This is a genomic window from Acinetobacter sp. TG2027, from assembly GCF_000302435.1.
In the GTDB taxonomy this organism is placed as follows: domain Bacteria; phylum Pseudomonadota; class Gammaproteobacteria; order Pseudomonadales; family Moraxellaceae; genus Acinetobacter; species Acinetobacter pittii.
The window spans coordinates 115,343-173,013 of record NZ_AMJN01000040.1; the positions used below are offsets into that span (position 1 = coordinate 115,343).

At 37.5% G+C, this 57,671-nt stretch carries 58 protein-coding genes, 4 tRNA genes and 1 pseudogene (2 of these 63 running past the window's edge); 43 read left to right on the forward strand and 20 right to left on the reverse strand.

Annotated features, from left to right (window positions below; translation table 11 throughout):
* On the forward strand, window positions 1-140 hold the 3' end of the coding sequence (yaaA, locus tag B806_RS0110165; RefSeq protein ID WP_017386506.1) for a peroxide stress protein YaaA. The gene continues 634 nt to the left of window position 1, outside the view; the window shows 140 of its 774 coding nt (coding positions 635-774); its start codon lies off the left edge, out of view; its stop codon occupies window positions 138-140.
* A 19-nt stretch (window positions 141-159) separates the two neighbouring features.
* Window positions 160-780, forward strand: a complete 621-nt coding sequence (locus B806_RS0110170; protein ID WP_017386505.1) for a metal-dependent hydrolase — start codon at window positions 160-162, stop codon at window positions 778-780.
* 101 nt (window positions 781-881) lie between these two features.
* Here B806_RS0110170 and B806_RS0110175 read toward each other — a convergent pair whose 3' ends face one another.
* The 5 genes from B806_RS0110175 to B806_RS0110195 form a co-directional block, all read right to left on the reverse strand.
* A complete protein-coding gene (locus B806_RS0110175; RefSeq protein WP_001154366.1) occupies window positions 882-1,667 on the reverse strand; it encodes a thiazole synthase in 786 nt (261 codons plus the stop codon).
* Window positions 1,668-1,680: 13 nt separating this feature from the next.
* The gene (gene thiS, locus B806_RS0110180) at window positions 1,681-1,878 is read right to left on the reverse strand and encodes a sulfur carrier protein ThiS (RefSeq protein ID WP_002115323.1); all 198 of its coding nucleotides are present in this window, start codon (window positions 1,876-1,878) and stop codon (window positions 1,681-1,683) included.
* 13 nt (window positions 1,879-1,891) lie between these two features.
* Window positions 1,892-2,257 carry a DUF423 domain-containing protein gene (locus tag B806_RS0110185; protein ID WP_002115263.1) on the reverse strand — a complete coding sequence of 122 codons (366 nt, stop codon included), beginning with the start codon at window positions 2,255-2,257 and terminating at the stop codon, window positions 1,892-1,894.
* Between the two features lie 111 nt (window positions 2,258-2,368).
* Window positions 2,369-3,235, reverse strand: a complete 867-nt coding sequence (gene rpoH, locus B806_RS0110190; protein WP_002115267.1) for an RNA polymerase sigma factor RpoH — start codon at window positions 3,233-3,235, stop codon at window positions 2,369-2,371.
* A 133-nt stretch (window positions 3,236-3,368) separates the two neighbouring features.
* Window positions 3,369-3,614, reverse strand: coding sequence for a sulfurtransferase TusA family protein (locus tag B806_RS0110195; protein WP_005068314.1), 246 nt, complete (start codon window positions 3,612-3,614; stop codon window positions 3,369-3,371).
* 372 nt (window positions 3,615-3,986) lie between these two features.
* Here B806_RS0110195 and B806_RS0110200 point away from each other — a divergent pair, with 372 nt between their 5' ends.
* Both B806_RS0110200 and rhlB read left to right on the forward strand, forming a co-directional pair.
* Window positions 3,987-4,199, forward strand: coding sequence for a cold-shock protein (locus B806_RS0110200; RefSeq protein ID WP_000126912.1), 213 nt, complete (start codon window positions 3,987-3,989; stop codon window positions 4,197-4,199).
* A gap of 109 nt (window positions 4,200-4,308) precedes the next feature.
* Complete coding sequence (gene rhlB, locus B806_RS0110205; RefSeq protein WP_005068316.1) at window positions 4,309-5,460, forward strand: ATP-dependent RNA helicase RhlB; 1,152 nt, start codon at window positions 4,309-4,311, stop codon at window positions 5,458-5,460.
* Window positions 5,461-5,499: 39 nt separating this feature from the next.
* On the opposite strand, the gene B806_RS0110210 is transcribed toward rhlB, so the two are convergent.
* Window positions 5,500-5,880, reverse strand: coding sequence for a hypothetical protein (locus tag B806_RS0110210; protein ID WP_005073503.1), 381 nt, complete (start codon window positions 5,878-5,880; stop codon window positions 5,500-5,502).
* 204 nt (window positions 5,881-6,084) lie between these two features.
* Here B806_RS0110210 and B806_RS0110215 point away from each other — a divergent pair, with 204 nt between their 5' ends.
* The 12 genes from B806_RS0110215 to B806_RS0110270 all read left to right on the forward strand — a co-directional run bounded on the left by B806_RS0110215 (window position 6,085) and on the right by B806_RS0110270 (window position 18,440).
* Window positions 6,085-6,660, forward strand: coding sequence for a nitroreductase (locus B806_RS0110215; protein WP_017386504.1), 576 nt, complete (start codon window positions 6,085-6,087; stop codon window positions 6,658-6,660).
* Window positions 6,661-6,694: 34 nt separating this feature from the next.
* Window positions 6,695-7,768 carry an NAD(P)H-dependent glycerol-3-phosphate dehydrogenase gene (locus B806_RS0110220; protein ID WP_017386503.1) on the forward strand — a complete coding sequence of 358 codons (1,074 nt, stop codon included), beginning with the start codon at window positions 6,695-6,697 and terminating at the stop codon, window positions 7,766-7,768.
* Between the two features lie 56 nt (window positions 7,769-7,824).
* A complete protein-coding gene (locus tag B806_RS0110225; RefSeq protein WP_017402984.1) occupies window positions 7,825-8,280 on the forward strand; it encodes a phosphoglycerate mutase family protein in 456 nt (151 codons plus the stop codon).
* Between the two features lie 23 nt (window positions 8,281-8,303).
* A complete protein-coding gene (gspL, locus tag B806_RS0110230) occupies window positions 8,304-9,443 on the forward strand; it encodes a type II secretion system protein GspL (protein ID WP_014207202.1) in 1,140 nt (379 codons plus the stop codon).
* Window positions 9,443-9,922, forward strand: coding sequence for a type II secretion system protein GspM (gene gspM / locus B806_RS0110235; RefSeq protein WP_017402985.1), 480 nt, complete (start codon window positions 9,443-9,445; stop codon window positions 9,920-9,922). The genes gspL and gspM overlap by 1 nt, the downstream gene beginning before the upstream one ends.
* A gap of 89 nt (window positions 9,923-10,011) precedes the next feature.
* A complete protein-coding gene (locus tag B806_RS0110240; protein ID WP_005068330.1) occupies window positions 10,012-11,016 on the forward strand; it encodes a quinone-dependent dihydroorotate dehydrogenase in 1,005 nt (334 codons plus the stop codon).
* A 6-nt stretch (window positions 11,017-11,022) separates the two neighbouring features.
* A complete protein-coding gene (locus B806_RS0110245; protein ID WP_014207199.1) occupies window positions 11,023-11,610 on the forward strand; it encodes a CvpA family protein in 588 nt (195 codons plus the stop codon).
* A 25-nt stretch (window positions 11,611-11,635) separates the two neighbouring features.
* Window positions 11,636-13,177 (forward strand): amidophosphoribosyltransferase, encoded by a 1,542-nt coding sequence (gene purF, locus B806_RS0110250; RefSeq protein ID WP_005073509.1) that lies wholly within the window; start codon window positions 11,636-11,638, stop codon window positions 13,175-13,177.
* A gap of 78 nt (window positions 13,178-13,255) precedes the next feature.
* Window positions 13,256-15,145, forward strand: a complete 1,890-nt coding sequence (locus B806_RS0110255; protein ID WP_031944683.1) for a M48 family metalloprotease — start codon at window positions 13,256-13,258, stop codon at window positions 15,143-15,145.
* Window positions 15,146-15,245: 100 nt separating this feature from the next.
* A complete protein-coding gene (locus tag B806_RS0110260; protein WP_017402987.1) occupies window positions 15,246-15,893 on the forward strand; it encodes a hypothetical protein in 648 nt (215 codons plus the stop codon).
* A gap of 11 nt (window positions 15,894-15,904) precedes the next feature.
* On the forward strand, window positions 15,905-16,870 hold the full coding sequence (locus B806_RS0110265; protein ID WP_017402988.1) for a D-glycerate dehydrogenase: 966 nt from the start codon (window positions 15,905-15,907) through the stop codon (window positions 16,868-16,870).
* Between the two features lie 142 nt (window positions 16,871-17,012).
* On the forward strand, window positions 17,013-18,440 hold the full coding sequence (locus B806_RS0110270; RefSeq protein WP_079380935.1) for a M48 family metalloprotease: 1,428 nt from the start codon (window positions 17,013-17,015) through the stop codon (window positions 18,438-18,440).
* Between the two features lie 89 nt (window positions 18,441-18,529).
* Here B806_RS0110270 and B806_RS0110275 read toward each other — a convergent pair whose 3' ends face one another.
* Together B806_RS0110275 and rpsU are read right to left on the reverse strand one after the other, a co-directional pair.
* Entirely contained in the window at window positions 18,530-18,976 is a 447-nt protein-coding gene (locus tag B806_RS0110275) for a GatB/YqeY domain-containing protein (RefSeq protein WP_002115302.1), read from the reverse strand.
* A 25-nt stretch (window positions 18,977-19,001) separates the two neighbouring features.
* Window positions 19,002-19,217 carry a 30S ribosomal protein S21 gene (gene rpsU / locus B806_RS0110280; RefSeq protein WP_001136722.1) on the reverse strand — a complete coding sequence of 72 codons (216 nt, stop codon included), beginning with the start codon at window positions 19,215-19,217 and terminating at the stop codon, window positions 19,002-19,004.
* A gap of 145 nt (window positions 19,218-19,362) precedes the next feature.
* Between rpsU and tsaD the strand changes: the two genes are divergently transcribed.
* On the forward strand, window positions 19,363-20,373 hold the full coding sequence (gene tsaD, locus B806_RS0110285; RefSeq protein ID WP_005068344.1) for a tRNA (adenosine(37)-N6)-threonylcarbamoyltransferase complex transferase subunit TsaD: 1,011 nt from the start codon (window positions 19,363-19,365) through the stop codon (window positions 20,371-20,373).
* A gap of 2 nt (window positions 20,374-20,375) precedes the next feature.
* Here tsaD and B806_RS0110290 read toward each other — a convergent pair whose 3' ends face one another.
* Window positions 20,376-21,479 carry a DUF6670 family protein gene (locus tag B806_RS0110290; protein WP_017402990.1) on the reverse strand — a complete coding sequence of 368 codons (1,104 nt, stop codon included), beginning with the start codon at window positions 21,477-21,479 and terminating at the stop codon, window positions 20,376-20,378.
* Window positions 21,480-21,582: 103 nt separating this feature from the next.
* Complete coding sequence (locus B806_RS0110295; RefSeq protein ID WP_002115248.1) at window positions 21,583-22,464, reverse strand: ATP-binding protein; 882 nt, start codon at window positions 22,462-22,464, stop codon at window positions 21,583-21,585.
* Window positions 22,465-22,641: 177 nt separating this feature from the next.
* Here B806_RS0110295 and B806_RS0110300 point away from each other — a divergent pair, with 177 nt between their 5' ends.
* The 8 genes from B806_RS0110300 (at window position 22,642) to B806_RS0110335 (ending at window position 26,906) form a co-directional block, all read left to right on the forward strand.
* Window positions 22,642-24,150 carry a DUF3336 domain-containing protein gene (locus B806_RS0110300; protein WP_005073515.1) on the forward strand — a complete coding sequence of 503 codons (1,509 nt, stop codon included), beginning with the start codon at window positions 22,642-22,644 and terminating at the stop codon, window positions 24,148-24,150.
* A complete protein-coding gene (locus B806_RS0110305) occupies window positions 24,137-24,952 on the forward strand; it encodes a protein kinase (RefSeq protein ID WP_017386496.1) in 816 nt (271 codons plus the stop codon). The genes B806_RS0110300 and B806_RS0110305 overlap by 14 nt, the downstream gene beginning before the upstream one ends.
* 92 nt (window positions 24,953-25,044) lie before the next feature.
* A tRNA-Leu gene (locus B806_RS0110310) sits at window positions 25,045-25,129 on the forward strand.
* Window positions 25,130-25,184: 55 nt separating this feature from the next.
* Window positions 25,185-25,258: transfer RNA gene (locus B806_RS0110315), tRNA-Trp, on the forward strand.
* A 27-nt stretch (window positions 25,259-25,285) separates the two neighbouring features.
* A tRNA-Leu gene (locus B806_RS0110320) sits at window positions 25,286-25,370 on the forward strand.
* 67 nt (window positions 25,371-25,437) lie between these two features.
* Window positions 25,438-25,511, forward strand: a tRNA-Trp gene (locus B806_RS0110325).
* 436 nt (window positions 25,512-25,947) lie between these two features.
* Window positions 25,948-26,157 (forward strand): cold-shock protein, encoded by a 210-nt coding sequence (locus B806_RS0110330; RefSeq protein WP_002115279.1) that lies wholly within the window; start codon window positions 25,948-25,950, stop codon window positions 26,155-26,157.
* Between the two features lie 278 nt (window positions 26,158-26,435).
* Entirely contained in the window at window positions 26,436-26,906 is a 471-nt protein-coding gene (locus B806_RS0110335; protein ID WP_005073517.1) for an AnBLUF65 family BLUF photoreceptors, read from the forward strand.
* Here B806_RS0110335 and B806_RS19770 read toward each other — a convergent pair whose 3' ends face one another.
* Together B806_RS19770 and B806_RS0110345 are read right to left on the reverse strand one after the other, a co-directional pair.
* Window positions 26,907-27,230: a hypothetical protein gene (locus tag B806_RS19770; RefSeq protein ID WP_005073518.1), complete on the reverse strand. Its 324-nt coding sequence runs from the start codon at window positions 27,228-27,230 to the stop codon at window positions 26,907-26,909.
* Between the two features lie 707 nt (window positions 27,231-27,937).
* On the reverse strand, window positions 27,938-29,089 hold the full coding sequence (locus B806_RS0110345) for an alpha/beta fold hydrolase (RefSeq protein WP_017386495.1): 1,152 nt from the start codon (window positions 29,087-29,089) through the stop codon (window positions 27,938-27,940).
* A gap of 357 nt (window positions 29,090-29,446) precedes the next feature.
* On the opposite strand from B806_RS0110345, the gene gltS reads away from it, so the two are divergent.
* Window positions 29,447-30,682, forward strand: coding sequence for a sodium/glutamate symporter (gltS, locus tag B806_RS0110350; protein WP_017386494.1), 1,236 nt, complete (start codon window positions 29,447-29,449; stop codon window positions 30,680-30,682).
* A 195-nt stretch (window positions 30,683-30,877) separates the two neighbouring features.
* Window positions 30,878-32,712 (forward strand): annotated as a pseudogene (locus tag B806_RS0110355) (monovalent cation:proton antiporter-2 (CPA2) family protein).
* A gap of 149 nt (window positions 32,713-32,861) precedes the next feature.
* Here the strand turns inward: B806_RS0110355 and B806_RS0110360 are convergent.
* From B806_RS0110360 to B806_RS0110370, 3 genes are all read right to left on the reverse strand, one after another.
* On the reverse strand, window positions 32,862-33,695 hold the full coding sequence (locus tag B806_RS0110360; RefSeq protein ID WP_017386492.1) for an SDR family oxidoreductase: 834 nt from the start codon (window positions 33,693-33,695) through the stop codon (window positions 32,862-32,864).
* A gap of 30 nt (window positions 33,696-33,725) precedes the next feature.
* The gene (locus tag B806_RS0110365; protein WP_017402991.1) at window positions 33,726-34,127 is read right to left on the reverse strand and encodes a DoxX-like family protein; all 402 of its coding nucleotides are present in this window, start codon (window positions 34,125-34,127) and stop codon (window positions 33,726-33,728) included.
* 173 nt (window positions 34,128-34,300) lie between these two features.
* Window positions 34,301-34,939, reverse strand: coding sequence for a TetR/AcrR family transcriptional regulator (locus tag B806_RS0110370; RefSeq protein WP_017386490.1), 639 nt, complete (start codon window positions 34,937-34,939; stop codon window positions 34,301-34,303).
* A gap of 583 nt (window positions 34,940-35,522) precedes the next feature.
* Between B806_RS0110370 and csuAB the strand changes: the two genes are divergently transcribed.
* The 6 genes from csuAB to csuE all read left to right on the forward strand — a co-directional run bounded on the left by csuAB (window position 35,523) and on the right by csuE (window position 41,542).
* Window positions 35,523-36,059: a Csu fimbrial major subunit CsuAB gene (csuAB, locus tag B806_RS0110375; RefSeq protein WP_002049140.1), complete on the forward strand. Its 537-nt coding sequence runs from the start codon at window positions 35,523-35,525 to the stop codon at window positions 36,057-36,059.
* A gap of 73 nt (window positions 36,060-36,132) precedes the next feature.
* Window positions 36,133-36,681 (forward strand): spore coat protein U domain-containing protein, encoded by a 549-nt coding sequence (locus B806_RS0110380; protein ID WP_017386489.1) that lies wholly within the window; start codon window positions 36,133-36,135, stop codon window positions 36,679-36,681.
* Between the two features lie 4 nt (window positions 36,682-36,685).
* A complete protein-coding gene (locus B806_RS0110385; RefSeq protein WP_017386488.1) occupies window positions 36,686-37,204 on the forward strand; it encodes a spore coat U domain-containing protein in 519 nt (172 codons plus the stop codon).
* Window positions 37,198-38,031 (forward strand): Csu fimbrial biogenesis chaperone CsuC, encoded by an 834-nt coding sequence (csuC, locus tag B806_RS0110390; protein WP_153565637.1) that lies wholly within the window; start codon window positions 37,198-37,200, stop codon window positions 38,029-38,031. Before B806_RS0110385 ends, csuC begins: the two co-directional genes overlap by 7 nt.
* Window positions 38,028-40,526, forward strand: coding sequence for a Csu fimbrial usher CsuD (gene csuD, locus B806_RS0110395; protein ID WP_017402993.1), 2,499 nt, complete (start codon window positions 38,028-38,030; stop codon window positions 40,524-40,526). The genes csuC and csuD overlap by 4 nt, the downstream gene beginning before the upstream one ends.
* On the forward strand, window positions 40,523-41,542 hold the full coding sequence (gene csuE / locus B806_RS0110400; protein WP_017402994.1) for a Csu fimbrial tip adhesin CsuE: 1,020 nt from the start codon (window positions 40,523-40,525) through the stop codon (window positions 41,540-41,542). Before csuD ends, csuE begins: the two co-directional genes overlap by 4 nt.
* Before the next feature lie 89 nt (window positions 41,543-41,631).
* On the opposite strand, the gene B806_RS19935 is transcribed toward csuE, so the two are convergent.
* Window positions 41,632-41,865: a hypothetical protein gene (locus B806_RS19935; protein WP_016806139.1), complete on the reverse strand. Its 234-nt coding sequence runs from the start codon at window positions 41,863-41,865 to the stop codon at window positions 41,632-41,634.
* A 413-nt stretch (window positions 41,866-42,278) separates the two neighbouring features.
* Here B806_RS19935 and B806_RS0110410 point away from each other — a divergent pair, with 413 nt between their 5' ends.
* Together B806_RS0110410 and B806_RS0110415 are read left to right on the forward strand one after the other, a co-directional pair.
* Window positions 42,279-43,370 carry a DUF6670 family protein gene (locus B806_RS0110410; RefSeq protein WP_017386484.1) on the forward strand — a complete coding sequence of 364 codons (1,092 nt, stop codon included), beginning with the start codon at window positions 42,279-42,281 and terminating at the stop codon, window positions 43,368-43,370.
* Window positions 43,371-44,047: 677 nt separating this feature from the next.
* Window positions 44,048-44,620 carry a TetR/AcrR family transcriptional regulator gene (locus B806_RS0110415; RefSeq protein ID WP_017402995.1) on the forward strand — a complete coding sequence of 191 codons (573 nt, stop codon included), beginning with the start codon at window positions 44,048-44,050 and terminating at the stop codon, window positions 44,618-44,620.
* Between the two features lie 72 nt (window positions 44,621-44,692).
* Here B806_RS0110415 and B806_RS0110420 read toward each other — a convergent pair whose 3' ends face one another.
* Both B806_RS0110420 and aspT read right to left on the reverse strand, forming a co-directional pair.
* On the reverse strand, window positions 44,693-46,291 hold the full coding sequence (locus B806_RS0110420) for a bifunctional aspartate transaminase/aspartate 4-decarboxylase (RefSeq protein WP_002116631.1): 1,599 nt from the start codon (window positions 46,289-46,291) through the stop codon (window positions 44,693-44,695).
* Window positions 46,292-46,347: 56 nt separating this feature from the next.
* Window positions 46,348-48,033: an aspartate-alanine antiporter gene (aspT, locus tag B806_RS0110425; protein ID WP_002116621.1), complete on the reverse strand. Its 1,686-nt coding sequence runs from the start codon at window positions 48,031-48,033 to the stop codon at window positions 46,348-46,350.
* A 1,007-nt stretch (window positions 48,034-49,040) separates the two neighbouring features.
* Here aspT and B806_RS0110430 point away from each other — a divergent pair.
* From B806_RS0110430 to B806_RS0110445, 4 genes are read left to right on the forward strand one after another with little or no spacing between them, the layout of a single operon-like run.
* Entirely contained in the window at window positions 49,041-49,649 is a 609-nt protein-coding gene (locus tag B806_RS0110430; RefSeq protein WP_002116639.1) for a paraquat-inducible protein A, read from the forward strand.
* Entirely contained in the window at window positions 49,646-50,455 is an 810-nt protein-coding gene (locus B806_RS0110435) for a paraquat-inducible protein A (protein WP_017402996.1), read from the forward strand. The genes B806_RS0110430 and B806_RS0110435 overlap by 4 nt, the downstream gene beginning before the upstream one ends.
* Before the next feature lie 7 nt (window positions 50,456-50,462).
* A complete protein-coding gene (locus tag B806_RS0110440) occupies window positions 50,463-52,130 on the forward strand; it encodes an MlaD family protein (protein ID WP_029768978.1) in 1,668 nt (555 codons plus the stop codon).
* A complete protein-coding gene (locus B806_RS0110445; RefSeq protein WP_025466690.1) occupies window positions 52,120-52,827 on the forward strand; it encodes a PqiC family protein in 708 nt (235 codons plus the stop codon). Before B806_RS0110440 ends, B806_RS0110445 begins: the two co-directional genes overlap by 11 nt.
* 60 nt (window positions 52,828-52,887) lie before the next feature.
* Here the strand turns inward: B806_RS0110445 and uraH are convergent, their stop codons facing one another.
* Together uraH and B806_RS0110455 are read right to left on the reverse strand one after the other, a co-directional pair.
* On the reverse strand, window positions 52,888-53,289 hold the full coding sequence (gene uraH / locus B806_RS0110450) for a hydroxyisourate hydrolase (protein ID WP_000167347.1): 402 nt from the start codon (window positions 53,287-53,289) through the stop codon (window positions 52,888-52,890).
* A gap of 10 nt (window positions 53,290-53,299) precedes the next feature.
* Window positions 53,300-53,767: a heme-binding protein gene (locus B806_RS0110455; RefSeq protein WP_014207181.1), complete on the reverse strand. Its 468-nt coding sequence runs from the start codon at window positions 53,765-53,767 to the stop codon at window positions 53,300-53,302.
* A gap of 125 nt (window positions 53,768-53,892) precedes the next feature.
* On the opposite strand from B806_RS0110455, the gene B806_RS0110460 reads away from it, so the two are divergent.
* The 4 genes from B806_RS0110460 to B806_RS0110475 form a co-directional block, all read left to right on the forward strand.
* Window positions 53,893-54,564 carry a heavy metal response regulator transcription factor gene (locus B806_RS0110460; RefSeq protein WP_017403000.1) on the forward strand — a complete coding sequence of 224 codons (672 nt, stop codon included), beginning with the start codon at window positions 53,893-53,895 and terminating at the stop codon, window positions 54,562-54,564.
* Window positions 54,561-55,964 (forward strand): heavy metal sensor histidine kinase, encoded by a 1,404-nt coding sequence (locus tag B806_RS0110465; RefSeq protein WP_017403001.1) that lies wholly within the window; start codon window positions 54,561-54,563, stop codon window positions 55,962-55,964. Before B806_RS0110460 ends, B806_RS0110465 begins: the two co-directional genes overlap by 4 nt.
* 96 nt (window positions 55,965-56,060) lie before the next feature.
* Window positions 56,061-56,624, forward strand: coding sequence for a lipocalin family protein (locus B806_RS0110470; RefSeq protein WP_000770558.1), 564 nt, complete (start codon window positions 56,061-56,063; stop codon window positions 56,622-56,624).
* Window positions 56,625-56,743: 119 nt separating this feature from the next.
* Window positions 56,744-57,671, forward strand: the 5' portion of a protein-coding gene (locus B806_RS0110475) for an acyl-CoA desaturase (protein ID WP_017403002.1). The gene runs 44 nt beyond the window's last position; only the first 928 of its 972 coding nucleotides appear in the window; it begins with the start codon at window positions 56,744-56,746; its stop codon lies beyond the right edge, outside the window.

A 57,671-nucleotide genomic window follows, 5' to 3' on the forward strand; every position in this document is an offset into this window, starting at 1 on the left:
GCGGTTTAATGGCTCGTTTTATTGTTGAAAACCAATTAAATAAAGCTGAAGACATCAAAGCGTTTAATACCGAGGGTTATTACTTTGATGCTGATAACTCATCGGCAAAAGAGTTGGTATTTAAACGTGATGAGCAATAATCTTAAGCGTGGTTAATAGATGATGCAGCTTTATTTATCAAAACTAAAGCATGTTTGGTTTGAGCTGCATCAGCATTATGATTTTTCTGAACCGCAGAAAATCTATGATGAACTTATTGCGGCTTATAGTGAAAAGCAGCGAGCCTACCATACCGTCCAACATTTATATGAATGTTTGAGTTTAATGGAGGCGGTTCAATACGAATTAAATGATCCGTATGCTGTTGCATTGGCTCTCTGGTTTCATGATGCGGTCTATGATCCAGAAGCTAAAGACAATGAACTTAAGAGTGCTGAGTTATTTGAACAATTGATGGCGCAAGATTTATCGTTCGAAACCCTAGAGAAAATAAAACGTTGGATACTTGCGACTCAAAAGCATGCATTAACCGATGAAATAGATTTGCAATTTTTGTTGGATATTGATTTAGCTATTTTGGCAGCAACACCTGAACGTTTTATCCAGTATGAACAGCAAATTCAGCGGGAGTATTCTTGGGTTGATCCAGAAGTATATTCAGTTAAGAGAAAACAAGTTTTAATACATTTTTATCAGTCTGAACCACTTTATCAAACTGGATATTTCCAAAAGAATTTTGAGTTAAACGCCAAGGATAATTTAAGACAAATATTGGAATAGCCTAAGTATATTAGAATAAAGCGATATTTTTTAAAAGGTAAAATGGTTATACGTTAGGAGAAAGGAATCACTGGAAAAAGCAGTGATTCCTTGGAAATAAATTACTTAAAGAAATAACCTGTTTCTGGCGAGCTTGCATTTGCCATACGTTTGCGTGGCATACGTCCAGCTAAAAATGCTTCACGACCAGCTTCAACAGCTTTTTTCATTGCGGAAGCCATCAAAATAGGGTTTTGCGCAGCTGCAATCGCTGTATTCATCAATACACCATCACAACCGAGTTCCATTGCAATAGCAGCATCACTTGCTGTGCCAACACCTGCGTCAACTAAAACTGGTACTTTCGCATTTTCTTTAATAATTGAAATGGTGTGTGGGTTTAAAATACCTAAACCTGAACCAATCAAACTACCTAAAGGCATAATCGCAACACAGCCCATACTTTCAAGTTCTTGTGCAATGATCGGATCATCAGAGGTATAGACCATAATCTCAAAACCATCATCAATCAAAGTACGGGCCGCTTTTAAGGTCTCGGTTACATTTGGATATAAGGTTTTTTCATCGCCCAAAACTTCAAGTTTTACTAGGTTGTGACCATCAAGTAATTCACGCGCTAGCATACACGTGCGTACTGCGCTGTCAGCATCAAAACAACCTGCGGTATTTGGCAAAATTGTATATTTCTCTGGTGGGATGACCGAAAGTAAATTCGGTTGATCTGGATTTTGTCCAATATTCACACGGCGGATTGCGACGGTTACGATTTCTGCACCACTGGCTTGAATAGCTAAATCCGTTTCATTTAAGTCTTTATATTTGCCAGTTCCGACCAATAAACGAGATTGAAAAGAACGTGAACCAATAATGAGAGGGGTGTCTTGCATGGATAACTCCGACTTAGCCGCCGCCAACAGCGTGAATAATTTCGATACGGTCATGTTGAGCAATAGAAATTTGCTCTAATTTGCTTTTAGAAACGATTTGCTGATTGTGCTCAACAGCAAAACGTTTTCCTTCAAGTGCCAACTCCTGAATGAGTTGCAACAGGTTTTGGCTAGGCGTGTCCGTTAATTCGCCATTTAAATAAATTTGCATGATCACATTCCGATTATTTTGCGTATTTGAAAGCATTCCAAGCCAAGACTAGCCATCCCGCGATCATTAAGGCTCCACCGATTGGCGTAATTGCGCCTAATATTCGTGGTAAACCTAGCGCCATGATATAAAGCGAACCACAAAAGAATAGAATACCAATTTGGATAAGCAAGAAAGATAACTTGATTGGGAAGTGAGGAAGAACCTTACTTAAAATACCAAGGGCTAGTAGGCCAAGCGCATGGTAAAAAAAGTAGTCGGTTGCAGTCTGCCACCAAGCAAGTTGCTCAGGACCCGCGTGAGCTTTAAGACCATGTGCTCCAAAAGCACCCAACATGACTGCAAAAGCAAGATTAAGGGCTGAAATGGCGATCCACATAACAAAAAACGCAACTGAATAATGAAAGGCAACGTTAACATAGATTGGGTTGGCTAAACATAGCCAGATAAAACAAAAGGGCGATTCGCCCTTTTATTTTTTTCATTTATTTCAACTTGCTGACATGGCAGTTTTAATCTTTTCCATCGCATTTTTTTCAAGCTGACGAATACGTTCTGCCGAAACATTATATTCAGCTGCTAACTCGTGAAGAGTAGATTTGTCATCATCTAACCAGCGGCGTTGTAAAATATTACGCGAACGGTCATCTAACTGGTCCATTGCATCATGCAAGGCTGAAGTACTTTGCTCTTCCCAGTCTTCGTTCTCGACTAAACGGGCAGGGTCGTAGCGGTTATCTTCAAGATACAACGCAGGGGCAGTATGTGGGGTATCGTCGTCGTCATCGCCTTGTGCTTCAAAAGCAGCATCATAAGCAGTTAAACGACCTTCCATTTCCAGAACTTGTTCTGGAGTTACATTTAAGTCATTAGCAATCGATTGAGCTTCTTCGAGCGTTAATTTTTTACTCGATTTTTTTAAACTACGTAAATTGAAAAATAATTTACGCTGAGCTTTTGTCGTTGCAATCTTGACGATACGCCAGTTGCGGATAACGTATTCATGAATTTCTGCCTTAATCCAATGGACGGCAAAAGATACTAAACGCACACCCATATTTGGGTCGAAACGTTTCACGGCTTTCATTAAGCCTAAATTACCTTCTTGAATAAGGTCGCCTTGTGGTAGGCCATAACCTGCATAGCTGCGCGCAATATGAACGACAAAACGTAAATGCGACATTACCAGCATTTTTGCGGCATCAAGATCTTGGTCATAATAATAACGTTCAGCAAGTTCTTTTTCTTGCTCGGCCGTTAAAATAGGAATCTGATTGACAGTACTGATATATGCACCAAGGTTTACACCGGGCGCAGACAATGACAGGGGCATCAATTGATTGCTGCTGTCACTCATGAGTTCTCCTTATAGGATCGAATGGGATAACCAATAAATTCATCTTAATTTGAATCAGCTTCATAATTAAGGAAAATTGGGTAGAGAAATGTAAAATTTTATGCAATTTCTAATCTTTTAGTTTAGCAAAGAATTATTGAGTTTCAATTAAATAGTGAAATTCTCTTTCTGATATGTGTGTAGTTTGACACGTAAAATGATGTAAACCACAGTAACGAGTTACATCAATTTCACTATGAGGATCTGAAGATTTTAATAAAAATTGTTGTTTGCCTGACGCTTTTTTAAGTTCACGTTTTAGCATTAACAAGGGCATTGGGCAGGGTTGCCCAAGGGCATTAATTTCAATGGGTGCTGTATTAGAAGAAGTATTGCTCATTCATCATCAAAACAACTAAAAAAAATATTCTAACAAATTTTTAATAAATACAGCATATTTTATGAAAGAAGATGCAGGAATTTCTATAAAAAATATTGTAATAAGCTGTTTAAAAAAAGAACTAAAAATAGGGGAAATATTTGAAAAAAATTCTATTAATTGTCATAAACCCGTGTTAAGCTCGAACCGTTTTAGGATTTACCACACAATCAAATTGATTTAATAACCCTATAACAAATGGATGTAACCGGAAATTGTTGATAGTTTTACAGAATGATTACAAGCTTTAAGATTATAAATATTTTAAAACCTTGTTTGCTCTGCTGTTTGCAACACCGGAAGGTCCTTTTTTCAACATCTGAGGATTGACTTATGACAGCTCGTGAACAAGGCGTAGTAAAGTGGTTTAATGACACTAAAGGCTTTGGTTTTATTCAACGTAACGGCGGCGACGATGTATTCGTTCACTTCCGTGCAATCGTAGGTGACGGTCACCGTTCTCTACGTGATGGTCAACGCGTAGAGTTTAGCGTTGTACAAGGTCAAAAAGGTTTTCAAGCTGAAAACGTTCAGCCTTTAGACTAAGACTAATTCATCTTTTTGATGAATGATGGACGCTCCAATTTTTGAATTGGGGCGTTTTTGTTTATAATGATCTTCTCATTCGAGAGATTGTTTGTTAGAGCGCGTATTTATGACATCTGGTTTTGAAACCTTGAATTTACATCCGCAACTTAAAAAGGCGATTGATGCTTTAGGGTTTACTCAAATGACCCCAATTCAGCAAAAGGTTTTAAAATATACATTAGCCGGGCATGATGCAATTGGGCGAGCACAAACAGGAACAGGTAAGACAGCTGCCTTTCTGATTAGTGTAATTAATGATTTACTCAATAATCCGGTTCAAGAGCAACGCTTCCGTGGCGAGCCTCGTGCTTTAATCTTGGCACCTACTCGTGAGTTGGCATTGCAAATTGAAAGTGATGCGAAATTTCTCACAAAATTCTCTAATTTACATTTAGTGACCCTATTGGGTGGTGTTGATTTCGATAAGCAGAAGAAGCAACTTGATGCTAATTTTGTCGATATCATGGTAGCCACACCTGGGCGTTTAATCGATTTTGTAGAACAAAAAGAAGTCTGGCTCGATCAAATTGAATTTTTAGTCATTGATGAAGCTGACCGTTTATTAGACATGGGCTTTATTCCTTCGGTAAAACGTATTGTTCGTTATTCACCCCGTAAGGAACAACGTCAGACACTCATGTTCTCAGCGACGTTTAGTTATGACGTCTTGAATTTGGCAAGACAATGGTTATTTGAACCTGTAACTGTTGAAATTGAGCCTGAACAAAAGACCAATAACGATGTAGAGCAACGTGTTTATGTTGTAGCTAAACAAGATAAATATCGTTTACTGCAAGATATCTTGCGTGAAGAGCCAATCGATAAGGTCATGATTTTTGCTAATCGACGTGACCAGGTCCGCCGTCTTTATGATCATTTAAAGAAAGATGGATATAGAGTTGGTATGCTTTCAGGTGAGATTGCTCAAGATAAACGTTTAAAAATGTTAGAGCAATTTAAGCAAGGTAAACATAATATTATGATTGCGACAGATGTTGCTGGTCGTGGTATTCATGTGGATGGCGTGTCGCATGTCATCAACTTTACATTGCCTGAACAATCTGATGATTATGTACACCGTATTGGTCGTACAGGTCGTGCTGGCTCACAAGGGGTAAGTATTAGTTTCTTATCTGAAGATGATGCCTTTTATTTACCCGAAATTGAAAAAGCAATTGGTAAAAAATTACCACTGACCAGATTAGATGGTTATTGCTAATAAAAAAAATCCCAATCAAATGATTGGGATTTTTTTTTATTAATTAATTTTACAATAGAAAGTAAGCGTTGTTTGGTAGTCATCATCTTTTGCTAAAGATGCATTTTTACCAGTTAATGTACCAATAACACCTGCTGCTGCTTCAACCATTTGACCGGTTTTTTCACTTACAACATCTTTTAATACACCGTTATATGTTGTTTTTTCATCTACAACGACTGGTGTAGTGTTTTTTGAGCAAGTTTTTTGAGCTGCAGTAATCGCATTATTTTTCGCAATTAAATTGGTTTTGCCAATACCTGTAACTTCAAACTGATTATTTTCTTTTTGAACTGCTAAAGTATTTTTAGGAGTAGTTGCGCAAGCACCAAGTAATAAAACAACACCGCTCATTGCGCTCGCTAAAATTATTTTTTTCATAATGCACCTAAAGTTAATCGCTAAAAGACATAGCTATTTGAACATAAGTTTTCTAGTTGATTTTGAATACGTTGTATGAGTTTTGATGTTTTGTATTAAAAAATGTCAAAGTGAGAGTTCGCTAATTTTATAAGCTAGATTCAATGGTGGATTAACGGTAGATTATGCTAATCTATTTTGAATTTTTGAGTTAGATCAATATTAATGACGGAATCAGCAATACAAATAATTCACCAAAATATTCATCAGCGTCAGTCTATTGGCCAATTAGTTGAGCCAGCTCCAAGTATAGAGCAATTAGAGTTAGCTTTCCAAGCAGCTTTGACTGCTCCAGATCATCATAGACTTAAGCCAACGCGTTTTGTAGTTGTTTCAGGCGAACAACGTGGTGCTTTTGGTGAAGTTTTAGCAAAGGCTCTAGCAGATTTAGGTGAAACTGATCCCGCTCAACTCGAACGTGTTAAACAACATCCTTTTCGCGCACCATTACTCATTTTAGCGCTTACACAACTACAAGATCACCCGAAAGTACCGCATTTCGAACAAATCTTAAGTACGGGTGCTGCAGTACAAAATCTTTTATTATCTCTACAAGCTCAAGGTTTTTCGACCATGTGGCGTAGTGGTGCAGTTGTCGAATCAAATTGGTTAAAACAGCATTTAGGTCTGCAACCTCGTGATTTAATTTCAGGTATTATTTACGTAGGCACAGCAGCTAAAGTAATTGCACCGCGTGCAGATATTGAAAGTAAAGAATTCGTAAAAGTTTGGCAGGCCTAAACGTCTGTAGAAGTAAGAAATAGGATAATAAAAGATGGCTGAATTTAAGTTTACAGATTTGGTGGAACCTGTTGCGGTTGATAAAAAAACCGCTTTACGTATTACCGTTCTAGGGGGAGGAAGCTTTGGAACGGCTATGGCAAATTTAGCTGCACGTAATGGTTGCGATACCATGATCTGGATTCGTGACGCCGAAACAGCTGAGGAAATTAATAAAACCCACATTAATAAACGTTATTTGCCAGATTTTATTTTAGAGTCATCATTACGTGCTGTGTCTGATCTTGAGCAAGCTGTATGTGACCGAGATATTATTTTAGTCGCAATTCCAAGTCACTCATTCCGTGATGTTTTAAAACAAATCGCTCCTTATATTACTGCACAAGCGGTTGTGTCTTTAACCAAAGGCGTTGAAGCTAAAACTTTCAGCTTCATGAGCGATATTATTCGTGAAGAATTACCTGAAGTTCCCTATGGTGTGCTATCAGGTCCAAACCTTGCAAAAGAAATTATGGCGGGTATGCCGTCTGGCACCGTTATTGCCAGTAACTCCGAATTAGTTCGTTATGCTGTGCAACATGCTCTGCATAGTGCTTTATTCCGTGTTTTTGGTAGTGATGATGTACATGGAGTGGAGTTAGGTGGTGCGCTTAAAAATATTTATGCGGTTGCAATGGGAATTGGTGCCGCTTACAAAATTGGTGAAAACACCAAGAGTATGATTTTAACGCGTGCTTTGGCCGAGATGAGCCGTTTTGCAGTAAAACAAGGTGCAAATCCGCTTACATTCTTGGGGTTGTCAGGTGTTGGTGATTTATTCGCGACTTGTAATAGTCCTTTAAGCCGTAATTATCAGATTGGTTATGCTTTAGGTTCGGGTAAAACACTTGATCAGGCAAGTAAAGAGTTGGGGCAGACAGCAGAAGGCATTAATACAATTGTTCAGGTGCGTGGTAAAGCAGAAGAACTAGATGTTTATATGCCTATCACTAACGCTTTATATGAAGTTATTTTCGAAGGGGCGCCTCCTTTAAATATTGCATTATCTCTTATGAAAAACGGACACCGTAGTGATGTTGAATTTGTTTTACCTCATCACGAAGTCTGAAGAAGAAATGTCATAAATTGTGGTTATAATGCAGGAATTATTAACAAGGAAAATTTATGCAACTGACATTGGTTCGCCATGGGGAAGCCGCTCCACCTGTAAATGGTAACGACACTAAACGCCCTCTTACTGCTCGTGGACATACTCAAGCAGAACAGACAGCAACATTTTTAAAAGATATTGTTAAGCCTGATATTTTTGTAGTTAGTCCTTTGTTACGTGCTCAAGAGACATTGGCACATATTCAAGCGTACTTTAAAGATGTGCCTGTGTTGTTATGCGATAAAATTAAACCGGATGATAACGCCAAAGAGGCAGTTGAGTGGTTGTCTCAGATTCCTTATGAGTCAATTGTGGTCGTGTGTCATATGAATGTAGTAGGGCATATTGCTGAACTGCTGACCCATGAAAACTTTAATCCATTTGCGTTGGCTGAAGCTCGAATTTATGATCAGGCTGTGATTGCAACTGGTTTATCAACACAAAAAAATAGTTTTATACCCACAATATAAATAAAAAGGTTATTTAGCCCATTATGCTGTATTTATGGATGCCTGAAACCAATGGAATATGGCATTGGTCTAACGGAGAAAACTGGTTGCAGGCTGAAAGCCTTGATCAATTAATACAAGACCTACAATTGCACCAAGGAAAAGAGGCTGTCGTCTTTTTTCCTAGTCGTCATGCTCAGGTATTCCAGCAACACATAGCAAAGTCTCATTACAAGCAACTTGGAGCAGATGGTGTTAAATATTTGCTTGAAGAGTTTGTAACTTTGCCTATTGATCACATGAAAGTAGTTCATCATTTTCATGCTGATCAATTAACAATATTGGGCGTTGCAAAAACTACTGTGGAAACATGGCAACATGCGATGAATTTGTTGCCAATCAAACTGGTTGCTTTGTTGCCAGACTTTTTGATTTTGCCGGAACCGCAAGAGCACCAAGTTATCCTGTGTAATATTGACCAAAAATTACTGGCGCGCGAAAGTAAATGGGTGGGTAATTCACTAGATGATTTGGGATTGTTTTTGGAATTCCAGCCAGTTGAAACAAACTATCAATATAGTGGGTTAACGGTAGAACAGTTAGAAAGCTTAGAAGCAGCTTCTAGTGTTGAGCAACGTTCAGAATTTTTTTATCAATTTCAGGGTTTAGATAAACCTAAACAGCATCCCTTTAATGTTTTACCGAAAGCCAAGGGACAAGAGCAAACTGTCTCAGGTTACTGGAAAGCATGTGCTGTTATTCTTTTAGCAATAATTGTGGTTCAGTTTAGCTATGATTTGTTGCGTTGGGTAAAATTAAGAAATGTAGCGAATCAAACAGCTGAGCAGACGATTGAACAATATAAATATTGGTTTGGTTCTTCTAGTCGCGTAAATGAACAAAATATAAAAAGCCAATTTGAAAGTCATTTAAGAATGAGCAAGCAAGGCGATACGCAAGCACTTTCTTTATTGAGTCGTGTTGGACCTATTTTGATGCAAAGACAAATTTTAGCTCAGCAATTAAATTATGATGCTTCTACACTAACCATGGCCTTGAAAGCAAAATCGGCAGATGATTTGCAAGCTTTAACACAGCAGCTTAATCAGCAAGGATTTAAGGCGGAGTTAGGTAATGTTCAAGCCGATGGTGGTGGGGCAATTGGGGTGGTGAAAATACAATAATGAAAATATTAGCTCAATTGCAAAACCGCTTTGATCAGTGGGTCGAACAAGTTAATCAATATTTAGACCGTTTGACTGTCCGTGAACGTATCATGGTGGTCTTTACTACAATTTTTGTTGTAGTGGCTATTATTGGGGCTTCACTTTGGAAAATGCATTCCTTAGCAGAACAGCAGCAACAGCGTTTAAATGATTTAAAAGATTTGATGGTGTGGATGCAAAGTAATGCAGTTACTATGAAACCTGCGAGTGAACTTGAGTTAGGGCAAGCAGAGAAAATACAACGTGTAGCTCAACAGCAAGGTTTAACGGTTACTTCTCAACAAAATGGTGAGCAGTTACAAATTATTGTTACTCATCAGAATTACGCAATTTTAGCGAACTTTTTAATCCAACTGGCGCAAATGGGCTTAAGTATTGAAAAAATGGAAATGGTTTCAAGTGAAGGTCAGATTAAATTAACAGCGACGGTTCAATAACATATTAAAATATGCTGGTCTTAAGCATGGTGTTTTGTGCTCCCTGTGCCTATAATATGCCTACCTAAAATCAGTAGATTGTGATTGGTATGTTATATTCACTTGCTCGCCCAATGTTGTTTAGTTTAGCACCAGAGCGTGCCCATGAATTAACATTATCTATGCTTGATAAAGCACATAAGTTCGGCCTACTACGTCAGAGCGTAGAAGCGAAACCAACAACTTGTATGGGAATTGAATTTCCAAATCCGGTAGGGTTGGCGGCTGGTCTTGATAAAAATGGTGCACACATCGATGCTTTAGCTGGGTTAGGGTTCGGTTTTATTGAAATTGGAACAATTACACCGCGTCCTCAATCGGGTAATCCGCAGCCACGCTTATTCCGAATTCCAGAAGCTCAAGCCATTATTAACCGTATGGGGTTTAATAATGATGGTGTTGATAAGCTGATTGAAAATGTCAAAGCTTCAAAGTTTAAAGGAATTTTAGGCATCAATATTGGTAAGAATGCTGATACGCCTGTAGAAAAAGCTGTTGATGACTACTTGATTTGCCTTGAGAAAGTGTATAACTACGCTTCTTATATTACCGTTAATATTTCATCTCCAAATACTAAGAACTTAAGAAGTTTACAAAGTGGTGATGCATTAACTGAATTGTTGCAAACCTTAAAAGAAAGACAACTTGAGCTAGCTGAACAAAATAATCACTATGTTCCTTTGGTTCTGAAAGTTGCACCTGATTTAACAGCTGAAGATGTTGAATTTATTGCAGCGCAGTTAGTGCAGTTTAAAATTGATGGCTTGATCGTTACTAATACGACCTTATCAAGAGAAGGTGTAGAAAATCTTCCTTATGGTAATGAGTCGGGTGGTTTATCAGGCGCACCTGTTTTTGAAAAAAGTACAGAATGCTTACGTTTGTTTGCCCAAACATTAAAAGGACAAATCCCGTTAATTGGCGTGGGTGGAATTTTGTCGGGTGAACAGGCAGCAGTCAAACAGCAAGCTGGAGCAACATTAGTACAGATCTATAGTGGGCTAATTTATACAGGTCCTATTTTAGTGAAACAATGTGTTGCAGCTATGTCTTAAGTGAATATGAACACAATTGATATCATTATTCTGATACTTTTGCTCATTGGGGGGCTAAACGGTTTGCGACAAGGATTTATTAAAGCCTTTGCGAACTTGGTAGGATGGGTCATTGCATTAATTATGGGTGCAAAATATGCTGTCCTTCTTGCTCCGTCTATGTCGGGTTTAAGTCATGATCCAGTTGTTCAAAAAATTGCAGCTTTTGCATTTATAGCGCTTTTGATCATTGTTTTAACATGGATCGTCTCTGCATTTTTAAATGGCCTCTTGAAAAGTCTGAAATTGGGGCCATTAAATCGTTTAGCAGGTGGTGCTTTTGGTTCTTTAAAGGGCTTGTTGGTTGTACTAATTACAATGCAGGGTGTAGGACCTTGGGTTGAAAGTTCACCGCACTGGAAACAGTCCAAATTTATACAGTTTTTATTGCCTTATGCGCCTTTGGCTACCGAGTTGTCTAAAGATGCTGCAAGTGAGGCATTTCATCAAATAACATCTGGAGGTAGTGCATCAGGCACTCCTCCAAAACCAATGGACGAATCGGAAGATTTAGAAAACCGATCCGACCATTCGACAAAGAATCCTTTTTATTAATTCCTAGCTTGTCTGCGAGGTTGCTATGTGTGGAGTTGTTGGTATAGCCGGTAAATCGCCAGTGAACCAAATGTTGTTTGATGCTTTAACGATGTTGCAACATCGTGGGCAAGATGCAGCTGGAATAGTAACCTGCCATGAAGGCCGTCTTTTCCTTCGTAAGGATAACGGTATGGTGCGTGATGTCTTTCATACTCGTCATATGAGAGCATTACTTGGTAATTATGGTATTGGCCATGTACGTTACCCAACTGCTGGTTCTGCGAGCAGTGCTGAAGCACAACCATTTTATGTAAACTCACCTTACGGTATTACGCTTGCGCATAATGGTAACTTGACCAATGCAGAAGAAATTCATGATGACCTGTTTAAAACAGATTTACGTCATATGAATACAGATTCTGACTCAGAAGTTCTTTTAAACGTATTCGCGCATGAATTACAGAAAAAAGGGACTTTAAATCCTACCGCTGACGATATTTTTCACACGGTTTCTCGTGTGCATGAGCGTTGCCAAGGTGCGTATGGTGTAGTGGCGATGATTACTGGTCATGGTTTAGTAGGTTTCCGTGATCCAAACGGTATTCGCCCACTTATTTACGGTTCGCGTGTAACTGAACAAGGTGAGATGGAATACATCATTGCTTCTGAATCGGTTGCTATTACTGCTCTTGGTTTCAAAATTGAGCGTGATATTGAACCGGGTGAAGCAATTTTCATCAATGCAAATGGCGAGTTGTTCTCTAAGCAATGTGCTGCTAATCCGAAATACCGCCCATGTATTTTTGAGTACGTTTATTTTGCTCGTCCTGATGCGATTATTGATGGAATCTCCGTTTATAAAGCACGTTTAAAAATGGGTGAAAAGCTTGCTCATAAAATTTTACGTGACTGGGGCGAAGACCACGATATTGATGTGGTGATTCCAATTCCAGATACGAGTCGTACTTCAGCTTTAGAACTTGCAAATATTCTAGGTGTGAAGTTCCGTGAAGGTTTTATGAAAAACCGTTATATCGGCCGTACCTTTATTATGCCGGGTCAACAGCAACGTAAAAAATCTGTACGTCAGAAATTAAACCCTGTTGAGTTAGAATTCAAAGGTAAGAACGTTCTATTGGTGGATGACTCTATTGTACGTGGTACAACGTGTAATGAGATTATTCAGATGGCACGTGATTCTGGTGCAAAAAAAGTATACTTTGCGTCAGCAGCACCGAAAGTAATGTATCCAAACGTTTACGGTATTGATATGCCTGCTAAAGCTGAGCTTATTGCTTCAGAACGCAGCGTGGAAGAAATCCAAGAAATTATTGGTGCTGATCGTTTGATTTTCCAAGAATTAGAAGACTTGAAAAATGCTGTACGTACCAGCAAAGTGCCTGACTTAACTGAGTTCGATTGCTCAGTATTTGATGGAATCTACGTAACAGGTGATATTGATGGTAACTATCTAAATAATTTGGAGCAGAAGCGTAATGACTCTGCTAAGAAGAAAAAAGATGGTTATATTGACGTTAATGTCGATGCTGCTTCTGTAGATTTAACAGGCATCAAAGAAGAATAGAAATAGCCGAAAAAAGCGGGTATTTCCCGCTTTTTTCTTTTATGATGAAACCTAACAATGTAATTGGGAATATTTACATTGAAAGAAGTAAGCCACTATCTCATCGAAAATAAAAATATGGCATGGTCCATCACTATGTGTTTGGTTGCTGTGCTGCTTACCATTTTTATCTTAAATTTAATTTTAGGTTTACTCGTTCATTTTTTTGATTATAGCCAGCCAATTTGGTGGCACACCTTAAGTCCTTACTTCGTTGCGCTATTACTTTTTATTATGGTTTGGTCGGTAGTTACCGAACTTTATATTCTGCGTAAAGGTGGGCACTCTTTAGCAAAACAACTTAAAGCACGTCGTTTGGTGAAAGAGGAGAGTACTCCCGAAGAACTCGCGGCATTAAAAATTACAGAACACTTAGCCCAAAATTTTTCACTTAAAGTTCCAACCGTATATGTATTACCTGATGAAGTTGGTGTAAATGCACTTACGGCAGGTTTCCATCCCAAAGATATCGTAATTATTCTGACATGGGGTGCTTTACAGAATCTGGATAAGCTTGAGTTATATGGTTTATTGGGCCATGAGTTTAATCAGATTTTATCGGGTGAGGCTGTTGAGAATACTAAATTAAAGATTTTATATAGCGGCTTAACAACTTTTAGTCAGTGGGGCAGTAAATTAGCCAAGCAAGGTTTTAAGCGCTATAGCCCCGGCTATAAACATAAATTTGAAACAGTTTTTGTTGCGGTGGGTGGAGTCATTTGGTTGGCTGGAAGCCTAGGTGTACTGATTACTCGTTTTATTAAATATTTGACTTTGAGTGGGCGCACATTTCGTAATGACCAAAAAACAGTGCGACTATTAAAAAATAATGCGAATACCCAAACCTTATTGCGTATTTATGTTCACCACTCTGGTTCGCAAATTCATAGTGCTTATTCTGAGTCGATCGCGCATATGTGTTTTGCTAACTCACTAAGTCCGCAAAGTTGGATGAATATTCATCCGAGTATTCGTGAACGTATTTATGAGTTAAATCCCACTTTGCTACAAGATTTACAATTAGAAAATTTAAAGAAACTTCGCAACCGTCCGTTGTTTAGCTTATTTCATTTCTTGGAAGAATCTGAGAAAGAAATTTATATTCCGTGGTCATCTCCACAGCCTCTACCTTTGTTAAGGTTGTCACCAATTAGTTTTGCATTAAATGATGCCATTAAGCCCCTGAGTAGTGATGTACGTCGAAATAAAAAGCGTCCTGAATTAATTCAGCGAGCATTACAAACTGCTACAGGTTCACGTGAAGTGATGGTCGCTATTTTGATGATTCGCCAATATCGGGAATTCATTCCAAAAGATGCACCTGTGAGTCATGCCATTATCGATGCATTATTGAATCTGGATGGGCGTATCCATATTCAAATATTTCATGATGCTTGTAAAAATATTGGGCATATACCCGCAAGTATTGCTCGGCAATTTCTTACTAAGCTAGCGCTTATTATCCAAGAAGATGGTGAGATTGGGTTGTTAGATGCACTTTTACTGGAGCGGGTTAAACATGAGTTGAACTTGATGCCATTACATTTACCGACTGCATTTGAAGAAGTGAAACCTCAAATTGTTCGTTTGATTGATGCTTTGCTTCATGTTCAGCAAATTAATAGCCCAAATCAATTAGAAGTACGTGAGCGTATTTTACGTTCGCTGCTCAATCCCGATGAAATGTATACCTATGATGAAATTTCAGATGAGCCATTAGATCTAGCTGAAATTTTAAATGATATTGCTGGTTTATTATTACGTGACCGTCTAAGTATTCTAGCTATTGCAGAAATGTGTTTGTGGAGCGACCGTATTATCACGCAAGATGAACTCGATGTGCTTGAATTGCTTTATTGGCGTTTTGGCTTTGAGACAGAAGAAATTGTGGATCAAATGCAAAAGAGAAATAGTGTGATGATTATTTAAAAGACATCTACGATTATAAAAACATCTGAATGAAATAAAACACTGAAAAAAAAACTCAAGCCCGTTAGAATGTAGATAGAGTAGAGGTATTGATTTACAGATGATTGGGCAGCAAAGAAATATATTGGCAACTTTGGGGATTGATGTATGGATTCCTAAGACACAGGTGTGCCAAAAAAATAATGCTCAAAGTCTCTGGCGAGATCAAGCTGCACCAGAAGGTGAACCAATTATATTGCCTTCTAAGAACAATCCAGTTGTTGAGCAACCGACAAAACCACAAGTCAACGAAGTTCCAAAAGTTGAACCTGAAATTGCGGTACCACTTCCAGTAGAAGTTCCGCCTGTTGTAGTACCTCGTAATGAAGTACAAGCTCCAGTGGTTACGATTGCTTCATTTGATTTGCAAGCTTTTGCGCTTGAAAAATGCGTTATTTTTTTAGATGTTACTAATTTAAGTGAAGAAGAAAAGCAGCTTTGGAATAACATCCAAAAAGCAAAAATAGGGCAATATGCTGAACTAAAATGGCCGTTTCCTTTAGCTAACTATCAAGACCAACGTGGTGCAGGTTCATATATTCAAGGATTTTTAGATGCTGTCGCAGCAGACAAGAAGATCTTGTGCCTTGGTGAATGTTCTTATATTCAGCATGCCAATATTATTCATTTGGCGAGTTTAAAAGAGATGTTGGAGAAACCACTCCTTAAAAAAAGGTTATGGCAATTAATGCAAGATAACAACGAGTAGTAGGGATTTACATGAAAAAAGTTGTAGTTTTTAGCCAAATTGATGAAGAAATTTTGTCTCGATTACAACAGGATTATCATGTTGTGGTTCTTAATCCAAAACTGGGTGATATTAATGAGCAAATTCGCCAACAAGTTGTAGATGCTGATGGGATGATTGGTGCTGGTCGACTTCTTAATGAAAGTAATCTTGCGCCTGCTCAAAAACTCAAAATTATTTCATCTGTAACAGTTGGCTATGACAATTATGATGTGGCTTATCTAAACCAAAGAAAAATCTGGTTATCAAATACCCCTCATGTTTTAACTGAAACAACGGCTGATCTTGCTTTTACGTTATTACTAAGCGCTGCTAGAAAAGTTCCTTTTCTTGATCATTGGACGAAACAAGGTGAATGGAAAAGAACTGTTGGGCCTCAGCAATTTGGTTTAGATGTTTTTGGAAAGACGCTAGGAATTATTGGGCTTGGTAATATTGGTGCTGCAATTGCACGCCGTGGTTTTTATGGATTTAACATGAATATTGTTTACCATAACCGCCGTGAAAAACCTGAATTGGCAGAGCCTTTAAAAGCACAATATCTTGGTTTAGATGAGTTATTGCAACAGTCTGATTTTGTGGTAACCGCAGTTGATTTAAATAATGAATCGAAAGCTTTGATGGGGAAAGCTCAATTTGAGCTTATGCAAAAGCACGCTATTTTTATAAATATTGCGCGTGGTTCAGTAGTTGATGAGCAAGCTTTGATTGAGGCCTTACAAAGCGGGGAAATCTTTGGAGCTGGCATAGATGTATACGAAAAAGAACCTTTACAAGATTCAGAGCTTTTTAAACTGTCAAATGTTGTTACTTTGCCTCACGTAGGATCTGCGACTGCAGAGACTCGTAAAAAAATGGCAAATCTTGCTTATAAAAATCTAGTTGAAGCTTTGGAGGATAAAACTCCTAGATATTTGGTAAACCCAAACTTTGCATAAATGATTAATAACACTTCATTGCAAAACTAAGCGATCTCGAGTGATATATTAAAAGTCTATTGATTGAACATAATTTTTTATGTTTATATCAGTAGACTTTTTTTGATGGTTTAATTTTACTAGAGAAAAACATTTGAGATTTTTGCCAATTATTTTAAGTACGGCTTTTATAACAAATGCTTCGTACGCGCAGCCTTTCGACCCTCAGCCTTCTGCAAATCAAGTAGAAATTCCAAATATTGGAAGTGGGATTGGTTTGCTTGATCAACAAAAAGAAAAATTTATTGGCGAAAAAGTTTTTCGTGAAGTTCACAAACAAATGCCCGTTATTCAAGATGTTTGGCTAGAAGATCAATTTTTTCAGGTATTTTCGAGTATTTTAAGTGAAACTCAGCTTGGGCAGCCGATTGGTCTAGTCGTGATTAAAGATCCACAAATTAATGCTTTTGCTGTCCCAGGTGGCTTATTTGCGCTCAATACAGGGCTTATTGCCTCAGCACGAAATATTGATGAAATTGCTGGGGTTATGGCTCACGAAATTGCGCATGTATCGCAAAGACATTTTAGTCGCTCTGAAGAAGCCTTTAAAGGTCAAACATTGCTAAGTCTAGCAGGACTTTTAGCGGGGGTGGCTATAGCTGCGCAGGGTGGTGGCGATGCGGGTGCAGCAGTGATGCTTGGAACCCAAGCTGCACTCATGGATAAGCAATTAACATATAGTCGAAATCAAGAGCGTGAAGCAGACCGTATTGGTATGCAATATATGTATGCGGCAGGTTATAATCCTCAAAGTATGGCTGATTACTTTGAAACAATGCATAGAGCTACAAGTCGGGTAAGTTTTTTACCGGATTTCTGGTTGACTCATCCATTGACGACTGAGCGTATGAGTGAAGCTAGGCTGCGTGCAAACCAGCTGCCTAGAGTTAAAAACCGTATATATGATGCAGATTTTGAGATTTTAAAATGGTACACCATGGTGGTTGCAAATCAGGCAACTGAACACCAACTACAAAGTTTAGCGTCCCAAAAAAATATTGCTGGTTTGATTGCTTTAGCAGCATTTTACACAAGACAAGGTGATTATGTACAAGCGCAGTCTACTCTAGATCAAGCGAAATCTAGTGGAAAGCCTCTTGTCACATTGTTGCAGACAGATATTTATCTTGGCCAAAACAAGTTAGATCAAGCTTATACTACAATTGCTTCTATGCAGATGACGATACCTGAAAATAAAGCTTTTAGTTATAAGTTGGCTGAGGTGCTGCTACGCCAAGGTAAGTTTGCGCAAGTTCAAACTTTGGTTCAAAGATTTATTAATAAGAATCCAAGAGATATACAAGGTTGGCAATTTTTACAGCAAGCTGCGAATTTGGATAAGAATGGACCTTTAAGAGCGGTTAACGTTCTACGCTATCGGGCTGAAGCAGAATATTGGTCAGGTAGTGAGGAAAATGCAATTAAATCAATGTTGCATGCTCAGCGATTGGCAAAAGATAATCAAGCAATGTCGGCAAGAATAGACAGTCGTTTGAAACAAATGCAAGATGAGCGACGAATGAAGATTTAAAAGTTATATCTTACTTAATTTGCAGATGTGCAAATATATACAAACTAAAGAAGCTTGATTGGAAGAAATATAAAATTTAAAAAGGGGAATTAAGCTAACTTAGCTTTAATTTTTGCTGAAACTTGAGCAGGATCGGCACGCCCGGCTATGATCGGACGTAGAGAATTCATCACCTTACCCATATCTTTCATGCTAGTTGCTTCTTGAGCAGCAATCGTTTGCTCAATGATAGAATCAAGCTCTTCCTCAGTCATAGCTTCTGGTAGAAACTGAGAGATAATCTCAGCTTCGGCTTGTTCTTTACTAGCTAAATCATTACGACCAGCACCTTCAAAGGCTTTGATCGATTCTTTACGTTGTTTAATTTGCTTTTCAATGACCGCAAGAACCTGAGCGTCGTCAAGCTCTTTGCGCTCATCGACTTCGATTTGCTTAATTGCCGCTTGTAGACTACGCAGAACCGTCACTGTTGCCATATCTTTGGCACGCATAGAAGTTTTTAATGCATCAGTAATTTGGTTTTTTAAAGTAGTCATAATTCAGCAGTCAATCACAAATTAATTAGTAAAGGCGAGTAGTACGTACAGATTCGCGAGCCAATTTCTTTTGGTAGCGTTTAACTGCTGCAGCTTTTTTGCGCTTACGTTCTTGAGTTGGTTTTTCGTAGAATTCGCGTTTACGAACGTCAGCTAAAACACCAGCTTTTTCGCATGAACGTTTGAAACGACGGATAGCTACGTCAACTGGTTCGCCTTCTTTCAACTTAACTTGTGGCATGTAAAATCCTCTAGATTATGGATAAGATCAGGCACACCATTGCGCCGGATCACAAGTGAAGGTCAGTATTTTACTCATTTACAACTCATATCACAAGTCTATAATAGCGATTGCAATATTTTGACTCATATAAAAGGCAGTTTTGATGATTGTTTTAGGCTTGGAAACTTCTTGTGATGAAACAGGGTTGGCACTTTATGATAGCGAACTCGGCTTACGGGGACAGGTTCTTTATAGCCAGATTAAACTTCATGCCGAATATGGTGGAGTAGTACCTGAACTTGCTTCTCGTGACCATGTGCGTAAATTAATTCCTTTAATGAATCAATTGCTTGAACAAAGTGGTGTAACAAAACAAGAGATTGATGCGGTTGCTTATACGCGTGGTCCTGGTTTAATGGGAGCATTAATGACAGGTGCACTGTTTGGCAGAACTTTAGCTTTTTCTTTAAATAAACCTGCAATTGGTGTTCACCATATGGAAGGTCATATGTTGGCCCCATTACTTTCAAGTCAACCACCTGAATTTCCGTTTGTAGCATTGTTAGTTTCAGGTGGACATACACAATTGATGGCCGCCCACGCTATTGGTCAATATGAACTATTGGGTGAGTCTATTGATGATGCTGCGGGCGAAGCTTTTGATAAAGTTGCAAAAATGATGAGCTTGCCATATCCAGGTGGGCCAAATATCGCAAAACTTGCATTATCTGGTGATCCATTAGCATTTGAGTTTCCAAGACCTATGCTTCATCAAGGCTTGGATTTTTCTTTTAGTGGCTTAAAAACAGCTGTTTCTGTTCAATTGAAAAAATTGAATGGCGAAAATCGTGACGCTGATATTGCTGCTTCATTCCAAGAAGCAATTGTAGATACCTTGGTAAAAAAATCAGTGAAAGCTTTAAAGCAAACTGGACTTAAACGTTTAGTGATTGCAGGTGGAGTTAGCGCAAATTTAAGACTACGCGAGCAATTAGAAACTTCTTTGGCGAAAATTAAAGCGCAAGTTTATTATGCTGAGCCTGCTTTATGTACTGATAATGGGGCAATGATAGCTTTTGCTGGATATCAACGTTTAAAAGCAGGTCAGCATGATGGGTTAGCGGTAACGACCACACCAAGATGGCCAATGACTGAACTCACTATTCCTGAGTAAAATTATTCATCGTCAAAGGCCTGTTGGTTTTCGATATCAATGTATTCGATATAACCGCGGCCTTGTACTTCATTACCAAAATAATGACCTGTAAATATATAGCTACTCGCATAACCTCGCCCATGACCATAGCGGAATGGGCAGTCAATTTCTGCCTGAATGTTTAAGATAATTTGCTTTGCCTCATTTCTAGCGATCCAAGAAAAATATTTTGGAAGTCGCATTTTTTGCCCACTAGGTGAAACAAAGTCATCAACTTGATGCGAAATAATATCAAAGCTTACATCTGTATAAATTTCAGCTGGTTGGTCCAGATGTCTAATATGTAGGGTATATGCAGCTGTTTGTCCTGCAATATCGGCTTTGGTAAGAAGAAGCTGAGTGGTTTCATTTAAATTGATGATTTGATAAGTGAAAAAATCAAGTGGTAGTTTATATGCATCAGGAATAAGTTTATTTGTGATGGAGTGAGGACCAACTGCTCGAGCATATTCGTAAGTACAAAGTCCTTGGGTTTCAATGCGTTCTGCTTGATAGTTTAGAAAACCTTTAAACTTTGCCAATAGGCTAAAATGATCATAGATTGGTGTTTTTATAAACCATGAAACATGTGAAGTGATATCGATATCAAAGTCGAAATCAAACCCATCATAATCTCCATTAATATGGATGTGCGGAAATTTGCCTTGAATTGAAATTTCCTGACCTAGTTCTATTAAGGTCCCATCTTTATTAATTTTTGTATCTTCGGGAATGACATAGGCCTTCAATAAAGCTTGTTCCAGAGCAGCTGTGCTTGAAAAGAATGTAGCTGTTTTTCTAGGATTTCCAGTGATGATATCATCATGGTCAAAAGCAAGTGCACCTGGTGTACCGATTAAAATCATAATATTTAAGTAACGATGCGGCTCTGGTAAAAGCGGGAAAAAGATGCCGTAATGAGTCCAGCTATAATATTTTTCGTCAACTCGTGGATGGATGGTATGAGCTTGAGTAAAAGGAAGAGTTGAATATTTTTTTGCTTGGTCTAAAACGCCTTGTGCAAGTAATAAACTTTTACCAAGCGCTTTACTAGCTGTAGAAATTTTTGGCAATTGTTTTTTCATATATAAACCTAAAGAAGGGCTATCTTTGTTTTAGGTTATGAAAAACAACTGCCAAAGCTAAGCGGTTTATAGGCCAAAGCTAAGGCTTTGCGGGACATTTTATTTAATTGTTAGACAAATCTTTTAATGCGTTTAAACCAATCCAATGCTTAGAAAACTGATAAGCCGCTCGACCAGAGCGCTGACCCCGCATCTGACACCAACGTAGACTTTCTGCACGAACTTCATCATTGAAAGGCATGTTTGCTTTATCAAGATAATGCTCAACGATTTCTAAATATAGGTTTTGATCCATTGGATAAAAAGATAGCCATAGACCAAACCGATCCGACAAAGAGATCTTTTCCTCAATCGCTTCTTGTGGATGTAGTTCAGTATATTGGGGAACATCGACCTTAGTTACAGGTGTATTTTCATGCATGAATTCTGGTAACAGGTGGCGACGGTTACTGGTTGCATAAATAATAAAATTACTTGAACCTGACTGTAATGAACCATCTAATACACTTTTTAGACTACGGTAATTTTCATCTTCCGCGTTAAAAGCCAAGTCATCACAATAGACGATATATTTTTCAGGGCGATTTTGAATGAGTTTTTGAATTTTGGGTAAGTCTGATAAATCATCACGTTCAATTTCAATTAAACGTAATCCTTGAGGGGCATACTCAGTTAATAAAGCACGAACAATAGATGATTTTCCTGTACCACGTGAACCTGTTAACAGCACATCATTCGCTGGTAGGCCATTTAAAAATTGCAAAGTATTTTGAATAATTTTTTCTTTTTGACGCTCAATGCCTTTTAAGTCATCAAGATAAATATTTTTTGGCTTATAGATGGCATTAAGTTGCTGATTTTCCCATCTAAAAGCAGGTGCAGTAAAATCTGTTTCTTGTCGAGGCTCAGGCAAGACTTGCTGTAACTGATTTAATACAAGTGATAATGTTTGAACTAAATTGTCCGGTAAATCAATGGTAGCCATGGTAAGTCAATCATGTTAAACAGTGTTTGATAGGATACTAACACCGAAATTAACAGGCTGACAAAAAACTTATTGCCTATACACTTTATCGGTTTTGCAATTGATTGAAATGTTCAGACCGAGCATAGTGTTGTGATGTCTATTCAGTAAAATCATCTGTGAAGATGAGGACGAAATATGTTTGAAAAAATACGAAGTGATATGAATCCACATCAGGCTTACCGTATCAAAAAATTACAACGTCAATTAGACATGGCTGAATCTTATGAGGAATGGAAGTCTTTTGCATTAAAACTAGATGAAGAAACAGGTGTGCAAGAGTGGAAGTTTGATAATAGTTCACCTTACTTCGATGCCGAACTCATTTCTTATCGATACACTTTGCTCAAAAGATATCGTCAGCAACATCGCACATTAGACCTCATCTATTTACTTAAAGAGGGTCTAACCTACGATATTGCAAATATTGGTCATCCAATGCTTTTTGCTGCAACACATGTCGGTACAAAAAAGTTAATTGAAGACTATATTGAAGAAGTTAGTCAAAGCTTGGCTTATATCGCTTCAAGTGAATGTATTACGTTTCAAAGAAAAGAAAAAATAGAGTTTTTTGAAAACTGTGAAAAGGCGTATGGACAACCTGCACTTATGTTTTCGGGCGGCGCGACTTTAGGACTTTTTCATACGGGAGTATGTAAGGCTTTAATTGAACAAGACTTAATGCCTAAAGTGCTCTCTGGCTCAAGTGCAGGGGCAATTATGACAGGTATGCTTGGAACCTCTGCCAGTGAAGATATCCAAAACTTATTAAATGGTGAGCAATTTTTTAGTGATGCTTTTCATTTTAGGAAATTCCGTGAACTTATTAAAGGCAATGGTGGAATTGCCGATGTTCAATATTTGAAAAAATTCCTCATTGAGAATTTAGGTGATCTTACGTTTGAAGAGGCTTTCAAAAAATCTGGTTTAAACATTAATGTGGCAGTGGCGCCATATGATGCAACAGAAAACCCAAGAATTATGAATGCCATTATGACACCGAATGTTTTGGTGTGGAGTGCTGTATTGGCTTCATGTGCTGTGCCAATTTTATTCCCACCAGTACGCTTAACCAGTAAACGTTATGACGGTGAACATACACCTTATATGGCAAATACAAAGTGGGTAGATGGAAGTGTAAGAAGCGATTTCCCACAAGAAAGAATGGCACGGCTTTATAATTTAAACTACACCATTGCGAGTCAAGTTAACCCACATATTGTTCCATTTATGCAAAATGATGCGGATCGCTTCCGTAAAGACGTTTTAAGCTGGCCTGAAAGAATTCTAAGACGCCAAGGTAAAGTGCTATCAATGGGTATCATGGATTTTACGCGTCAACGACTTGGTTCTATATCTCCAGTTAGAAGATTGTTAGATCATGGATATGGCGTAATGGGACAGCGTTATTATGGTGATGTAAATATCATTGCTAAATATAGTCTAAGTCACTATACCTACACTTTGCAAAACCCGCGTCCGCATCTGTTTAAGCGTTTGCAAAGAGAAGGGGAACGTGCAACTTGGCCAAAAATTTCTTCAATTGAAACCCATGCTCGTATTGGTAAGACAATTCAGCATTGTTTAGAAGTTTTGCGCTTTGAAGAAAAGAAACAACAGCCTGAGTCTTACTATGCTGAGGCATGATTTTGCTTCGCATATAGAAAACTTAACATGTGTAACAAAGCCAACAAGTGCAGCGTTAGGGCGGTGTTTATGGACATGTACCATAGATACCGAAAATTACTGGTTAAAATATCATTTGCCTGAAACCCATGCTCAAAGTGAGCAAGATTTCATGCATGAGCAATTATTTTACGAAGAAATTCACTTTAAAAAACCTGCATGGCTTTTACCTCATAAATTAATTGAGGTCAATTTAATCCCTCAGCTAGGCCATTCTTTAGGTAAGGTTTTAATTTTACCTGATAGTGATGTGTGGTTCGGTTCATTGGCTCGTGAAAGTGATTTAACTGATGTATATCATAAGATTTGGTTCGCAATAAATAAGCTTGCAGAACTTCATGAACTTGGCTGGATTCATGGAGACGTTAAGGCAGAGCATTTTAGAAGGTTTCAGCAAAAGCCTTATTTAATTGATTTTGAAAAAGCGAGATCTATCTTAAGTTGCGATACAGTTATGGATGCAACACCTCGTTATATGGCTCCTGAGCTATTTAGAGGAGGGGGTAAGGGAATACAAAGCGATTTATATGCATTGGGTATCGTTTTATATGAATGGTTAACACAAACTCGCTTAGAAGCAGGTAGTTATCGTGATTGGGCAATCTTGCACTGTCAAAATTTAACCATTCAATTACCCGCGCAGTTTTTGATTTTTTATTCCTTACTTGCAGGTTTATTACAAAAACGGCAGCAAAATCGATTTTCAAATGCTGATGAAGCAATAAATTGCTTAAAACAGATTCAAATTGATAAAAATCATTGATCTAGTATCTGTATACAATTTACACGGTTAGTTTTTTTTAGAAAAAAAACACTTGTCACTGTCAGATCTTATCGCTAATATACACAGCCATCGGGGGCGTGGCGAAATTGGTAGACGCACTGGATTTAGGTTCCAGCGCCGCAAGGTGTAAGAGTTCGAGTCTCTTCGCCCCCACCACTTTAAGTTAATAACTTAAAGTTTGATGTAGATGTTAAGTCATCTAGATCTTGGAAGAGGATTGGTGTAATGGTAGCATGACGGTCTCCAAAACCGTTCGTCAAGGTTCGAGTCCTTGATCCTCTGCCACATTTATTTTAAATAAATGTCCCAGATGGGGGCGTGGCGAAATTGGTAGACGCACTGGATTTAGGTTCCAGCGCCGCAAGGTGTAAGAGTTCGAGTCTCTTCGCCCCCACCATTGAAAAAAGCAAGACGATGATCTTGCTTTTTTTATGATTAAATCTTGAGTGTTTAATCATGAATATAGAGGATTGGTGTAATGGTAGCATGACGGTCTCCAAAACCGTTCGTCAAGGTTCGAGTCCTTGATCCTCTGCCATAAAATAAGGCTCCTATTCAGGAGTTTTTTTATTAGTTATATTTTTAAAAATAACTTTTCATTCGTGCTCAAGCAATTTTCTAAATAGATATTTTTATAGCTGTTGCTTTTCAATGTTTTTATCACATCATAGATTGTTTTTTAATTAAGCAATATACTGAATTTCTTAATCTTTTTATTAAGCTATTGTTTTATATTTATTTAACTTAAGTTTTGGAAATTATTTATATAAAAGCCTTGAATACAATTTTATTTCATGTATGATGCTGTTAACTAGAAAAAAGACTTGTTAGTAAATCTTCTTTTAAGTATCGTAGTTTTAGTCATAATCCTTCGTTTTTTAAGATATTAAGCTCAATTTGTTATTCTTTTTTCAAAGTTATGATAGGGTCATTATTTAATGATTCTAAAATATTAGAAATCAGTAGGATATATCATGTCTAATACAGTAAGTGGTACAGTAAAGTGGTTTAACGAAACTAAAGGTTTTGGTTTCATTCAACAAGACAACGGTCCAGATGTGTTCGCTCACTTCAAAGAAATCGCAGGTTCTGGTTTCAAAACTTTGCATGAAGGTCAACGCGTAACATTTACCGTTACTCAAGGGCAAAAAGGCCCAAATGCTGTAAATATTATTCCACAATAATATAACAGCAAGTAAAAAAAGCACTTTTTAGTGCTTTTTTTTATTTTAGCTTTTAAAGCAATTTATTGTTCTTTTAGAGCATTAGAAGCCCTCAATAGTAGGGCTTTTTATTTTCTTGTTAATATAAATCATTAGTTATTAAGCTCTTATAGTTAATAATCGAACATATTTTTAAAATAAACTTTAGAATATGTGTGAAATATAAATTATTAGTAATAAAGATATGGTAGATTAAAAAATCTTTAAATAAAGAAATTTTATATTTCACGGAACTGCTAATGAACGTTCGCCTGTGTTATGCCAGTCAACGTAACGAAAAAAATGAAGATTTGTTGCAAGATTTACGTGATATTTTGACAGAAGCACGAGATTTCAATGATTTGAATCAGATCTGTGGGGTGCTCTATTATGCCGATAATGCTTTCTTTCAATGCTTGGAAGGTGAGCGAGAGGTGGTTGAACGATTATTTGAAAAAATTACAAATGATGAAAGACACCACAATGTTAAATGGTTGTGTACATATTCCATTGAACAAAACTCGTTTCAACGATGGTCAATGAAATATGTACAACGTAATACAAATATCGAATCTTTCTTTCTAAAAATGGGAGAAAGTACTTTTAATCCTATTCGTCTTGATGAGCAAAACTTAAAAGCTTTCATCAATGAATTAGTCATTGCCGAACAAACTAAAATTAACACAGTTAAGAAAGTGGGTATGGTGAATCGTGGGGTGAAACCGTTTTAGCTATTTGGCTATCACGCCAATATGGATGGTCTTGAGTTTAGGTAATATTTTAGTCATGACTAAATATACAATAACTGAACTTGCGAGCATCCATATCACTTCTAAGCTTTGACTAATGACAAACATAGCCCAATAAAAAAAGCTAAATAGGGCGAGACAGAGTCCACTACCTTTAAAATACCAAGTAATAAATATTCCAAACAGTGCAGAAGAGAGAAGAAGATTAATCGTCTCGTTCATTCCTATGTAATTAAAGAAAATAATCAGTAAGCATAAAGCTAACATTGATAGTAAATATACAAATATATTTTTTGCAATAAACATTTTCTATACCCTATCTGATGATTAAAAAAGTATCTTTCCTCTGTTTCCAGAGGAAAGATAGTACATATTAATTTTTGAGATTCTTTTTCTATTATTAAGAGTTTTTATATTAATAAAGATGACTTTATCATTTTCTCCAGATCTCTTTATTAATATTCAGCTTTCTATTTAATAGTAAAGAGTGCTTATATGTACTGAAATTAATTATAAGAAAAACAATCATTTGGGTTGTAAGCTTTGGCTTACATAATTGTGAGAGATTGCCTACATTTGTATAAATAATGATCAAATTTTACAAAATTAAATTTATAAAAAAATTTGTTTAACAAGAACTTAAGTAAATATATTGTTTAGATGAGCTTTACATAAATAACAAAAAGTAACATCAACTTTAAGAGATACGTTTCTTAAAATTTATAAATATTAATAAGAGAAAATTAATCCATTTAAAAAATTTTAACATTTGATAAAATATTGTTTTATTAAATTGTGTTTTTAATAAATAAAATTTATGTATTGAAGGGTTTTTAATGTGATTAATAGTGAGGAAATTATATTTATATTTTTGAGTTATCTAGTAATGAGCTGCTTTTGAATTAAGAGAAAAAACTACTGCAATATAAATGAAACTAGAATATCAGACTTATAAAATTTGAATTATGGCCAGCATAGAACTGACTACACTGGCTTTACTGCTTTTGAATTAATTATTCTGAACGAGTAGCTAACCAAGTACTCACTTCTGGCCAGACCGTAGTGGGTGCTTGACTACCAGAAACTACGCCCATATGACCCCCGGGTACCACCTTAAATGTTTTGTCTTGGCTACTAATTAAATCCATGAGTGGTTTAACAGCATCAGCTGTGACAATGATATCTGTGTTACCACCGACAGCTAACACAGAGCATTTAATGTCTTTTAGATAGGCGGTAAGTTCACCAAATTTAACTACACCTTTAGACAGTTCATTATCAATCCAGAAACGGAGAATAATATCGCGCATGACACCGCCCGGATAGGCCAACATATTATCGATAAATGAGCTTGAGGTTGCATGGTCGACAATAAACTCTCGGTTATCTAGATTCTTAAAAAGTTCCCAATATGTTTTCAGATTTCCAATCGGGTCAGTTAATTTAAAACCAAGGGTATTTTGCCAACCATGAATATGAAATGCTTCACTTGGTACATGATGACGAATACGAAATGGCGTATGTTTGCGAACCCATTCGGCAGGTTTGGTAAGACTACCGTATAGTTTCCCCATATAACCTGCTTTGTGTGTGTCGATAGGGGAAGCGAGAATAATTAGATTTTTAATATCTTTATCTTTAAACAATGCGGTATAGCAGAGCGAAAGTGCGCCGCCTAAACTCCAACCATGCAAAGAAAGCTGTTGCTGACCACTGTGTAGGCGAACTTGCTTTAACATCTCTGGCATGAAAACTTTAATATAAGTACCGAAGTTGTATTTTGCTTGGTGTCGGGTTGGTATGCCCCAGTCAATTAAGTAAACATCAAACCCTTGGGCTAAAAAGAAACGTACAAAACTACGAGTAGGGAACAAATCGTAAATGAGCATGTTCACTGCTAGTGGTGGAACAATAACTAAAGGTACGCGGTGTTTAGGGGTAGAGGTATCAGTCTCATTTTTATAATGGCGTAAGGTAATGATTTCATGCTTATGAATCACATCAAAAGGTGTTTTTCCTGACAACGCTATTTGAGGGCCTCTGAAAAAGAGATCTGATGCATTGATCAGCATGTGAGGTATTTTTTGATCAGCACGTGTCTGAAGAGATTTTTTAATAGATTGTAGCTGTGGAACGTTCTGACGAACTTTAAGCAATAAACTCATTGAATATAAAACCTATAAAGATGTTGCCCAGAACAGTAAAGAGCTGGTCTTTGAAGGATATTAAAGTGAATGATGGAGAAGTTCAGTGACCCAAAAGACAGGATTTTCTGTTTAAGATATCAAGGTGGGGTTATTTTTAATTAAGAGTGTATTTATATAAATATATGATATTAAAATAAAAAATTATGTCTGGTCAAAATTATACATTAAATATTCAAATTTAAATTATTCTTAATAATGGTTAAAAAATATTGGTAGAGTATTTTTGTAAAGTTTGTTTGTATTTTTTTTACATATTAAAAATAAAAATATAATTATTTTACAATCCAATAGGAATGTAATCAGAAAGTAGTATATATGGAATTTACTTTTAATGCTTTTTATACGCTAATTTCGGCGGTTATTGTTTTGCTTTTAGGCCGATTTCTAGTTAATCGTATTAGTTTTTTACAGCGTTATAACATTCCTGAGCCCGTAGCAGGTGGTTTGGTTGCTGCTCTAGTTTCCTTGCTTATTCACTCTGTATGGGGGTATAGCATTGTTTTTGCTAGTGAATTACAAACCAGCTTTATGCTTGTGTTCTTTGCTTCAATTGGTTTAAGTGCCAATTTTATGAAGCTTAAAGAAGGTGGCACTGCTTTAATCATCTTCTTAATTTGTGTAGCCTCATTTATTGTAGTGCAAAATGCTGTTGGTATGAGCCTTGCGACATTATTGGGTCTTGACCCACTTATTGGTTTGATTGCAGGTTCAATTACCTTAACAGGTGGTCATGGTACAGCTGGCGCATGGGGTGAAATTTTAGAAACCCAGCATGGTATTCAGGGTGCTTTAGCATTAGGTATGGCGAGTGCGACCTTTGGCTTGATTATTGGTGGTGTGATTGGTGGGCCGTTAGCGAAATTACTCATTAATCGTTACAGTCTTGCTCAACCAAAAACTAACGCTGAAATCCAAAATCGTGACACACATCTTGAACAAAATTCAGATGATTTAGCTCCTTTTGAAAACCCACATCAAGTTCGTTTAATTACTGCCGATAATGCAATTACCACACTGGGTATGTTTGCAGCATGTTTAGCGTTTGCTGAATTTATGACTGGTTTTAGTAAGGGAACGTGGTTTGAGTTACCAACTTTCGTTTGGGCACTTGGTGGCGGCGTAATTTTAAGAAACATTTTAGAAAGCGTGTTGAAAATTGATATTTTTGACCGTGCGATTGATGTATTTGGTAATGCGTCTTTGTCACTTTATTTAGCCATGGCATTGCTTTCGTTAAAACTTTGGCAACTTGCCGACCTAGCTGGCCCGTTAGTTGTAATTTTAGGTGCGCAAACCATTACGATGGCTTTATATGCGGCATTTGTGACGTTCCGTGTTATGGGCAAAAACTATGATGCGGCAGTATTGGCAGCAGGTCATTGTGGTTTCGGTATGGGTGCAACACCAACAGCCGTGGCAAATATGCAAGCCATTACTAACATGTATGGTCCATCGCATAAGGCTTTCTTGATTGTTCCGCTTTGTGGCGCATTCTTTGTCGACTTAATTAATGCGACAGTCATTCAGCTCATGCTGAAATTTATTGCCTAATATAAAAAAAAGCCCGTAAGGGCTTTTTTTTATGGGTGTTTGTCTATGAATATTTGATTCGTATTTCTAGGTCCAATTTTTATTTCCGAATAATTTAGTCATTTTATTTTTAGGATGCTTTTTCTCAAAACTAATAATCGCCCTTAAACCTAGTTTCACATAGAATAAATTGCAGATAAATAAAATGAGAAATGTATGAGCTCAGAAGCACATTCAATTAGCTTGGTTGCCCCCGTAGTTTTATTGGCAGCGGCTGTCATTGCAGTTCCTATTTTTAAACGTATTGGTTTAGGTTCAGTACTTGGTTATTTAATTGCGGGTCTAATTATTGGCCCATTCGGTTTTGCTTTTTTTCAAGATTCTGCCGCAATTTTGCATATTGCCGAGTTAGGAATTGTGATGTACCTCTTTGTGATTGGTTTGGAAATGCAACCATCACACTTGTGGAGCCTTAGACGTGAAATTTTTGGCCTTGGTACGCTACAGATTATTATTTGCGCGCTGGCTTTGACTGGCGTTGGGCTGTTATTTGGCTTTACATGGCAAGTTGCTTTTATTGGTGCGGCAGGGTTCGTCTTAACCTCGACTGCGATTGTGATGCAGTTATTGGGTGATCGGGGTGATCTGACTCAACCCCGTGGGCAAAAAATTGTAGCCATCTTACTTTTTGAAGATTTATTATTGTGCCATTGCTGGCTATAGTTGCTTTTATGGCACCGAATCATGTGATCGAAAGCACATCGGTACGATTAGAAAATATAGGAATTGGTTTACTCGCAATTGCAGGGCTTATTGCGGCAGGGTATTGGTTACTAAACCCATTATTTAGACTTTTGGCTGCTGCTAAAGCCCGAGAAGTCATGACTGCCGCCGCATTATTGGTGGTGTTGGGTGCAGCGTTACTGATGCAAGTCAGCGGTTTGTCCATGGCGATGGGTGCTTTCTTGGCGGGTGTACTTTTATCTGAATCAACATTTAGACATCAAATTGAAGCGGATATTGAACCGTTCCGAGGAATATTACTGGGCCTGTTTTTCCTTGGGGTCGGCATGTCACTGGACTTATCGGTAGTTGCTCAGAACTGGCAACTTATTGTGAGTGGCGTAATTGCCCTGATGTTTGTCAAAGCGCTCATGATTTATATAGTCGCTCGAGTAACGAAAAGCTCTCATACTGAAGCGTTGGATCGCGCTTTGCTCATGGCTCAAGGAGGTGAGTTTGCCTTTGTACTTTTCTCCGCCGCGTTAAGTGCACAAGTTATTGATAGTACCGTTAAATCTAATTTAACCGCCATTGTTGTGCTTTCAATGGTGTTGACCCCAATTGTCGGTATTATTTTCAAACGTTTTACTCAAGCAAAAACGAAGGTTTCATTAGAAAACATCAATATTGCCGACGGGCTAAGTGGTAGTGTTTTAATGATTGGTTTTGGGCGCTTTGGACAGGTCACCAGTCAATTATTGTTAGCAAGAGGTGTCGATGTCACCATTATTGATAATAATACCGACATGATTCGAAACGCCGAAAAATTTGGTTTTAAAATTTATTATGGAGATGGCTGCCGTCTAGATATTCTGCATGCGTCTGGCGCGGCAACAGCACAAGCGATTGTGGTGTGTGTAGAGAGCAAGGAAACGACCAATAGAATTGTAGAACTCGTGACCCATGAATTTCCATTGGCAAAATTATTAGTCCGTTCATATGACCGTGAGCATTCACTGCATTTAGTTAAACAAAAAGTGGACTTTATGATTCGTGAAACGTTTGAATCTGCAATTAAGTTTGGCGGTGTGATTTTGCAAGAACTTGGTGTGGATGAAGATGAGGTTGAAAGAATTACCGAGGAAATTCGAGATTTGGATAATGAGCGTTTTGAAACTGAAATCGCGGCAGATGACGTCAATGCGGGAGCAGGTATGCAATATACACATACTCATCATCCAAGACCAACTGCGCCATTGATTCGACCAAAACAAGAAGGGCGGATTTTAAATAAAGAAGATACTTCAGAGAATGAGGGTGTGGATTAGTCATAAAGCTCAGTAAGAGTTTTTTAGAAAAGCTTTTACTGAGTATTTTTATTGGTGGAAGTACCTTAAGTTGCTAAATTCCATCCGTTTGCCAATCAAATCATTTGACCTTATTAAAGTTAGATTTTTAGTTATATTCATAAACCCGATTACAAACGCTCTAAAGCCGTACCTTTAACTGGGTTTCTGCGCCAATAATAGGGTTGTAAAAATCTAAGGAAAAGCTTCCAAGGCGTCATCCATGCGATGCGTCGATTGGTTTTCTTGTTTTGAATAATTTGTTTTGCTAAATATGAACAAACAACTTCTGGCGGATCAATCACAAAGAAAAATAAGCGCTTCATCTTTTTCCAGTGTTGTACGTCGCCATTGGTCCAAGACGAAACTAACAGATCGGTTGCGACCATACCGGGGCTGAGCGTACCAGTTAAAATAGAAGTCGATTTGGTCTCTTTATAAAGTGCTTTGCTAAAATAACTTACTGCTTGTTTAGTGGTCGCATAGGGGGTCATTCCCGGACTCCATTCTCCGTTGCTTCCCCAACCTTCCATGTTAAAAATTTGGCCATACCCTTGTCGGAGCATGCCTTTTAGAGCTACTTGCGAACCAAGCATTGTGCCCAAAATATTAGTTGAAACTGCTGCATTTAATTCATCTGACTGAAGGTCAATAAACTCTTTCGTTGGGTGGCAGCTGCCTGCGTTATTAATCCACACATTTACTTGTCCAAAATGCTGAATTGCTCCCTGCCATAAGGCTTGTAAATCTGCAATTTGTGTCACATCACAGCATGAACCAATAAATTTTTTTTTACTAAAATGATTTTCTAGGTGAGTGAGAGCATGCTTAAGATGCTCCGCGTTTCGTCCAGCGATGACAACTGAACATCCCAGATCTAAAAAAGCGTGGGCGAGTGCTAAACCTATACCTTTTGTGCTTCCAGTGATGACTACGCAGCCAACTTCACGACTAGATAAACTCATTGAAATCTCTAAATTTTTTTAAAATTAACGCTATTGAGCAGCTTTATGAAAATGAGTTGTTTGCTCTTTTAATAAAAGCAAATAGATAATTGATAAACTTATCATCGAAATATTCATTACGATAGGGTTATAAGGCGAGATAAGTGTAGAAGGTTTTAAAAAACCAATTAAGAATAGTAAACCGAATAAACCTAAAATACTTAAATAGTGAATATATTTATGAGTATAAAAAAGAAACAATAAACCAAAAATAATTTCAGCTATACCGCTCGCGCGCCCTGCAAGTTTTGCATACTTAAAAGAAAGTCCGATGGTTTGCCATACAAATATTTCATCAGAGTTAATAAAGATTAGTTTAGGAACCAGTCCTTGATAAAACCACAAGAAAGCGAGCATAAAGCTTATAAATTTTAATGCCTTAGCATTATCCATTAAGATTCTCTAAAAGATTGAAGTTTCAATTTTGATCATTGCGACTATTATGTTTTGATTTAATTTATTCTTCAATAGCTAATAAGATTAGCTTGTTTTTTAACATTAATGTAGGGATATGATAGGAAAATTTTATATTAAAACATAGGAGAAATACTCCTATGTTTTTAATTTTATGGTTCACTAACTAATCTTGATATATTTTTTAAAAGTATATTTCTTAGAAATTGTCTATAGCATTCATCTGTATTTTTGTTTGAATATTGAACTAAATAACCGTTGAGCTGTGTAATTATAATCATGGCTCTTTCTTTGTATTCTTCTGATGAGATTTTATTATGAATAGGGAGTATAATTTTATATATAAGTTCAAAATTATACTTTTGTATCATTGATAAGGAATCATATACATAGGGTAAGTGATCTGAAATAGAAAACACCTCTTTAAATGTATGCGTAATGACCGGTTGTTCTATTTCATATATTATATTAGCGATAATATTCATAAACCGATGCAAGGGTGGCTCATTTGCATTTAAGTTGATTAAAATTTCTATACGCTGTATGTAGTCGAAAATTAATTTATCGAGTAAAGCTTTTAATAAACTATCTTTATTTTGAAAGTAATGCTGTAAGGTACTTAAACTAATATTCGATTGAGCTGCAACTCCTCGCATACTAAAACCAGAATAACCTTTGGTAAGAAAAACTATCTCAGCATTTTTTAAGATTTGCTTTACTCTTTCTTGTCCTTTTAGTGTGGTAAAGGACTTCTTTATTTGCATAGTATCAAAGGTATCAATTTTGATCATTATCCAGCCTGTAAGTACTATTTAAAAAAAGGCATTCTAAACCATGAAATTAGAAAAATATAAATAAAATATTTAAATTCTATTAAACTAATTATAGGTCATGTGACCTATAATTTTTTAATATCGGTCATATGACCTAATCTAAAATTAAAAAATAGGTCGAGTGACTTATTTTTGTCTCTTAAGTAATAGTTAAAATAGGTCGTGTGACCTGTTTAAATAATAATGAGTTTCTTATGATTTTATTGAATCTATAAATTATTGTATTTGAATAAATATTGACTAATTTTTATTTGATAGATGATATTTATTTTCTCTATTTCTTGGACTTTTTTTTAAAGTAGGGGTGGGTATTTAGTTAGGTGTTTTTTTAACTGTTAAAGAAAGAATTTTAAATAAGTAAACATAGTCTTTTTGTAATGTGTGTATACAAGTTAAATAATTGTTATTAAATTGTGAAAAGAATCACACAATAGTAAAAGGTAGTTTGTTTTATATATAAAACAAATTGGACATATTTTATTTATTGAGTTTGATTCATTTTGTTCTACAAAACTAATCATTATATATGTAGGTTATGAATATGAAAAACATTCAGAAATCACTTCTTGCAGCATTAATAGTTGCTGGTTATGCGGTAAATACTCAAGCGGCTGTTACTGGACAGGTTGACGTTAAATTAAATATCTCAACAGGCTGTACTGTAGGTGGTAGTCAAACTGAAGGGAATATGAACAAGTTTGGTACTTTAGATTTTGGTAAAACTTCTGGTACTTGGAACAACGTATTAACAGCTGAAGTCGCTTCAGCAGCAACAGGCGGTAATATTTCTGTGACTTGTGACGGCACGGATCCTGTTGATTTTACAGTTGCAATTGATGGTGGTGAACGTACAGACCGTACTTTAAAAAATACTGCTTCTGCTGATGTAGTTGCATATAACGTTTACCGCGATGCTGCTCGTACAAACCTTTATGTTGTAAACCAGCCACAACAGTTCACTACAGTGAGTGGCCAAGCTACAGCGGTACCAATTTTCGGTGCAATTGCTCCAAACACTGGCACAGCAAAAGCTCAAGGTGATTATAAAGATACTCTATTAGTTACTGTAAATTTCTAAATATAAAAAGAAATAATTAATTGAGTGGCAGGTTTACTTAAAAGCGAGTGAACCTGTTTTAAATGGAGGGGAGATGATATTTAATCGCGGTTCTATATTTATAATTTCTTATTTTTTAATTTCTTCATTAAATGCTGGTGAAATTGGAGCAAAGTTAACAAATCAAATTGAATTATTACCTTCTTGTTCTATTAATAATAAAGTTGTTGAAAATAATGCGACAAATTTAAATTTCGGAACTGTTGATTTTGGTGAAACCTCAACTGGTTTTAATGGGGTAATTGATGCAAGTTTGATAAATAATGGAAACTCTGGTTTACAGATACAGTGCGCTGGTATTTCTACCGTAAAAATAATATTTGGTTCTGGAAATAATGATAGTAAAGTTCCTGCTTATTTTTCACAAAATTATTATCATGCATTAAGTAATGGTAGGGATTTTGTTGCTTATAACTTGCTTTATGGTTTAGATAAACAAGTGATTAGAGCGAATGATGCTTTTATTCTTAATGATATGAATACTAAAAAGAATATCGATATTTTTGGTCAAGCCATACACGATGGTGGTCGTATATCTAAGGGTGAGTATACAGATATAGTTCCAATTACAATTGAGTTTTAAGAAAATGAAATATTTTTATTTTAAAGCAATATTATTGCTATCTGTAAGTCCATTTGTATATGCGGTAGACCCTCAATTAAATTCTAGTTTTAAAGTTCAGGCTAAAATTGAAAATGGATGCTCAATAGATAATATCGAACAAAAAATTGATTTTGGTCAGTATTCAGCTTTATCAAAAGATAAAGTCGTTTCTAATATTATAAATAGCAAAGAATCTTGGAATATTCGTTGTACTGAAAGCTTGCCCGTTAGTATTTCTATAGATGGTGGTGAAAATCTACAGAATAATATAAGGCGTATGAAAAATGGTTCATCTTCGAATTATTTGCCTTATAAATTATATAACTCTAGCAGTTTGTCTACTGAATATGTTGTCGGTAATAAATATTTATTACCTGCCACAACGCTTACAAACCGTCTGGCAAATTTTGAAATATATGGTGTCGTTGATTTAGAAAATAATAATGAACCACATACTGCTGGAATTTATAAAGATACTGTTTCAATAATGATTACATGGTGATTTGTATGAACAATTCTGCATTTATTAAAAATGGCATTTTAAAATCTTTTTTATTTGCAAGTACATTATCACTTGTTACACCTGTGATGGCGCAAGCAACTTTTTTAATTTGGCCCATTTATCCAAAAATTGAAGCCAATGAAAAAGCAACAGCGGTTTGGCTTCAAAATACCGGCAAGACCGATGCGATGGTGCAAATTCGGGTGTTTAAATGGAATCAAGATGGCTTAGAAGATAACTATAATGAGCAATCCGAAATTATACCAAGCCCGCCTGTAGCTAAAATTAAAGCAGGTGAGAAGCATATGCTTCGTTTAACCAAAAGCGTCAATTTGCCAGATGGCAAGGAACAGTCATATCGGTTGATTGTAGATGAGTTACCGATTCGCTTGTCTGATGGAAACGAGCAAGACGCTTCTAAAGTGAGTTTCCAAATGCGTTACTCAATTCCGTTATTTGCCTATGGAAAAGGTCTGGGTAGTGGTTTAACTGAAGAGAGCCAAAAAGCGAATGCTAAAAATCCTTTAGCCAAACCCGTTTTACAGTGGTCCGTCCGCAACAATGACAAAGGCCAGTCTGAGCTATATTTAAAAAATAATGGACAGAAATTTGCGCGTCTTTCGGCACTTAAAACTTCAAAAACTGGCAATGATATTTCTTTAGGGAAAGCTGCTTTTGGCTATGTTTTATCGAATAGTACCGTGAAGTTTGCTATTGATAAGTCGACTGCAAATGAATTGTTAAAAACTTCTAAAATTTATGGTGTTGATAGCTCTGGCATAAAACAAGAGTTGATCGAAATCACCAAAATGGAGGATCCAACATGATCCTTCGGCATAATAATTTATGCAAAAGTATTTTGCTAATTTTGTTGTCGGGTGGATGCTTAAATATTCCAAATGTTGCTGTTGCTGGCGATTTGCCTCCACCACCGAAAGATATTAACGAAATTAATCAATTGTTTAAGCTATATCTAGACTTGGTTGTAAACCAATATTCAGTTCAGCAGGTTGTGCCCGTCATTGTTAAAAATGATGAGTACTTCATACAAAAAAACAAGCTGATCGATGAGTTAGAAATTCAAATTCCTCAGGAGCTACTAACAAACAACGAGACTGCTTTAACCAATCAAGATATCTTAACTTTGGGGTTTAGTGGTGATGCAAGTGACTGGATATCTTTAGATAAGTTGAAAGATGTAAGCTATGAATATCAATCATCAAACCAATATTTTAAGCTTAACTTTCCACCTGCTTGGATGCCGACTCAAGTTTTAGGTAAAGACTCATGGTATAAGCCTGTCGTTGCTCAGTCTGGTATAGGGCTGCTCAATAACTATGATTTTTATACTTATAGACCCTATCAAGGTGGTTCAACCAGTAGTTTATTTACTGAGCAGCGTTTTTTCTCTCCGTTAGGGGTTATTAAAAACTCTGGTGTCTATGTCAAAAATCAATACAAAAATGAAGGTAACGCCGAGTCTTTAGACAATGACGGCTATCGTCGTTATGACACATCTTGGCAATTTGATAACCAAAATAACGCTACATCTTTTGTACTAGGTGACATTATTACAGGTAGTAAAACGACTTGGGGAAGTTCTGTCCGTCTAGGTGGTTTTCAGGTACAGAGAAATTATTCAACTCGCCCCGATTTAATTACCTATCCATTGCCACAGTTTATTGGGCAAGCCGCGTTGCCAAGTACAGTCGATTTAATTATTAATGGTCAAAAGACCAGTTCAACAGAGGTACAGTCTGGACCATTTATTTTAAACAATGTTCCTTTTATTAATGGTAAAGGGGAAGCCGTTGTGGTCACGACCGATGCAGTCGGACGTCAGGTTACAACAGCGGTCCCATTTTATATTTCTAATACTTTGCTCAAGCCCGGCTTATTTGATTACTCATTGTCTTTAGGGAAAATCCGTGAAGAGTACGGACTTAAGAACTTTTCTTATGGAAAATTTGCAAGTGCAGCCGATGCCCGTTATGGGGTCAATGACTGGTTTACTGTAGAAGGTCGCACAGAACTTTCTTCAGACTTACAGCTATTGGGTGCAGGGTCTGTACTCAAGCTTGCAAACTTAGGTGTGCTGAGTGCTTCTTTTAGCCAAAGTAAGGCCGATAAGTCTATGTCTGAAGATCGAGCTAAAGATTTAGAGGGTAATCAATATACGGTCGGGTACAGCTATAACCGTAATCGGTTTGGTTTTAGTATTAACCATAACCAGCGCGATGATGAATATACCGATCTTTCACGGCTGCAATATAGCAATTTAATTTCGGTCAATAGCAATAAAAGCTTAACGGCCAATACTTACTTTGCGACCAAAAACTCAGGCACATTTGGCGTCGGTTATATTAATACTAAGGCGAATGACTTTAAAAACCGCTTCTTAAACTTGTCATGGGCACCTGTTTTACCGACTTATATGAATGGTGTGACCGTTTCATTAAGTGCCAACCGTGACTTTATCGAAAAAGAGTGGAGTGCTGCATTTCAGCTTTCGATACCACTGTTCCAACGAAACGCGACTGTGAACTCGGGTTATGCATTTAATAAAGAGGGCGATACGGGTTATGTTAATTTCAACCGTTCTGTACCGTCTGAGGGTGGTGTGGGTGTCGACTTGACCCGACGCTTTAATGAAAATAGTGAAGATTTAAATCAGGCACGTGTCAATTACCGCAATGGTTATATCAATACCGACTTTGGTATGTCTGGAAACCATGACTATAACTATTGGTTTGGTCTATCTGGTTCAGTTATTTATATGGGGGGTGAGATATTTGCTTCAAACCGTTTAGGCGATTCTTTTGCATTGGTCGATACCAACCAAGTACCAGATGTTTTGGTTAGATACGAAAACAGTTTAATTGGTCGTAGTAATAAAAAAGGCCATATTTTTGTGCCATCGGTGACGCCTTATTATTCGGGTAAATATAGCGTCGACCCAATCGATTTACCTTCAAACTTTACAATCACGCAAGTTGAACAACGTATTGCTGCTAAACGCGGCTCGGGTGTTGTGATTAAGTTCCCAGTTCATCAGTCTATTTCTGCTAACGTTTATTTAACTCAAGCAGACGGCAAACCGATACCTGTTGGTTCAATCGTGCATAGAGCTGACCAAGAGTCGTCTTATGTGGGAATGGATGGCATTGTCTATTTAGAAAATTTAAAAGCGAACAATACCGTAACTGTTCAACGTTCGGATCAGAGCGTATGTAAGGCAGATTTTTCTGTAGATGTAGAGCAAGCCAAGCAACAAATTGTGGTGGTTAAGCCTGTTACGTGTCATGAGGTATCTTTACCATGAAAATAAAAACAAAAAAATTACTCAGCCATTTATGTATGTTTTCTGGACTGATGTTGGCTGGAAATTTGGCTCATGCTGCATGTAGTGTGAGTGCTTCCGGTTCATCTACTATTTCGGTTCCGTCTATTTACCTAATGGAAAACGGTGAGAATTCTTCACAGTTTAATTCTGGTTTGTCATGTACGGGTTTTAGTCTGGCTTTAGCAAACATGACATATCTAAAATATCGAGTTGAACAAATGTCGAATTCGTTTACCAACGCTCAAACCGGAGAAAAGCTCAATGCTGTTATTTTAGATAGTAACAATGAAATCATTAGCTTAGGCCAAGAAAAAGACATGAGTAGCTTTACACTGGTCAATCTTTTTAGCGGGCCAGATGGTAATTTGCCTTTTTATATACGCCTTCCGGCTGGGCAAAGCGTATCACCTGGTGTTTATCAGGCTGATTCACCGTTAAAAGTAAAATGGTTCTATTCGGTACCAGGGGTTGCTATTGCCGGAATCGGTATATTCTTTGAAAGCCCAGGATTTAAACGCGGGGTATTGGGTATCGGTTTTAACTGGGGAACTGGAACAGACTCGCTTGGTTCACTGTCAATTACTGTACTTCCGGACTGTCGAATTTTAGCTCAAGACGTAAACTTTGGTACAGCAGCGTTTGCTTCCAAGCTTGAACCTGTCCAGTCTTCTATGGGAATCCGTTGCTCGGTAAATACCCCATACTATGTCAGTTTAAATAATGGACTTTCCCCTCAAAATGGCGACCAACGAGCTATGAAGTCGCAAACTGGTAATACATTTTTAAAATACGATATTTTCAAGAACTCATCGAATGATCGATGGGGAAGTGGTAACGAGCGTTGGTCGAGTTTAAATGCGACTCTTAACCCCGGTGTACATAACGGAGTGACGCAGCAGAGCTATGTGTTTACCACAAAAATTGTTGATGAAAATGCAGACACGATCCCTGCGGGAACTTATCAAGACACGGTCACGGTACAAGTCGAGTTTTAAAATTTGTTTGGTTTGGTGTGAAAGATAAAAGCTCAGTTCATGGGCTTTTTGTCTTTAAATAGAATATGAAATTTCTGGTTCTTATAAACCTATTCCAGTTCCAATTGATTATCATCTTTGGTAATTTTAATTTTTAACTTCTTATATTTTCGCTTATTTGGATCTAGGGCTGAGTTCATCACTTCATCTGCAAAAGGCGGGCACTGCATCAATTTTGCATAAGCCCTATAGCCGATACGTATACGAGTAGGCGGGCAATCGGTTCTTTTTGAGTAGTATTCAATGAGTGAGTTCAGTTCTTGTAATAAAGTTTGCTGTTCCATCATACATACTTAACAATTAGATGACTTAAGCATAATAGACTTAGTCGTTTAGCGGAATATGCCTTTAAAATGTACAGCTATATAAATTGTGATGTAGTTCTCTAAAACACATATTTTATGTATGAAGTTTGTTTAGGAGAGATTTTGGATGTTTTTTTAATCGGATTGTCACAAAGAAAGGTTAATTTAAAGTCATAACAAAAATTGATGAAGATTGTTGCGAACAATAAAATCAAAAGCAATTTTCACAGACGTGGTCGTGAGGTAATTAGGGCTAATTCGAAAGAGTTGGCTTTTTTGTTTTAGTGCATTTGCTTAGATCAAGATGTCCTTTATTAACATTCAATTGCAAATTATCAAGTTCTAATATGGAACTTAATTTTTTAAGTAGATAAAAATAAAGGATCTTAAAAATGTTAATCTCAAGCGATAGATTACCAAAGAGTTTTAAAGACAAAGCCAATCAAAAGGTTGCCAAACTTTCAGGCTCATTGTTGGGAGCTGTTACACCAGAACGACAAGCAACATTGCCAAAAGAGTTTGAACTCAGTCCTCATACGCTTTATAAGCGCTTTGGTAGTACACATTACGGGGTCATGATTCCTGACTTACCTGAACCATTTCGATATTTATCTTGGGCTTCGGTATTAGGTTATGTTGGATTTACGATTACAGATACCAACTATCAAATGTCTAAAGATGGAAAAGGGGATACAGCTTCTTTGGTACATGGAACAGCATTATCGACAACGCCTGAGGCCTACAGGACATTTTCAATCAAAAATGATATCAAGTTTAACCAAACTCCTTTCGCTATTAATTTTGACAATCAAAGTGTCATGCATGAGGATGGTGATGGATTTATATTAATTACTAAAAGAGAAGATTTAGAACTAGAACTTCATTTAAAGCCTACTAAAGCTATTTCATGGTTTGCCTATAGTACTTTTTATAAACATTTCAGTGTCTTGATGCATTATGAAGGCTACATTAAACAAAAAGGCAATAGTGAGACTGTTCAAGGGCTTTGTACGCTTGAGTCTTGGAAAGCTGTAGCGACCTCAATGCTCAAAAACAAATGGTTAGTTGAGAATATTCAACTCCCTGTAAAAGTCTTTAGCTATCAAGTTATTAATATTGACAATGAACAGCAGTTATTACTGGCTTTTATTTGCTATGAAGACCAACCCATTTTGACTTCTGTTTACTATCGTCATATTGATGGAACATCAATCCAATACAACGGCGATATACTTTTTGAAGTAACCAGTCTTCAAGAAGAACCACAGATTACACCTGATGGTTTTCCAATGAGTTTACCAAATACTTTTCGCTGGGCTGCTTATCACAACAATCAAAAGGTTCTAGATATTTCAGCACATGTAGACACTCCATATTGTTTTGGATTGGCTGCTGGTTTCGTTTCTTCTTATGCATGGCAAGGTGAGTTCTATGATCAGCCATTAGTAGGAAGGGGCTATATGGAATATATTGACCGAAGATAAAATCGTTTTAAAACTTAGTTGTTTATCTACAGCTTTAAGCGAACTAGAAAATATCTGTTTTATAAACTCAATTTAACAATAGATTTTAATTATTTATCCTTACTTTTTAATGATCTATTTTAAAACAGATGTCATTTTGTGTGCTTGACTGAAATAGGGTTGGGCACTATCCTTTGCCTGCTGGCCTACATTGCCAGTCGGTTTTAGCAGACCGTCTACAAAAGGCGCACAACAATGCTGTTTTGGTTTTTGTGCGTTCTCTTAAGTCACGCCTTTATGGTGAGGCTAGGAGGGACACCTTCGGGTGTGCTGGTTTCCTTTTGTACCAGTCTGCTAACCCTTCTAGTCTTGCCACCATTATTTAGCAGTAATTGGTAAGACTCTTCTAAATCAAAAGGAGTCCGCCGTTATGCGTACTATTTCTTCTCTCTCGTTGGCAACCTTTGCCAAATTCTCTCTATCCATACCGTTTAAACAGTCTTTAAAACGATTTAACCGACTATAGGTTTCTACACCTTAAGAATCGTTACGACTAAAACATAGCAACAATAAACCAGAGATAGGTGAGCACACCATTATTGTGCGGTTTTTGCATGCCTGTATTTAGCACTCATTTTAAGAGTGACGGCATTTCTATCTCTTTTATATACAACAAAAAATTATTTTAAGCGGTATACATGAAAAATTTAGAAGTTTCATTTAGAGCAACGCGAGCGCTTTACACAGCAGCAGATTTATTTAAACAATATGGCTTCAACAAAGTCGGGGTGGACCGAATTGTTAGTGAGACTAAAATTTCTAAAGCCACTTTTTACAACTACTTTCACTCCAAAGAAAGACTGGTTGAAATGTGTTTGTTGGTTCAAAAAGAACACTTAAAAGAAAAAGTGAGAGCGATAAGTGAATCTCGTCAATATCCAGATTTGTCTCTTACGCTTAGACAAATTTACCTTTTACATGCGGACTTAAAAGGGGCGTATTACCTGTTGTTTAAAGCGATTTTTGAAATTAAACAGCTTTATCCAAATGCATATCAAACCGCAATTCGCTATAGGCGATGGCTTAAAAATGAAATTTTCTGGGTTCTGCGAGAATCTAAAAAAAGGGCTACGTATGAAGAATCGGATATTTTTGTATTTATGATTGATGGTGCGATTTTTGGGCTTTTAGGTTCAAGCCAAAATGAAGAGCCTGATGAGTTGCTGACTTACTTTTTAAAGATAAATGTTCAAATTGAACCATTAAATTGAAAAACTGAAATAGCAAATTAAAGAACAGAAAGGAAAAAGTGAGGCTGCTAGAGCCTCACTTTATATAGGTGCTTATTTGCCTTTTTTAGTTTTTAAATACTCTGCATAAGCTTCATCTGCAAAGCGTCTTAAAGAATCACCAATTGCGGCATATTGGTATTCATTTAGGTTAGCTAAAGATGCACGGGCAGAAGGATGCTGCACACCGAAGCCAGAACCCGGCAATAAAACCACACCTGTTTCATCTGCTACTCTAAATAATAGCTCGGTCGGATTTTTATTTTTCATAACCCAATCTGCAAACTCATCTCCATAGAGAGTCCGTGATGTGTTTTCAAGGTTGACTAGCGTGTAATAATCAACAGCATTTGGATCTGTTGGAACCTCGACACCAAGCTGTCTATAAAGTGCTGCATCGCGTTCACGAACAACAGATTTAACTGCTTTTTTATAGCTTTGGCGTGAGTCCATCATATTAAATAGTGCAAATAAAACCATTTGAACTTGTTGTGGGGTAGACAGACCAGCGGTATGGTTCAAAGCAACATTTCGGCTATCGGCAACTAAACGGTCAATAAACTTAATGCTTGCTGGGTCGGTAGTTAAAGATGAATAGCGCTCTTCAAGCTCTTTCTTCTCTTTTTTCGATAAGTTCGCAATTTGTTTATCAAGCACATTGTTATTTGAAAGTGCAATGACACCGAGTCGCCAACCAGTCGCACCAAAGTATTTAGAGAACGAATAAACCAAAATTGTATTGTCAGGACAGATTGCAAATAGTGATTTGAAGTTATCTGCAAACGTACCGTAAACGTCATCGGTCAAAATAATCAGATCAGGGCGTTTTTTGACGATATCAGCTAAAATCGCAAGACCTTCATCACTCATTTTTACTGATGGCGGGTTACTTGGGTTGACTAAAAAGAAAGCTTTAATAGATGGATCTTCTAATTTCCTAAGCTCCGACTCAGGATATTGCCAACCGAGTTTAGGGTCAGCTTCAATTAATACTTCTTCAAGCTGGTAGTCATTGAGTTTTGGAATCTCAAGATATGGTGTAAAAATAGGGCTACCAATGGCAATACGGTCGCCATTTTTGATAATTTTATTTTCTTTTAATGAGTTAAAAATATAGGCCATTGCGGCTGTTCCGCCTTCGACCGCAAACAGATCTAAGTCTCTTTTTTGCATGCCTTGTACGCCCATTTCCCTTAAGACGTACTCTTTAATAATTGTTTCACTCACTCGAAGCATTCGGTCTGGTACTGGATAGTTACAGCCTAAAATCCCTTCAACCATTTCAAGTAAAAAAAGATCTGGGTCTAAGCCTAACTGGTCGCGCACATAAGACACGGCTTTGCCTAAAAAGACCACACCGGGTTTGTCACGGTTTTCCAAAATGAAGTTATCAAAACGTGACTGGAGTCCAACGGGGCGCGGGAAGCCACCTAAACCTTCCGGCATATAGGAAAATGAAAATTCGGATTCGGTCGCAGAAAACAAACCCAGTTGAAAGAACGCTCTACGTGGGATGGTAGCAAGAAAGTTCGGATTACCACGCCCAGCATTTAGCATCATTCGGTCAGTTCTGCTTTGAGCTAATTCTATTAAATTATCTTTTAGTTCAAATGGGCTGAGTTTTGCGTATTTAGAATAATCGACTTTCCCCATGGGACGTCTCCTTAATTATAGTGAGATGAATAAAATTTCTAATTCAATGTATAAAATCAGGCCAAGCCTACGATTAGTGGTCCGAGCAAGGTTAAGAACACATTTGCCAAGGCATAGGTAATTGCAAATGGAACAGTCGGAATCGAGTTTCCTGCTTTGTCTAAAATTGCCCCAAATGCAGGGTTTGCACTACGTGAACCGGATAGTGCGCCTGCCATCACTGCAACGTTGTCATAACGCAGAACATAACGAGCAAAGAGCATGGAAAGTAGGAGAGGAACCAGTGTTACCACTACTCCAATCATAAAGAGTGAAAGACCACTTTCTTTAATCGTTTGAATAGCTTGTAAACCTGATTGTAAGCCGACAGCAGCAACGAAGCCTGCAAGTCCCAAATCTTTAAGAAGCTGTGAAGCCGCTAAAGGCATATTGCCATGTACTTGATTTCGACTTCGAATCCAACCAAAGAGCAGACCTGATAGTAAAGCTCCGCCACCCGCACCAAGAGTTAAGGGCACATCACCTAAACGAATCACAAAAAGACCAATCACTAAGCCGACCACAAGGCCAGCACCATGGAAAATCCAGTCCGTTTTTAAGCTTTCAGGTAGGGCTTTACCTGCTTCTTTCACCAAGCGGTCAAGGTCGCTTTTTGTACCGTATACGGTGACCACATCGCCTTGGCGTAAAACGGTGTCATCACTTAAAGGTTGTGGCTCATCCTTACGTTTAATCGCAAGTACATAAATACCGTGCTTTAAATACGCAGGCGTATTGGCCTTAATGTCTCCTAAAGTACGGTTGAGATATTTGGAATTTCTTAGGATGACATCGCTGGTATCCATAATCATTTCCATACCTTGCGATGACTGTAATTCGCTACCGATTTGCTCGGCAACTGAAACTACATTGGCACGGCGACCAACCAGTAAAATGACATCGTCTGTTTGTAAAGTTAGTTCAGGAGCAACATCAATAAACTGATCTTTACGTTTTAACCGTTCAATCGTAATACTCGGCTCTTTTGCTTCAATTTCCGCAATAGTTTGTCCATTGGCTTGTTTAACTTTATAAATACGGCCAACAATTTCAGGCATTGCCAGTTCTTGACCTGGGGCTAATTCAAAAGCACCTTTGAGTCGTTCACTCTGAGCTTTTAAAGCATCGTCGTGAATTTCTTTACCCATAAATTTAGGCAAGATGTTCACACAGACAATAATTGCTCCCAATGAACCGAAAATGTAAGTGACTGCATAGCCAATCGCGACATTTGCTTGAAGTCTTTGAATTTCTGCAAGTGGGAGATCGAGTCTAGAAATTGCATCTCCCGCAGTCCCAATAATCGCTGATTGAGTCATGCCACCCGCAGCGAGACCCGCAGCCAAACCTTTATCGAGATGAAAAATTTTAGCCATCACTAAAACAGTGACTAAACCACACACTGCCATGAATACTGCTAATAAAATTTCTTTTATTGACTGTGGACCCAGTGATTTAAAAAACTGAGGGCCACTTTCAAAGCCTACTGCGTAAATGAAGAGAGCAAATAAAATTGCTTTAACGCCGTTATCGACAGGTACGCCAATAAGGCTTAAAACAACTGCGACGAGTAAGGAGCCTGCGACCCCACCAAACTGAAATTTTCCAAACTGGAATTGTCCAATCCAGAAGCCTATTGCGAGTGATAAGAACAATAATATTTCGGGGCTGTGCTTTAAAACACCTTGTAACCATTCAATCATTTTGATCTCACTTTTATTATTAGCTCTATCTTTAATATATAAATTTATTTATTTTTCATTTTTAAAATACAGTATGAAAATTACTTAAGCAAACCTTTAAGTTTGGTGGTTTTCTTAAGTTTAATTATAAGAATTAATGAGTTTAAAATGCTTGTGATCTAAGGTCTGGTGGTAATTCTGAGTATTTAAATCAACTATTAATTTTTTAATAAAAGGTAAAATTTATTTACAATAATATAAAGAATATTTTATGAGATTAAAGTGTATTGCTTATATATAATTTTGAAAATAAGTTTTTAATATATTGATATTTAAATAATTAATTTTTAATTGCTAAACTGGTCTTAATTTTTATATAAATTAAAAAACAATCTACTTAAAATTGGTTTTTTGATAATTGTGTCGCATAAATTAATTTTTAATATACTTAAATTAATCTTTATAATGATATTTATTTTTAAAGAAAAATATAAGATTTGAAATTGCCGTTCTTAAATGGAATGTATATTTGAATATAGAAGTGATTAATTTTTTGGTTTTATATTCTAATTAAAATTATCATATTAAAAAGAGAGGGTTATAGGTATTAAAAAACTTTAGAAATACTCTATGACTGCTCATATTTTTAAGTAAATCTCTGTCCGCGTGTATAACCAATACGCTATTCTTTCGTACTGTTTTCCCAATGACTCACATGCCGTACTGTTCAGAAATGCTAAATTTTTGATGGTTTCGTGCTGTCACATGCTGATCTAAGATATGTTGGTCATAAAACTGTGTTATCTCAGCTTAAGCCTTTGACTTTTAGGTTCTATTTTAATTTGGCCACAGAATTTGTACAGATTATTCAGCAGTTTCAATAATATATTGAACAGTACACGGTAATTTTCATCTCAAAATTTATGATGACTTGGATAGTTTTTCGATTGATTTATATTTTAATTTACCTTAGTAATAAAAAGAGTTTTGTGTGACACAGTTAAAACTATAAATCTCAGAGTATAACTATGAAGCTTAAAGAATTAGCAGGTTGTGAGGAGTGCGATACTGTCTATCGTAGAACCCCGCTTGCTTATGGAAAAAGAGCTTATTGCTTATGCTGCGGTGCCGAACTCTATCGGCACACCAAACCTTTTTCGACGCTGTTGGCTTTAATATTAACGGCATTAATCGTATTTATTATTGCCAATAGCTTTCCTATCGTAAAAATTGAATTGCAGGGCAACATCTCTGAAACCACCTTACTGGGTGCGGTCTGGGTGATGTTCCATTATGATCGGGCTTTTGTTGGCATTCTTATTTTAATCACTACTTTTATTGTGCCGCTTTCCTATCTGTTATTACTTTCCTATGTGTTGGGCACAGTAAGTGTATTGAAGAAAAGACCCACATTTTTAGTGTTTGCCTTACGTACACTTTATTTTATGAGAGTGTGGGGAATGGTTGAGGTGTTCTTAATCGGGATCTTGGTCACGCTTGTGAAGTTGATAGGAATGGTGTTGGTGATTCCCGAGATTGCGTTATGGGCATTTGCGATCTTAAGTGTATTGTTGGTTTATATTACTTCCATAAAGGTGAGTGATATATGGAACGAAATTGATAGGTCACTGCCATGAAAACGATAAAAAATGTGACCCAAACACAAAGCTCGCAGCAAGGGTCAGTGCTTAAGCAATACCCAAGAGCCAAAGATCTCTCATTAATTGTCTGTCACTGCTGTGGCGTCGTAAATTCTGCTCAAAATGAAAAGAGACGACTCAACCAAAGCCATCAGGTGTTACGTTGTATTCGTTGTAATAGCGTTCTGCATTCACGTAAACCAGCGAGTTTGAATCGAACTTTTGCTTTAGTGGTGGCTGCGACTATTCTCTATATTCCAGCCAATGTGCTTCCAATGACGGTGACTGACTCACTGTTGGGTAGCCAGCAAGATACCATCATGAGTGGGGTCATTTACTTTTGGCAAAGTGGAGACTATCTGGTTTCAGTGGTCATTTTCATGGCCAGTATTTTTATTCCCATGTTGAAGCTACTAATTTTGTATTTTTTATTGGTGGCGGTATATCTTCAACAATCGTCAGCTTGGAAGTTTTTACCTGAGCAATGCGTTAAATTATATCGAGTTGTCGAGTTTATTGGCCGTTGGTCAATGATTGACGTATTTGTGGTGGCACTCTTAACAGCACTCATTCAGATTCAATCGCTTGCTACCATTTTAGCAGGGCCGGGTTCGATTGCTTTTGGTGCGGTTGTGGTGTTAACCATGTTTGCATCGTTAAGTTTTGACCCACGACTTATTTGGGATAACTTCTACGCATCTCAAAATACAAATAAGCCTTCTACTTTTGCCTCAAACACAACCAAGATTATTCAGGCAGAACACCCGCCGTTGAATAATGATTCCATTAATCCCAGTCAATAAAAGAACAATGAGTATGTCTGAAAATGAAATAACCCCTGGTAACTCAGATCGTCGTGATCCAGATGTTGAACTGGATAGCATGAATGATTTGCCAGAACCCCAAGAAAAGAAAAGTCGGTGGAAGCCTCTTTTAATTTGGCTCATTCCATTGATTGCTCTTTCAATCGCGCTTTCATTAGCGATAAAAGCGCTCTTGTCTCACGGCCCTACCATTGACGTATCTTTTAGAACGGCTGAGGGATTGGTCGCAGGTAAAACAACGGTCCGTTATAAACAGGTGGATATTGGTGTAGTACGCCAGATTGATCTTTCAGAAGACCGTTCACACGTGATTGCCAGAATTGATTTGCGTAAAGATGCGAGCAACTTTGCCGCAAAAGATTCACGCTTTTGGGTCGTGCGACCACGTATTGGGACGAGTGGGGTTTCAGGAATAGACACATTATTGTCAGGTTCATATATTGAAGTGGATGGTGGCAAGTCGGAAGAGAAAAAACTCGAATTTACTGGCTTAGAAATACCGCCAGTGATTACTTCCGATGTGCCGGGCAAAGAATTTTTCTTAAATGCAGATGACTTGGGGTCTTTAGATGTCGGTTCCCCAATTTATTATCGTCGAATTAATGTGGGCCAAATTACAGCCTATAAATTGTCTAACGATGGTAAAACTGTAGAGCTGCAAACTTTTATCCGTGCACCATATGACAAGTTTGTCACCACCGATGCACGTTTTTGGCAAGCGAGTGGTATTGATGTGAGCCTGAATGCTTCAGGATTTAGTTTAGATACTCAATCTCTGGCAAGTATTGTCGCGGGCGGTATTGCTTTTGGAATCCCTGAAAGCTCTCGTGCTACTACAGCGGCAAATCATAGTCGCTTTAATCTATGGGACTCGAAATCTGAGGCATTAAAAGAGCCTGACGGGCAACCTCGTGGTGTGATCATGTACTTTGATCATTCATTACGTGGACTGTCTGTAGGCGCGCCAATTGATTTCATGGGTATTGAAATTGGTAATGTTAAATCGATTAATGCAGAGTTTTATAACAACTATAAGCAGATTCGTATGCGTGTTGAGGCGGTCATCTATCCGTCACGCGTTGAGAATGGACAGGCACTCAATCCAAACAGCAATATTTTCAAAGATTTTGTTGAACATGGATGGCGTGCTCAAATGAGAACAGGCAACTTGCTCACGGGTCAAAACTATATTGCTCTAGATAAGTTCCCTAAAGCTAAACCAGCCACATTACAAATTTTGAGTGATGACCGTGTGGTGATTCCAACTACACCAACTGAACTGAGTGGCTTACAAGCACAAGTTTCTCAGATTGCTGATAAGTTAACCAAATTCCCGTTAGTTGAGATTGGGCAAGATGTACGTAAAACGCTCAACAATATGAACACAGCCATTGAGTCTACCGACAAACTGGTTAAACAGTTAGATGGAAAAGTTGCACCTGGTTTACAAGCAACCTTAGACGATGTTCGTAAAACTGTAAGATCGTCTGAGTCTATTTTGTCGAGCGATGCGCCGTTACAACAAGACGTACGTAAAGCATTGCAGCAAATGACACGTGCAGCTGCTTCATTACAGTTAATGGCAGACTATATTGAGCAACATCCTGAATCAATTATTCGTGGTAAAACACCAGAGACCGATGATGAAAAATAAAAACACTCTATCTTTTCAACATCCTAAAGCAGCCAAATGGCTGCTTGGGAGCGGCCTGTTTTTAACGGCAGTTGCCATGACGGCATGTTCGAGTTCGCCAACGCCAAACTATTATACGATGTCCCCTAAAATTACTGCGGCTACAAAATCAACTGTGCAGGTGATTGAGGTATTACCTGTCGGGATTCCAGACCGATTGGACCGTGCACCTTTGGTACTCCAAGACAGTAGTGGTAAGTCTACGGTGTTAAATAATGAACGCTGGACATCGACCATGGGGACGCAATTACGCGATACCTTGTCGGCGGGTTTGCAGCAAAAATTAGGAGCAATCGACAGTTATAGCAGTGGACTAGCTGGAAACAACCAACCTTTATATCGAGTTTCTACAGACTTTTCTCATTTTGATATTGTAGATAAAAGCTATATTAATATTGCGGTGTCTTGGGTGGTGAAGCGTCAAATACAGCCCACTCAATTAGAGTCAAATAATGCAAAAGTCATCACGAATGCAGGATCTCAGCTCAATTGTCGAATTGCTTTTAAGCAGCCGATTGATCAAAAAACTAAAAAGATGGATGCGATTGTGAGTGCTTCAAGTGAAGCAATGACTCAAATTATTAATACGGTTTCTTCTTCAATTGTGGCGCTAGATTCAAACAAAAAATCGGTTATTAGCAATGGTGTTTGTTCGTAAAACGCATCTTTTTTAACCAACCCCTTTATTTGTGTACAACAGATAAAGGGGTTTTTTATTTTAATTGCCTCGATAGGTTGAGTAACCGTAAGGGCTAAGTAATAAAGGAATGTGGTAGTGATTTACGCTTCCGTCAACTTTAAAAATTACAGGTACTTCGGCAAAAAAAGTTTGTTGTTTGTTCTTTTTAAACCAGTCTTCAGTTTTAAAAGTAACTTTATAAACACCTTGCTCTAGTTTTTTATTTTCTGGATAGAGCGCAGTAATACGACCATTTGAATCGGTCACTTGCTGGTTGAGTTTAACCCATTGGTTATTGGTGTTTTTCTCTAAAACGACTTCAACCTGAGAAGAGGGTAAACCCGTTTCTAGATTTAACACGTGCACACTTAGCGGATTAGTTTGTGCAAATGTAGCCGAAGCTATAAATAACGAAGATAAAGCAATAAATGATTTAGTCATGATGAACTCCTTATGAATGAAAAACGGTTTCAATGGCTTTGCTTGCACATTGATTGTCATTTTGTGCGCCGCCAGCACCCGCAACCCCAATGGCTCCGATCACTTGGTTCTCAAAACGAACAGGTACGCCACCGCCTAACAAAAGTAAATTTGCTACGGTAGTTAAATTTTTTGCATCGGGGTTTTGATTACTGTTTTGGCTTAAAACTAAGGTCGATGTTTTGGTAGATAACGCGGTATAGGCTTTTTTCTCGGCAGCCATTAAATTATGCGGACCCACCAGCTCATGCCGTTCGGCAGTTAATGGATTACCGCCACGATCTACAACAACAACCGCAATATTTTGGTTTAGTTTTTTACATGCCTCTTTCGCACTGTCGGCTAACAGGTGGGCAGTTTTGAGATCTAATGAATAAACTTGATTCAAAGCAGGGGGCTGTGCAAAAGTACTATTACCAAATAGCACGGCTGCTAACATCAGCCAGTTCAATTTTTTCATAATGATTGCCTCTAAGTCGCTTTGAAAATCTTAAACAAATTGCTTAATTTCAAGCATGACAATCACATTACAAAGTTGTCATCTTTCAAATGAGTCTCTACAAAATGCGTATCCTTATTATTGAAGACGAGATCAAGATCGCCACTTATTTGGTCAAAGGATTAAAAGAGTCTGGATATCAAGCGGAGTGTGTTCACTTAGGGCTGCAAGGTTTGGAAATGCTAAAGAGAGATCAATATGACTTGCTTATTCTTGACGTCATGTTGCCGGACATAGACGGCTGGAGCGTATTACAGGTTCTACGCCAGTTTTCAAAAATTCCGCTGATTTTCTTAACGGCGAAAGATCAGGTGATGGATAGAGTGAAAGGGTTAGAGTTGGGTGCAGATGATTACTTGGCTAAGCCTTTTTCCTATATTGAACTATTGGCACGTATCAAAAGTCTGTTAAGACGACAGCAATATCTGCAAGAAAATGAGCTATCTATTAGCGATTTAAAAATGGATGTGGTCAGTCATAAAGTATGGCGTAGTGGCAACTTAATTGAGCTGAGTAAAACCGAATTTAATTTGTTGCGTTATCTATTGCTCAACAAAGAGCAAATCGTGACACGCAGACAAATTGGTTCCGAAGTTTGGAACATTAACTTTGACACTGATACTAACTTTATTGACGTTGCAGTACGCCGTTTACGAAGCAAAATTGATGAGGGATATGAGTTAAAACTCATTCATACCATACGTGGCTTGGGCTATAAAATTTCGGTTAGCTTATGAACTTTAAATTTCTACGTTCTCTTGAAGTCCGTATTACATTACTGGTCACGCTTTGTTCTGCCTTAATTTTATGTTCCGTCGGCTTTATGACCTATTTGGGTATTAACCAGATTTTATTGAAGCAGCAAGATAAAGCTTTAGCAGATCGAATTAACCGTTTGGAAATTTTGTTGCAAGATAGCGAAAATGTAGAGCAAATCATTGCGCGTCCTAAGCTGTATCAAAACATGCTCGGCAACCAAGACAACTTGTTTCTGCTCATCCATAAAGATAAAACTTTAATTAATATCAATCCGCTCCATATTCAGTTACCTGAACTTGCACAGCGCGACAGTCTTCAATTTCAAGATTTAGCTAACAACTCATATCCAACGCGCATTGCTTGGAAATCCATAAAAATTAATAACGAACCTTATCTGCTCATTGCAGGTAAACAGTGGTCGGAACGCATCAACATTCTTTTACCTTTTCAAGAAAGTCTCTTGATGTATGTGGTCGGGGGGGTATTTGCAATCTTTGTGCTTTGTATTTTAGCTTGTCATCTAGGTTTAAGGTCGCTGCAACAGCTTCGCAAGCAAACTCATTCTATTAACGTAAATCAGCTACAAAAACGATTAAACCTCCCAAATTCACCTTTAGAAGTTGATCTGCTTTCCAAAGATATAAACCACATGCTTGAGCGTATTGAAAAGGGCTATACGCAGCTCAACCGTTTTTCTGAAGATATCGCTCATGAGTTCCGCACACCTTTAAATAATCTAATTGGGCAAACCGAGATTGCTTTAACTGGCGAACGTTCGGTTGAACAATATGAAGATTTACTGGTTTCTCATTTAGACGATTACCACAGATTAAAACGCATGATTGATAGCATGCTTTTCTTGGCAAGAGCCGATCAGAAAATGGTGCTTGTAAATAAACAAGAAATAAATATCCAAGATGTTATTGATAGGTTATGCCAGATTTTTGAATATCAGGCCGAGGAACAAGACTGTCATTTTAGTTTTAACTTAGAAGCTCAAACATTATTTGCAGATCCTGAGCTTTTTCAAAGAGCCGTTTACAACCTGATTTTAAATGCGTTGGTTCACGGTGGTGACAAGCGAACTATTTATATCGCAACAAAACATAAGATGATTGAGCATAAGCAATGGTTCAGCCTGACAGTGGTAACGGGAGGCATTTCAATTGCAGATCATCAACTTGAGCATCTTTTTGAAAGATTCTACCAATGCCACTCAAGTCGAAGTGATGAGAATCAAACAGGTGGATTAGGTTTATCGATTGTTGCTTCAATTATGGATTTACATCATGGCCGCTATCGAGTTTATAACACGGTTGAGGGTGTGTGCTTTGAACTTGATTTTCCAGTTGCAGATGCTCTAAAGAAATACAATTAAATCCTTATTAATGTTGCTTAATTTTTAAAATTCACACTTTGTTCACAGCCCTCTGACGTATGTTTAAACGTATGAAATAAACAGAAGAGGGCAATCATGAAATTATTATTTAAATCACTTGTCATCAGCAGTAGCCTTGCGGCGGTCAGTTTAATGCTTCCTTTGAGCACCTTTGCAGACACCAATACTAAACCTGTCGCTGTTGATTCTATTGATATTAATAAATACGCAGGTAAGTGGTATGAAATTGCGCATTTACCGATGTTTTTTCAGCGTAATTGTGTAGCCAATACAACTGCAAACTATTCTATTAACGCGGACAAAACCGTTGGTGTTTTAAATAGCTGTACGACAAAAAAAGGCGAAATGATCTCATCTGAAGGCGTTGCTTATCCGCAAAATGAAGGCAACAGTAAATTGAAGGTGAGCTTTTTACCTTCTGGTCTTAGATGGATTCCTTTTACAAAAGGCGATTACTGGGTTTTAAGAGTTGACCCAAATTATCAGGTCGCTTTAGTGGGTGGCCCAAGCCATAAATATTTATGGATTCTTTCTCGTAGCCCTCAACTTGATGAGGCGACATATCAATCTTATCTGCAAACCGCAAAAAGCTATGGCTACGACGTTTCTAAACTCGTTAAAACAACACAGTCTAAATAGTGAAATGCTGGTTGCGTAGATGCTTATATTTATCTCGTAACCGAGTGAACTTCACATAAAATTCATTGCGCATTTTCTAAATTAGAACCAAAAGAAATGCTTTAGATCAGGAAGAATCAATGTCTAAATTTTTTCTGCGCTGGATCGATAGCTGGTCAGATTCAGAAAATGCGCAAGTGGGTGCTTCTAGCGAATATGTCATTGAAAAGAAAATTCAATGGTTAAGAATTATTCCTTTTATTTTATTACATATCGCTTGTTTAGCAGCGTTTTGGGTGGGCGTATCTTGGTTCGCTGTGTTCTTCATGCTAGGGTTTTATTTTCTTCGCATGTTTGCAATTACTGCTTTTTTCCACCGCTATCTTTCGCATAAAACTTTTCAGACATCACGTATTGTTCAATTCATTTTTATACTGATCGGAACCATGAGTGCGCAGCGCGGACCTTTATGGTGGGCAGCACATCACCGTTATCACCATCACTTTACTGACACCGATCAGGACCCGCATTCAGCGAAAGCAGGTTTTTGGTATTCGCATGTAGGCTGGTTTTTAAATGAGCAAAATTTTGCTACTCGAAAAAAAGTCATTAAAGATTGGTTGAAATATCCAGAGCTGATTTGGCTAGACCGATTTAGTTTGCCTATTGTGATTTTGACGGCCTTAGCAATTTATGGATTAGGTTCATGGCTTGCGCAACATTTTCCTGAGCTGGGCACCAATGGCTTACAACTTTTAGTGTGGGGATTTGTGATTTCCACTGTTCTATTAACACATGCAACCTTGTGTATTAATTCACTCGCTCATCGTTATGGCTCACGTGAGTTTAATACCCCAGATGATAGCCGTAATAATTTTCTACTTTCTTTAATTACCTTGGGTGAAGGATGGCACAACAACCATCACTTTTACGCAGGCAGTGTGCGACAAGGCTTTTATTGGTGGCAGATTGATATCACCTTTTATGTACTTAAACTGATGTCTTTATTGGGATTGGTGTGGGGACTAAAGCCAGTACCAGACAAGGTTTATCAATATAAAAAGATTA

Bases quoted from the DNA above. Each gene is read 5' to 3' on its own strand.
- purF (WP_005073509.1), top strand. From the start codon at position 11,636: ATGTGTGGAGTTGTTGGTATAGCCGGTAAATCGCCAGTGAACCAAATG.
- B806_RS0110275 (WP_002115302.1), bottom strand. From the start codon at position 18,976: ATGACTACTTTAAAAAACCAAATTACTGATGCATTAAAAACTTCTATG.
- B806_RS0110415 (WP_017402995.1), top strand. From the start codon at position 44,048: ATGAAAAATTTAGAAGTTTCATTTAGAGCAACGCGAGCGCTTTACACA.
- B806_RS0110435 (WP_017402996.1), top strand. From the start codon at position 49,646: ATGAAAACGATAAAAAATGTGACCCAAACACAAAGCTCGCAGCAAGGG.
- gspM (WP_017402985.1), top strand. From the start codon at position 9,443: ATGAAAATATTAGCTCAATTGCAAAACCGCTTTGATCAGTGGGTCGAA.
- B806_RS0110170 (WP_017386505.1), top strand. From the start codon at position 160: ATGATGCAGCTTTATTTATCAAAACTAAAGCATGTTTGGTTTGAGCTG.
- uraH (WP_000167347.1), bottom strand. From the start codon at position 53,289: ATGACTAAATCATTTATTGCTTTATCTTCGTTATTTATAGCTTCGGCT.
- B806_RS0110440 (WP_029768978.1), top strand. From the start codon at position 50,463: ATGAGTATGTCTGAAAATGAAATAACCCCTGGTAACTCAGATCGTCGT.
- B806_RS0110330 (WP_002115279.1), top strand. From the start codon at position 25,948: ATGTCTAATACAGTAAGTGGTACAGTAAAGTGGTTTAACGAAACTAAA.
- B806_RS0110300 (WP_005073515.1), top strand. From the start codon at position 22,642: ATGTTTGAAAAAATACGAAGTGATATGAATCCACATCAGGCTTACCGT.
- B806_RS0110215 (WP_017386504.1), top strand. From the start codon at position 6,085: ATGACGGAATCAGCAATACAAATAATTCACCAAAATATTCATCAGCGT.
- B806_RS0110470 (WP_000770558.1), top strand. From the start codon at position 56,061: ATGAAATTATTATTTAAATCACTTGTCATCAGCAGTAGCCTTGCGGCG.
- B806_RS0110195 (WP_005068314.1), bottom strand. From the start codon at position 3,614: ATGAGCAATACTTCTTCTAATACAGCACCCATTGAAATTAATGCCCTT.
- B806_RS0110460 (WP_017403000.1), top strand. From the start codon at position 53,893: ATGCGTATCCTTATTATTGAAGACGAGATCAAGATCGCCACTTATTTG.
- B806_RS19770 (WP_005073518.1), bottom strand. From the start codon at position 27,230: ATGTTTATTGCAAAAAATATATTTGTATATTTACTATCAATGTTAGCT.
- B806_RS0110290 (WP_017402990.1), bottom strand. From the start codon at position 21,479: ATGAAAAAACAATTGCCAAAAATTTCTACAGCTAGTAAAGCGCTTGGT.
- rhlB (WP_005068316.1), top strand. From the start codon at position 4,309: ATGACATCTGGTTTTGAAACCTTGAATTTACATCCGCAACTTAAAAAG.
- B806_RS0110265 (WP_017402988.1), top strand. From the start codon at position 15,905: ATGAAAAAAGTTGTAGTTTTTAGCCAAATTGATGAAGAAATTTTGTCT.
- B806_RS0110175 (WP_001154366.1), bottom strand. From the start codon at position 1,667: ATGCAAGACACCCCTCTCATTATTGGTTCACGTTCTTTTCAATCTCGT.
- B806_RS0110430 (WP_002116639.1), top strand. From the start codon at position 49,041: ATGAAGCTTAAAGAATTAGCAGGTTGTGAGGAGTGCGATACTGTCTAT.
- B806_RS0110445 (WP_025466690.1), top strand. From the start codon at position 52,120: ATGAAAAATAAAAACACTCTATCTTTTCAACATCCTAAAGCAGCCAAA.
- csuD (WP_017402993.1), top strand. From the start codon at position 38,028: ATGATCCTTCGGCATAATAATTTATGCAAAAGTATTTTGCTAATTTTG.
- rpsU (WP_001136722.1), bottom strand. From the start codon at position 19,217: ATGCCACAAGTTAAGTTGAAAGAAGGCGAACCAGTTGACGTAGCTATC.
- B806_RS0110245 (WP_014207199.1), top strand. From the start codon at position 11,023: ATGAACACAATTGATATCATTATTCTGATACTTTTGCTCATTGGGGGG.
- B806_RS0110365 (WP_017402991.1), bottom strand. From the start codon at position 34,127: ATGGATAATGCTAAGGCATTAAAATTTATAAGCTTTATGCTCGCTTTC.
- aspT (WP_002116621.1), bottom strand. From the start codon at position 48,033: ATGATTGAATGGTTACAAGGTGTTTTAAAGCACAGCCCCGAAATATTA.
- B806_RS0110240 (WP_005068330.1), top strand. From the start codon at position 10,012: ATGTTATATTCACTTGCTCGCCCAATGTTGTTTAGTTTAGCACCAGAG.
- csuE (WP_017402994.1), top strand. From the start codon at position 40,523: ATGAAAATAAAAACAAAAAAATTACTCAGCCATTTATGTATGTTTTCT.
- rpoH (WP_002115267.1), bottom strand. From the start codon at position 3,235: ATGAGTGACAGCAGCAATCAATTGATGCCCCTGTCATTGTCTGCGCCC.
- B806_RS0110210 (WP_005073503.1), bottom strand. From the start codon at position 5,880: ATGAAAAAAATAATTTTAGCGAGCGCAATGAGCGGTGTTGTTTTATTA.
- B806_RS0110335 (WP_005073517.1), top strand. From the start codon at position 26,436: ATGAACGTTCGCCTGTGTTATGCCAGTCAACGTAACGAAAAAAATGAA.
- csuC (WP_153565637.1), top strand. From the start codon at position 37,198: ATGGTGATTTGTATGAACAATTCTGCATTTATTAAAAATGGCATTTTA.
- B806_RS0110305 (WP_017386496.1), top strand. From the start codon at position 24,137: ATGCTGAGGCATGATTTTGCTTCGCATATAGAAAACTTAACATGTGTA.
- B806_RS0110380 (WP_017386489.1), top strand. From the start codon at position 36,133: ATGATATTTAATCGCGGTTCTATATTTATAATTTCTTATTTTTTAATT.
- B806_RS0110220 (WP_017386503.1), top strand. From the start codon at position 6,695: ATGGCTGAATTTAAGTTTACAGATTTGGTGGAACCTGTTGCGGTTGAT.
- B806_RS0110185 (WP_002115263.1), bottom strand. From the start codon at position 2,257: ATGTGGATCGCCATTTCAGCCCTTAATCTTGCTTTTGCAGTCATGTTG.
- B806_RS0110295 (WP_002115248.1), bottom strand. From the start codon at position 22,464: ATGGCTACCATTGATTTACCGGACAATTTAGTTCAAACATTATCACTT.
- gspL (WP_014207202.1), top strand. From the start codon at position 8,304: ATGCTGTATTTATGGATGCCTGAAACCAATGGAATATGGCATTGGTCT.
- B806_RS19935 (WP_016806139.1), bottom strand. From the start codon at position 41,865: ATGGAACAGCAAACTTTATTACAAGAACTGAACTCACTCATTGAATAC.
- thiS (WP_002115323.1), bottom strand. From the start codon at position 1,878: ATGCAAATTTATTTAAATGGCGAATTAACGGACACGCCTAGCCAAAAC.
- B806_RS0110410 (WP_017386484.1), top strand. From the start codon at position 42,279: ATGTTAATCTCAAGCGATAGATTACCAAAGAGTTTTAAAGACAAAGCC.
- B806_RS0110200 (WP_000126912.1), top strand. From the start codon at position 3,987: ATGACAGCTCGTGAACAAGGCGTAGTAAAGTGGTTTAATGACACTAAA.
- B806_RS0110455 (WP_014207181.1), bottom strand. From the start codon at position 53,767: ATGTTAGCAGCCGTGCTATTTGGTAATAGTACTTTTGCACAGCCCCCT.
- B806_RS0110465 (WP_017403001.1), top strand. From the start codon at position 54,561: ATGAACTTTAAATTTCTACGTTCTCTTGAAGTCCGTATTACATTACTG.
- B806_RS0110360 (WP_017386492.1), bottom strand. From the start codon at position 33,695: ATGAGTTTATCTAGTCGTGAAGTTGGCTGCGTAGTCATCACTGGAAGC.
- B806_RS0110385 (WP_017386488.1), top strand. From the start codon at position 36,686: ATGAAATATTTTTATTTTAAAGCAATATTATTGCTATCTGTAAGTCCA.
- B806_RS0110420 (WP_002116631.1), bottom strand. From the start codon at position 46,291: ATGGGGAAAGTCGATTATTCTAAATACGCAAAACTCAGCCCATTTGAA.
- tsaD (WP_005068344.1), top strand. From the start codon at position 19,363: ATGATTGTTTTAGGCTTGGAAACTTCTTGTGATGAAACAGGGTTGGCA.
- gltS (WP_017386494.1), top strand. From the start codon at position 29,447: ATGGAATTTACTTTTAATGCTTTTTATACGCTAATTTCGGCGGTTATT.
- B806_RS0110370 (WP_017386490.1), bottom strand. From the start codon at position 34,939: ATGATCAAAATTGATACCTTTGATACTATGCAAATAAAGAAGTCCTTT.
- csuAB (WP_002049140.1), top strand. From the start codon at position 35,523: ATGAAAAACATTCAGAAATCACTTCTTGCAGCATTAATAGTTGCTGGT.
- B806_RS0110225 (WP_017402984.1), top strand. From the start codon at position 7,825: ATGCAACTGACATTGGTTCGCCATGGGGAAGCCGCTCCACCTGTAAAT.
- B806_RS0110260 (WP_017402987.1), top strand. From the start codon at position 15,246: ATGATTGGGCAGCAAAGAAATATATTGGCAACTTTGGGGATTGATGTA.
- B806_RS0110345 (WP_017386495.1), bottom strand. From the start codon at position 29,089: ATGAGTTTATTGCTTAAAGTTCGTCAGAACGTTCCACAGCTACAATCT.